This is a genomic window from Synergistaceae bacterium (assembly GCA_017540085.1).
In the GTDB taxonomy this organism is placed as follows: Bacteria; Synergistota; Synergistia; order Synergistales; family Aminobacteriaceae; genus JAFUXM01.
This window is the reverse complement of the sequence record JAFYBQ010000034.1, coordinates 1-57671: the sequence shown is the minus strand read 5'-3', so window position 1 is coordinate 57671 and position 57671 is coordinate 1. Positions and strand designations below refer to the sequence as shown.

General features: G+C 50.7%; 48 protein-coding genes and 2 tRNA genes (1 of these 50 running past the window's edge). 26 read left to right on the top strand and 24 right to left on the bottom strand.

Annotation, left to right across the window (positions count from 1 at the left end; all coding sequences use genetic code 11):
- The 18 genes from IKQ95_08365 to IKQ95_08280 all read left to right on the top strand — a co-directional run.
- Positions 1–559 carry the 3' portion of a hypothetical protein gene (locus IKQ95_08365; GenBank protein MBR4196707.1) on the top strand. Its footprint begins 389 nt before the window's first position, so the window shows 559 of its 948 coding nt (coding positions 390–948); its start codon lies beyond the left edge, outside the window; its stop codon occupies positions 557–559.
- A 12-nt stretch (positions 560–571) separates the two neighbouring features.
- Positions 572–1903, top strand: a complete 1332-nt coding sequence (gene fliI / locus IKQ95_08360; protein MBR4196706.1) for a flagellar protein export ATPase FliI — start codon at positions 572–574, stop codon at positions 1901–1903.
- 19 nt (positions 1904–1922) lie between these two features.
- Complete coding sequence (locus IKQ95_08355) at positions 1923–2231, top strand: type II toxin-antitoxin system RelB/DinJ family antitoxin (GenBank protein ID MBR4196705.1); 309 nt, start codon at positions 1923–1925, stop codon at positions 2229–2231.
- The gene (locus tag IKQ95_08350; protein MBR4196704.1) at positions 2218–2529 is read left to right on the top strand and encodes a type II toxin-antitoxin system RelE/ParE family toxin; all 312 of its coding nucleotides are present in this window, start codon (positions 2218–2220) and stop codon (positions 2527–2529) included. Before IKQ95_08355 ends, IKQ95_08350 begins: the two co-directional genes overlap by 14 nt.
- A 3-nt stretch (positions 2530–2532) precedes the next feature.
- Positions 2533–2982 (top strand): flagellar export protein FliJ, encoded by a 450-nt coding sequence (gene fliJ, locus IKQ95_08345; GenBank protein MBR4196703.1) that lies wholly within the window; start codon positions 2533–2535, stop codon positions 2980–2982.
- A gap of 3 nt (positions 2983–2985) precedes the next feature.
- Positions 2986–3555 (top strand): lytic transglycosylase domain-containing protein, encoded by a 570-nt coding sequence (locus IKQ95_08340; protein MBR4196702.1) that lies wholly within the window; start codon positions 2986–2988, stop codon positions 3553–3555.
- 1 nt (position 3556) lies between these two features.
- Positions 3557–4264: a hypothetical protein gene (locus tag IKQ95_08335; GenBank protein ID MBR4196701.1), complete on the top strand. Its 708-nt coding sequence runs from the start codon at positions 3557–3559 to the stop codon at positions 4262–4264.
- A 24-nt stretch (positions 4265–4288) separates the two neighbouring features.
- Positions 4289–7870 (top strand): flagellar hook-length control protein FliK, encoded by a 3582-nt coding sequence (locus tag IKQ95_08330; GenBank protein ID MBR4196700.1) that lies wholly within the window; start codon positions 4289–4291, stop codon positions 7868–7870.
- 14 nt (positions 7871–7884) lie between these two features.
- Positions 7885–8346 (top strand): flagellar hook assembly protein FlgD, encoded by a 462-nt coding sequence (locus tag IKQ95_08325; protein MBR4196699.1) that lies wholly within the window; start codon positions 7885–7887, stop codon positions 8344–8346.
- A 104-nt stretch (positions 8347–8450) separates the two neighbouring features.
- Positions 8451–11054 (top strand): flagellar hook-basal body complex protein, encoded by a 2604-nt coding sequence (locus tag IKQ95_08320; GenBank protein ID MBR4196698.1) that lies wholly within the window; start codon positions 8451–8453, stop codon positions 11052–11054.
- 133 nt (positions 11055–11187) lie between these two features.
- Complete coding sequence (locus IKQ95_08315; GenBank protein ID MBR4196697.1) at positions 11188–13038, top strand: hypothetical protein; 1851 nt, start codon at positions 11188–11190, stop codon at positions 13036–13038.
- 428 nt (positions 13039–13466) lie between these two features.
- On the top strand, positions 13467–13733 hold the full coding sequence (rpsO, locus tag IKQ95_08310; GenBank protein ID MBR4196696.1) for a 30S ribosomal protein S15: 267 nt from the start codon (positions 13467–13469) through the stop codon (positions 13731–13733).
- A gap of 13 nt (positions 13734–13746) precedes the next feature.
- Positions 13747–13974, top strand: coding sequence for a 50S ribosomal protein L31 (gene rpmE, locus IKQ95_08305; protein ID MBR4196695.1), 228 nt, complete (start codon positions 13747–13749; stop codon positions 13972–13974).
- A 56-nt stretch (positions 13975–14030) separates the two neighbouring features.
- Positions 14031–14723, top strand: coding sequence for an FAD-dependent thymidylate synthase (locus IKQ95_08300; protein ID MBR4196694.1), 693 nt, complete (start codon positions 14031–14033; stop codon positions 14721–14723).
- A gap of 16 nt (positions 14724–14739) precedes the next feature.
- The gene (locus IKQ95_08295; protein MBR4196693.1) at positions 14740–15639 is read left to right on the top strand and encodes a DUF1385 domain-containing protein; all 900 of its coding nucleotides are present in this window, start codon (positions 14740–14742) and stop codon (positions 15637–15639) included.
- Complete coding sequence (gene prfA, locus IKQ95_08290) at positions 15636–16715, top strand: peptide chain release factor 1 (protein ID MBR4196692.1); 1080 nt, start codon at positions 15636–15638, stop codon at positions 16713–16715. Before IKQ95_08295 ends, prfA begins: the two co-directional genes overlap by 4 nt.
- Positions 16660–17508: a peptide chain release factor N(5)-glutamine methyltransferase gene (prmC, locus tag IKQ95_08285; GenBank protein MBR4196691.1), complete on the top strand. Its 849-nt coding sequence runs from the start codon at positions 16660–16662 to the stop codon at positions 17506–17508. Before prfA ends, prmC begins: the two co-directional genes overlap by 56 nt.
- A complete protein-coding gene (locus tag IKQ95_08280; protein ID MBR4196690.1) occupies positions 17505–17816 on the top strand; it encodes a prepilin-type N-terminal cleavage/methylation domain-containing protein in 312 nt (103 codons plus the stop codon). The genes prmC and IKQ95_08280 overlap by 4 nt, the downstream gene beginning before the upstream one ends.
- Positions 17817–17832: 16 nt before the next feature.
- Here the strand turns inward: IKQ95_08280 and IKQ95_08275 are convergent, their stop codons facing one another.
- Positions 17833–18744 carry a chemotaxis protein CheV gene (locus IKQ95_08275; GenBank protein ID MBR4196689.1) on the bottom strand — a complete coding sequence of 304 codons (912 nt, stop codon included), beginning with the start codon at positions 18742–18744 and terminating at the stop codon, positions 17833–17835.
- Positions 18745–18865: 121 nt separating this feature from the next.
- On the opposite strand from IKQ95_08275, the gene IKQ95_08270 reads away from it, so the two are divergent.
- Complete coding sequence (locus IKQ95_08270; GenBank protein ID MBR4196688.1) at positions 18866–23458, top strand: hypothetical protein; 4593 nt, start codon at positions 18866–18868, stop codon at positions 23456–23458.
- Positions 23459–23515: 57 nt separating this feature from the next.
- On the top strand, positions 23516–24208 hold the full coding sequence (locus tag IKQ95_08265; GenBank protein ID MBR4196687.1) for a hypothetical protein: 693 nt from the start codon (positions 23516–23518) through the stop codon (positions 24206–24208).
- 72 nt (positions 24209–24280) lie between these two features.
- On the opposite strand, the gene IKQ95_08260 is transcribed toward IKQ95_08265, so the two are convergent.
- A complete protein-coding gene (locus IKQ95_08260) occupies positions 24281–27100 on the bottom strand; it encodes a putative Ig domain-containing protein (protein MBR4196686.1) in 2820 nt (939 codons plus the stop codon).
- 21 nt (positions 27101–27121) lie between these two features.
- Positions 27122–27919, bottom strand: coding sequence for a hypothetical protein (locus tag IKQ95_08255; protein MBR4196685.1), 798 nt, complete (start codon positions 27917–27919; stop codon positions 27122–27124).
- Between the two features lie 60 nt (positions 27920–27979).
- On the opposite strand from IKQ95_08255, the gene hemC reads away from it, so the two are divergent.
- From hemC to IKQ95_08240, 3 genes are read left to right on the top strand one after another with little or no spacing between them, the layout of a single operon-like run.
- Positions 27980–28828 (top strand): hydroxymethylbilane synthase, encoded by an 849-nt coding sequence (hemC, locus tag IKQ95_08250; protein MBR4196684.1) that lies wholly within the window; start codon positions 27980–27982, stop codon positions 28826–28828.
- A complete protein-coding gene (cobA, locus tag IKQ95_08245) occupies positions 28825–30231 on the top strand; it encodes a uroporphyrinogen-III C-methyltransferase (protein MBR4196683.1) in 1407 nt (468 codons plus the stop codon). Before hemC ends, cobA begins: the two co-directional genes overlap by 4 nt.
- A gap of 28 nt (positions 30232–30259) precedes the next feature.
- Positions 30260–31222: an alpha/beta hydrolase gene (locus tag IKQ95_08240; GenBank protein MBR4196682.1), complete on the top strand. Its 963-nt coding sequence runs from the start codon at positions 30260–30262 to the stop codon at positions 31220–31222.
- A gap of 55 nt (positions 31223–31277) precedes the next feature.
- Here the strand turns inward: IKQ95_08240 and IKQ95_08235 are convergent, their stop codons facing one another.
- Genes IKQ95_08235 through IKQ95_08225 form a run of 3 tightly spaced genes read right to left on the bottom strand, consistent with a single transcriptional unit; the run spans position 31278 to position 34415 of the window.
- A complete protein-coding gene (locus tag IKQ95_08235) occupies positions 31278–32243 on the bottom strand; it encodes a hypothetical protein (GenBank protein ID MBR4196681.1) in 966 nt (321 codons plus the stop codon).
- On the bottom strand, positions 32206–33537 hold the full coding sequence (locus IKQ95_08230; GenBank protein MBR4196680.1) for a MiaB/RimO family radical SAM methylthiotransferase: 1332 nt from the start codon (positions 33535–33537) through the stop codon (positions 32206–32208). The genes IKQ95_08235 and IKQ95_08230 overlap by 38 nt, the downstream gene beginning before the upstream one ends.
- Complete coding sequence (locus tag IKQ95_08225; protein ID MBR4196679.1) at positions 33504–34415, bottom strand: 50S ribosomal protein L11 methyltransferase; 912 nt, start codon at positions 34413–34415, stop codon at positions 33504–33506. The genes IKQ95_08230 and IKQ95_08225 overlap by 34 nt, the downstream gene beginning before the upstream one ends.
- Positions 34416–34497: 82 nt before the next feature.
- Between IKQ95_08225 and IKQ95_08220 the strand changes: the two genes are divergently transcribed.
- Positions 34498–35649 (top strand): CapA family protein, encoded by a 1152-nt coding sequence (locus IKQ95_08220; GenBank protein MBR4196678.1) that lies wholly within the window; start codon positions 34498–34500, stop codon positions 35647–35649.
- 84 nt (positions 35650–35733) lie between these two features.
- Here IKQ95_08220 and IKQ95_08215 read toward each other — a convergent pair whose 3' ends face one another.
- The 9 genes from IKQ95_08215 to IKQ95_08175 form a co-directional block, all read right to left on the bottom strand.
- Positions 35734–36486, bottom strand: coding sequence for a sel1 repeat family protein (locus IKQ95_08215; protein ID MBR4196677.1), 753 nt, complete (start codon positions 36484–36486; stop codon positions 35734–35736).
- Positions 36487–36498: 12 nt separating this feature from the next.
- On the bottom strand, positions 36499–37086 hold the full coding sequence (locus IKQ95_08210) for a hypothetical protein (protein ID MBR4196676.1): 588 nt from the start codon (positions 37084–37086) through the stop codon (positions 36499–36501).
- Positions 37087–37201: 115 nt separating this feature from the next.
- Entirely contained in the window at positions 37202–37624 is a 423-nt protein-coding gene (gene ruvX, locus IKQ95_08205; protein MBR4196675.1) for a Holliday junction resolvase RuvX, read from the bottom strand.
- Positions 37617–40037, bottom strand: coding sequence for a hypothetical protein (locus tag IKQ95_08200; GenBank protein MBR4196674.1), 2421 nt, complete (start codon positions 40035–40037; stop codon positions 37617–37619). Before IKQ95_08200 ends, ruvX begins: the two co-directional genes overlap by 8 nt.
- Before the next feature lie 67 nt (positions 40038–40104).
- Positions 40105–42741 (bottom strand): alanine--tRNA ligase, encoded by a 2637-nt coding sequence (alaS, locus tag IKQ95_08195; protein ID MBR4196673.1) that lies wholly within the window; start codon positions 42739–42741, stop codon positions 40105–40107.
- Positions 42741–43544, bottom strand: a complete 804-nt coding sequence (locus IKQ95_08190; GenBank protein ID MBR4196672.1) for a slipin family protein — start codon at positions 43542–43544, stop codon at positions 42741–42743. Before IKQ95_08190 ends, alaS begins: the two co-directional genes overlap by 1 nt.
- A 3-nt stretch (positions 43545–43547) precedes the next feature.
- Positions 43548–43916, bottom strand: coding sequence for a holo-ACP synthase (locus IKQ95_08185; GenBank protein MBR4196671.1), 369 nt, complete (start codon positions 43914–43916; stop codon positions 43548–43550).
- Positions 43913–45046: a molecular chaperone DnaJ gene (gene dnaJ / locus IKQ95_08180; GenBank protein MBR4196670.1), complete on the bottom strand. Its 1134-nt coding sequence runs from the start codon at positions 45044–45046 to the stop codon at positions 43913–43915. The genes IKQ95_08185 and dnaJ overlap by 4 nt, the downstream gene beginning before the upstream one ends.
- 68 nt (positions 45047–45114) lie before the next feature.
- Positions 45115–46383 (bottom strand): hypothetical protein, encoded by a 1269-nt coding sequence (locus IKQ95_08175; GenBank protein ID MBR4196669.1) that lies wholly within the window; start codon positions 46381–46383, stop codon positions 45115–45117.
- 141 nt (positions 46384–46524) lie between these two features.
- Between IKQ95_08175 and IKQ95_08170 the strand changes: the two genes are divergently transcribed.
- Together IKQ95_08170 and IKQ95_08165 are read left to right on the top strand one after the other, a co-directional pair.
- Complete coding sequence (locus tag IKQ95_08170; protein MBR4196668.1) at positions 46525–47415, top strand: dihydrodipicolinate synthase family protein; 891 nt, start codon at positions 46525–46527, stop codon at positions 47413–47415.
- Positions 47415–47681 (top strand): AbrB/MazE/SpoVT family DNA-binding domain-containing protein, encoded by a 267-nt coding sequence (locus IKQ95_08165; GenBank protein ID MBR4196667.1) that lies wholly within the window; start codon positions 47415–47417, stop codon positions 47679–47681. Before IKQ95_08170 ends, IKQ95_08165 begins: the two co-directional genes overlap by 1 nt.
- A gap of 223 nt (positions 47682–47904) precedes the next feature.
- Here the strand turns inward: IKQ95_08165 and IKQ95_08160 are convergent, their stop codons facing one another.
- From IKQ95_08160 to IKQ95_08120, 9 genes are all read right to left on the bottom strand, one after another.
- Entirely contained in the window at positions 47905–51258 is a 3354-nt protein-coding gene (locus IKQ95_08160) for an N-6 DNA methylase (GenBank protein MBR4196666.1), read from the bottom strand.
- Between the two features lie 66 nt (positions 51259–51324).
- Positions 51325–52035, bottom strand: coding sequence for an ABC transporter ATP-binding protein (locus IKQ95_08155; protein ID MBR4196665.1), 711 nt, complete (start codon positions 52033–52035; stop codon positions 51325–51327).
- A gap of 2 nt (positions 52036–52037) precedes the next feature.
- Positions 52038–52877: an ABC transporter ATP-binding protein gene (locus IKQ95_08150; GenBank protein ID MBR4196664.1), complete on the bottom strand. Its 840-nt coding sequence runs from the start codon at positions 52875–52877 to the stop codon at positions 52038–52040.
- Positions 52878–52880: 3 nt separating this feature from the next.
- On the bottom strand, positions 52881–53939 hold the full coding sequence (locus IKQ95_08145) for a branched-chain amino acid ABC transporter permease (GenBank protein MBR4196663.1): 1059 nt from the start codon (positions 53937–53939) through the stop codon (positions 52881–52883).
- Between the two features lie 4 nt (positions 53940–53943).
- Positions 53944–54825: a branched-chain amino acid ABC transporter permease gene (locus tag IKQ95_08140; GenBank protein MBR4196662.1), complete on the bottom strand. Its 882-nt coding sequence runs from the start codon at positions 54823–54825 to the stop codon at positions 53944–53946.
- 107 nt (positions 54826–54932) lie between these two features.
- Positions 54933–56054 carry an ABC transporter substrate-binding protein gene (locus IKQ95_08135; protein MBR4196661.1) on the bottom strand — a complete coding sequence of 374 codons (1122 nt, stop codon included), beginning with the start codon at positions 56052–56054 and terminating at the stop codon, positions 54933–54935.
- A 140-nt stretch (positions 56055–56194) separates the two neighbouring features.
- A tRNA-Arg gene (locus IKQ95_08130) sits at positions 56195–56271 on the bottom strand.
- Between the two features lie 2 nt (positions 56272–56273).
- Positions 56274–56368: transfer RNA gene (locus IKQ95_08125), tRNA-Ser, on the bottom strand.
- A 90-nt stretch (positions 56369–56458) separates the two neighbouring features.
- Positions 56459–57671: hypothetical protein (locus tag IKQ95_08120; GenBank protein ID MBR4196660.1), on the bottom strand; the 1213-nt coding region annotated here is incomplete at its 5' end.

Genomic DNA, 57671 nt, shown 5'->3' with positions numbered 1-57671 from the left:
AATCGCCGAGAAAGCACGCGCCCAGGCCATAAGCGAGGGACAAATCACAGGCTACGAGGAAGGACTCAAGAAGGCACGCGCTGAAGTTGAGCAGGAATATTCCGGGAAATTTTCGGCTCTTGCGGGAGTGATTGACACCTTCGGGAAAAAGCTGGAGGAAAATTTTGCCGAACTCGTCAAGCTCAATCAGCCGAGGCTTGTTCGTGTGTGGACTGAAATGTTACGGCGAATGCTTTACAGGCAGGTTGAATTGAACCCGGACACAATCGACTCGGTTTTGTCGGAATTACTTTCACGCCTGAGCGACAAAAATCAGATATTAATCTACGTTTCGCCGGACGACATGAAACGGCTTGAGGGGAATATGGATACGAAATTCCGGGAAGCCCTGCGCGGTGTCAAAAAGTTAGAGCTGAAATCAGATCCCAATATCGAGAATGGAAGCTGTATTGTTGAGACTGGACTCGGAGTTTATGACGCGAGATGGAAGACTCAGATGGGACAGGTTGAGTCGGTTGTTGATGAAGTATTCCAGCAGTCAGCAAAGGAGAGTCGTTAGGCCGTGAATGATATACAGGATGTTGATTTGTTCCAGCTTTTTGCGGTTGACCTGTTGCAGAAGCCGCTGGTGAAAATAAACGGGCGAATCGTTCAGGTTGTCGGGCTTGTCGCGGAATCCCAGGGGCCGGATGTCAGAGTCGGCGATTTGTGCCACATACAATTCCGGGACGGCTCGCACGAGCTTGACGCGGAGGTTGTCGGCTTCAGGGGAGACCGTGTACTCTTAATGCCGCTGGGAGCATTGCAGGAAGTCGGGCCGGGTTGCGATGTCGTGTCAACAAACAGACCGCTTGAAGTCCCTGTAGGCGAGGCGTTATTAGGGCGTGTTCTTGACGGTCTCGGAAATCCCATCGATGACAAAGGGCCGATAGCCGCCAGCGACTTTTACCCGCTTTACGCGACTCCCCCTCACCCTTTGCGGCGGAAAATGGTTGACACTCCTTTGAGCGTCGGAGTCAGAGTTGTTGACGGAATGCTCACGCTAGGCAAGGGACAGCGTATCGGGATATTCGCGGGTTCAGGCGTGGGAAAAAGCACCCTTCTCGGAATGATGGCGCGTTACACAACTGCGGACGTTAATGTGATTTCGCTTGTCGGCGAACGTGGCAGAGAGGTTCGGGAATTTATCGAGCGCGACTTAGGGCCGGAGGGGCTGAAACGTTCGGTACTTGTGATTGCGACTTCAGACCAGCCCGCGCTAATCCGCCTGAAATCGGCCATGACAGCAACGGCAATCGCAGAATATTTCCGGGATCAGGGGAAAGATGTCCTATTGATGATGGACACTGTAACACGAGTCGCCCGCGCACAGCGTGAAATCGGCCTCGCAATCGGTGAGCCTCCCGCCACAAGGGGCTATACTCCGTCCGTATTCGAGATGCTGCCGAGATTGTTGGAGCGCGCCGGGGCCGGGGAAGTCGGAAGCATTACGGGAATATACACGGTTCTTGTTGACGGGGACGACATGAACGAGCCTGTAGCCGACACAGTGAGAGGAATACTTGACGGCCATATAGTTTTGTCGAGGAAGATTGCCGCAAGAAATTTCTACCCCGCTGTGAGCGTACTGGATTCCGTGAGCCGTGTTATGCCCGCCCTTGTATCACGCGAACACCTCAACGCCGCCGGAAGAGTCCGCGACCTTCTCGCAACTTACGCGGAGTCGGAAGATCTCATCAACATTGGCGCGTATAAATCCGGGTCAAATATGCGGGTTGACTGGGCATTGGCGAACATGGAGAACGTACGGGGATTCTTGTCGCAGAGAGTTGAAGATCCGACAAGTTTCGAGGAGACCGACAAAAGATTATTGGAGCTTGCGCCGTATCCTAATCAGCAGTAGCAGAAAGGAGAAAAGGAAAATGAGCACAGCAGAAATATCATATGTAGAAGTTGAACCTGAAATCAAGCGCAAGGCAGAGGAAATTCTGAGGAAAATAGGCATGTCGTACACAATGGCCGTAGATTTGTTCACGAGGCAGATAATTTTGCGGAGGGCTTTTCCCGTTGAGCTTAATGCACCGATAAACAAGCCTTTATGTCTTGGGAATATGACAGAAGACGAAATAGACTCTGCGATTCAGGAAGGTATTGACGCTCTTGAAACTGGGAGAGTCTACACGCTTGAGGAAGCTAGGAAAATAATAGAGGCTGAATATGGCAGAATATAGGCTTATTGTTACTGTCCCGGCTCTTGAAGATGTCAACGGCATACGCGCTTATATTGCCGGGAAACTGGATAATCCTTCAGCCGCGCAGAAATTTTCGGACAAAGTATTTTCGTCTGCCTCATCACTTGCGCTGTTGCCAAAAAGATACCGTGTCCGCAGAAAAGATCGCAAAGGGCGGGAAATACGCTACATGCCTTCCGATAATTTCATTATTATGTACTGCGTTGATGATGCCATGCATACTGTCAGCATTATACGTGTAGCATATGCCGGGCGTGATCTTGACACCCTGATTTAGGCCATGCACGAGAGAATAGCCCGGTTCAACCGCATACTCAAAATCCGCGAGGACAGCCGCCGTAATGAGCAGGCAATTTTAGCCGCCGAAAGAAGCGAGGAGCGCGAAGCCATAGCCCATATCACACAGCTTGAGGGCGAAAAGAAGCAGGCAATCTCCGACTTCAGCCGGGCCGGGACTCAGGCCGTCTCAGCCACAGATTTATGGTTTCAGCGGCAGTTCATAGACGCAATAAACACTGACATTGCCCGCGGTCAAACCTCACTCGCCGAAGTCAGGACTCGAATCGCCGATACTGAAGCCAGACTCGTTGAGCGTCATAAAGATGTCAGGATAATGGAGACATACATAGATCACCTCAAAGAAGCCGACATGCAGGAACAGCTTGGCATTGAGCAGAATGAGCTTGATGACGTTACAACAATGCAGTATTCACGGAAAGGGGACAATTGACACATGGGGCCTAACATGACGAACATATCAAGAGTATTGACACGCATAGACGAAATTAACAGGCAGCTTATGCCGGACATGTACCAGCAGACTCAGCCACTCAAAAGCAGGTTTGTTGACGTTCTGAATGACGTTGAGCGGGCAAAGAGAGTCGCAAAACGTACAAGCAACATTTCCGGCAAAACGAATTATGACGAACTCAAAGACATAATCACCGAATGCGCCGAGAAATATAACGTTGACCAAGAATTAATACGCGCAATGATTCAGGTTGAGTCAGGGTGGACGACTGACGCTGTGTCGAACAAGGGCGCACAGGGACTAATGCAGCTCATGCCTCGCACAGCCGCAATGCTGGGAGTTGATGACCCTTTTGACCCCGCGCAGAATATTGACGGCGGGACAAGATATATTTCTGACTTGACGGACAAATACCGGGGCGACATCGAGAAAGCATTAGCCGCCTACAACGCAGGGCCGGCCAGAGTCGACAGCGGGAATATCCCGGAAGTGTCAAAACGCTACGTGCGTAATATCATGTCAATATACCGCAGATTAAGGGAGGTCGGCTAACATGGCAGAAGAACGCCCCGCGGCAGGAGCTAATCCCCCGGCTGAACAAGCTGCTGCCCCCGCGCCAGTCGTCAAAAAGAAGAAAAAGAAAAAGGGCATGGGAAAATTTACGTTTTTCCTGTGGATGTTGTTGCTTGGTCTTGGGACTGCTGTCGGAATGCACCTGAGCGGAATTTGGGACGGCAGGCCGCTTTTCTGGGAGACTATACCGAGAGTGCCATATTTCGGGCCGAGACTTGCGGAGTTTTTCCAGGTGCCGGAGTTTTACGCGCTTACGGTTGAGGAGCGCAGAGCCGTAGAGCTTGAGCAGTGGCAGAGAAGGCTTGACGCTCTCGAACGCTCAATGGAAAGCCGCGACATTGCCCGCATGGAAGTCTACGAGAAGAGAGAATTAGCCCTCGTTGAATTATCGCGTGATGTGGCAAGAAGGCAGCGCAGGCTCAGAGCGCAGGAAGCAACCCAAGCCGCCGGAGCTAACGCGAACACCCCTACCGAGCGTGAGCAGGAATTAATGAACCAAGTAGCCCGAACATATCAGGACATGTCAGCGAGAAACGCCGCGGCAGTCGTTGAACAATTGCGCGATGCTATGGCAGTAGAATTGCTGATGAGGCTTCCCAATGACGCAAGAGCCTCAATTATGGGCAAAATTAAGCCGACAAAAGCAGCAAGGATAACCGAACTTATGGCACATCCCCAGCAGCGATAAATCACAATAACAGGAGGGTGCAGAATGCCGGCAGGAATATGGTCATTTCTTCAGGCGCAAATAAATCTGCTCATGCCGGGAGGCAATACAGACAGCACACAGCAGGGACTCACAGGCCAGGACGCAGGAGCATTTGACGCGCTCATGACGGAATATACAGCCCGTGAAAGCGCAGGGCAGGAGCAAGTTACAGACATCAATCCCAACAACACACAGCAGGCTATGACATTAACGCAGGGCAGGCCGTCAGCGTTCAGCGGTGTGAGATTTCTTGCTGACGACGGAACAAACACGCAGGCCAGTACAGAGCCGTACACACATGCGAATACGGAATCACGTTCGCCAAAGGCTGACTCATGGCGGAATCTTTTTGCTGACAGCAGGCGAATAACGGACAATCCCGCAAGGAGGACAGCGGAAATTATCCCGCAGAATGATTTTGACGAGGGAGTTACCGCTGTTGAGCCGGAGATTTCGCGCAATTCTGACATGGCCGGGAATATGGCGGATAACGTGAGATTTTCCGGGAATGAGCCGCCCGAATCAGTGAGGCCGGATTTTGTCTCGCATAATGACGGGGCTTTACGGCAGGAAGTTACGAATAATGAGGCAGAAGGGACTAATATTCCGCAGAAAACGCAGCCAATCATCACGGATAAGCCGCAAGACACGCAGGACTCACAGCCTGTTGACGCTCCTAATGACGCGCCCGAAACTCAGCGGGGAATTTCTCACTCGCCGAAAATTGATGAGACTCCAGGAAATGACGCGCCGAGTCATGAGCCGTTACAGCAGGAAGATACCAATATTCAGCCGTCAGCAAATGACACGCCGAAATCGCAGACTGTTGACGCACACAATGACGCGCCGAAATCACAGCGGATAATTCCTGAGTCGCCGAAATTTGACGGGACTCCCGAAAATGACGCGCCTATTCATGAGCCGTTACAGCAAGAAGATACCAATATTCAGCCGTCAAGGCATGACACGCCGAAATCGCAGACTGTTGACGCACACAATGACGCACCGAAAGCACAGCGGGTAATTCCTGAGTCGCCGGAAGCTGTTGACACTCCCGAAAATGACGCGCCTATTCACGAGTCATCACAGCAGGAAGATACCGACATTCCGCTGTCAAGACAGGACACGCCAAAACCGCAGACTGTTGACGCACAGAATGACGCGCCCGAAACACAGCGGGTAATTCCTCAGTCGCCAGAAATTGACGGGACTCCCGGAAATGACGCACTCAATCATGAGCCGTTACAGCGGGAAAATACCGACATTCAGCCGTCAGCAAATGACACGCCGAAACCGCAGACTGTTGACGCACAGAATTACGCGCCGAAATCACAGCGGATAATTCCTCAGTCGCCGGAAATTGACGGGACTCCCGGAAATGACGCGCCCATTCATGAGTCATCACAGCGGGAAGATACCGACATTCCACCGTCAAAACACGACACGCCGAAATCGCAGACTGTTGACGCACACAATGACGCGCCAAAATCACAGCGGGTAATTCCTCAGTCGCCCAAAATTGACGAGACTCCCGAAAATGACGCGCCTATTCACGAGTCATCACAGCCGGAAGATACAGACATTCCGCCGTCAAGACAGGACACGCCGAAATCGCAGACTGTTGACGCACAGAATTACGCGCCGAAATCACAGCGGGTAATTCCTGAGTCGCCAGAAATTAACAGGACTCCCGAAAATGTCGCTCCTATTCATGAGTCATCACAGCAGGAGGCTACAGACATTCCGCCGTCAAGACAGGACACGCCGAAATCGCAGACTGTTGACACTCGCAATGACGCTCCCGAAACACAGCGGGTAATTCCTGAGTCGCCGGAAATTGACGGGACTCCCGAAAATGACGCGCCCATTCATGAGTCATCACAGCGGGAAGATACCGACATTCCACCGTCAAAACACGACACGCCGAAATCGCAGACTGTTGGCGCACAGAATGACGCACCAAAAGCACAGCGGGTAATTCCTGAGTCGCCAGAAATTGACGGGACTCCCGAAAATGACGCGCCGAGTCATGAGCCGTTACAGCAGGAAGATACCGACATTCCGCCGTCAACACGTAACACGCAGAAATCACAAACTGTTGACACTCGCAATGACGCTCCCGAAACACAGCGGGCAATTCCTCAGTCGCCCAAAAATGACACGCCCATACAGCGCGAAATTCCCGCAGATGACTCACAGCCTCAGACAGTCCCCGCAAATGATACGGAGGATTACGGGATTCCGGCTTCTGACACTGGCAGGGAGACCGACAGCCCACGCCCTGAAGCCCCCGCCGAGACTCCCGCCCCCGTTCAGCCCCGCAGGAATGACGCAGAGCCAGCACAGCCCCGCAAAGTTACGCACGAACGCGCCGACTCCCGCGAGGATTCCGAGGCCGAGACTCCCGAAAAGACACGCGCAGAGTTCCCCGGAATTACGGACGCTGTTACAGTCATGGCCGGATTCGCTCAGGTTCAGCCGACTCAAAACGCACAGCCCGCAAATGACATTCAGCCCGCGCAGACCGATTCACCGTCAGAGCCTCGCACCGTCCGCACAATCACGGAGACTCCCGAACATATAATCATCACCGCGCCGGAAATCCCCGTAAACACTAAGGACGCTCCCGAAATCATTTCCGAGTCCACACCCGAAACCGTAACACGCGAAATGCCCGCGACTACAGCGCAGACTGTTCACGAAACCGTAACACAGTCAGCACCCAAAACAGTCCCCGAAAGCACTGAGTCCCCGAAAATCTCCCGGACACCTCGCAGAAAGACTCAGGCCATGACGCACGACTCACAGCCCGAAATTACGCAGGCCACCGAGACAGACTCACAGCCGAAAATTTCACGCACTCAGAATCATTCCGGCCATGAGGAAAGCACAGAGTCAGAATCCCGCCAGCCATCGCAGAATCCCGGCAATGACTCACAGACTGACGGCGCAATTTCACCCGAAAGAGTCCGCGTATCACCCGCAAGAGCTTCACGCACAGCACCGCGCAATGATTCGCAGAATGAGCCGCGAATTGACTCACGAAAGGCAGAAGTCCTCAGCGATTTTCAGTCGTTCTTTGACACCGTAACACGCGCAAAACGTTTATCATCTCCACGCGTGAATACCAGCCCGCTTAGTCTCAGGACTGACACATACGAGGCTAACGGCGTTCAGTCTCAGGGAAGGACTCTCCGCAATGGCATCGTAAACGTCGTGAGATTCATACGCGCAGACAACGTGAGGAAGGCAAATATCATCGTTGACCCGCCCGCGCTCGGACGGATTTCCGTTGAGCTTACATCTACAACTTCAGGCGTTGAAGCGTCCGTTAAAGTAGCAAGTGAGCAAATCCGACAAATAGTGCAGGAACAATTCACACAGTTAAGGGACAATTTAGCCCAGCAGGGTGTTCAGGTGTCAGAGTTTACGGTTGACGTTCAGCAGGACAGCAGCCGGCAGGGTCAGGACTCAGGCGGTCAGAACCAGAGGGATTATTACAGTTACACCCCGTCAGATAATGACGATGACACAGAAAATTTCAGGGCTGACCTTGAAGAAGGACTGCTATACTGGATAGCATGAAGGAGAGATGACGAATGCCAGTAACAGACGTAAACAGCTACACTAACCTAGCAAACATAAACACAACGCAGGCAACAACAAGCACGCAAAGCACATCAGCCGTAACAACAGCCACAAATGACACTCTCGGAAAAGACGCTTTCCTCAAGCTGTTAATCGCCGAATTGTCGAATCAGGATCCCTTGAATCCTATGGAGGACAGGGAATTTATCTCGCAGATGGCTACATTCTCAAGCCTTGAGCAGATGCAGAACATGAACAAGACGCTCACCACAATATCGGACGCAAACAAATTCAGCGCGGTTCAGTACATCGGGAAGGCAGTAGCTTTCACTTCAGGCGAAGGGGAAGAGGCAACTCAGAAAGTAGCAGTCGTGAATCATGTCTGGTTTGACCCGAAAGAAGGCACAATACTTGACACGACAGAAGGCGAAGTGCCGCTTGAGAAAGTTGAAGGCGTTTCGGTAATAAGCTAGAATAAATTGCTCTCACGGACGAGACACGGCAGGAAGGACGCCCGGCCAGAGTAAAATATACAGTCATATCACAGGAAATTTCACAGCAGGAGGAATCACGGGACATGTTAAGATCATTGATGACAGCGGTAACGGGTGTTCGCGCTCACCAGACCATGCTCGACGTAACAGGCAACAACATATCAAACGCAAACACAACAGGCTTCAAGAAGGACAACACGCTTTTCGCCGATCTCATGTATCAGGCCAACAAGTACGCTTCAAGCGCGGACGGCAACAGAGGCGGAATCAACCCCGCCCAGGTCGGACTCGGCGTTAGCGTCGCGGCAATTGAGACGATACACACTCAGGGTTCAAGCTCATACACCGGCAATGCCTCCGACATGATGATTCAGGAGCGCGGGTTCTTTGTGTACTCTGACGGCACCAACCAGATGTTCAGCCGTTCGGGTGCCTGCACTCTTGACGGAAATTCTGACCTCGTTCAGTCAGGCTCAGGCTACAAGCTCCAGGGCTACAAGATGGAGGAGACAGCCCTAGAGGGATTCCAGCAGGCCGCAGAGCTTTCCACGATAAATATACCGCTTGGGCAGAAGATGGAAGCCAAAGCCACGACTAGAGTCGATTACCAGTGCAACCTTGACAGCAGGCAGAAAAATTTCCTGTCTTACGGTTTCGCGGATCTTCCGTTCAATGCTGTTGCGGGTGCTAACGGGCTGAATGAAGGAATGGCAAAAGTTCCGATGAACGGCGTTGAGTATGATATGAGCTTCTCGACAAGTTTTGACGCAACGCTGAATAATGCAAACAACTCGGCATACGGAATCAACTATCTTGATTTCGCCCTAGCTAACGGCGGAGAAACTACTAAGATGACGTTCGACATGACCGGCATAAACAGCACAACGGGCAAGCCTGAACTTAGCCTTCCGACAATAATATGGAATGCTGCCACCACCGCACCCTTAACCACAAAGCTTACAACAGCAACAGGGAGCGGCAGCGACGGCTTTATAGGCTGGCTTGATGAGAATAACAACTTGGTTACAAGCACTAACGGTACTACACTGTCAAGAATAACCAACAGAACATCAGGGACATTAACACTGACAGAGAATGACATAAATACTACCGTCAACAATTACTACAAGCCCGTGTACAAATTTCCCGGCCAGACTCCCCCGAAGTATTACACGGTGGACTACAACGACACAACCGGGACAATGCAGATTCGCACGCTGTCCTTGATGAATGCGAATAACGAAGAAGTATCAGGCACAACAGCGGGACTCGCGGCAGATCTTGTTGACACAACAGGTACAGTTGCTACACAGGTACATCATCTCAAAGTCAGTGATACGGTCTTCAATTATGATGTGAAGGGCAAGATGGACTACTCGAATTTCACTCTGTCCGGCGCACCTTCTATCGCAACAGCAAGCGCACCAGCAGGAAGCACTACGGAGAGAGTGCCGCTTGAGTACGACTTCATAGCAGAATTTGAAGAAAGCAATATGACCGCCGCTTCACCTTCAGACTTGGGCAAAACTGTATCAAAGATGACTCTCTGGTACTACGGCTACGCCAACGCACAGGCCACCGCAGTAGCAGCAGGAACAGCAACACAGATTCAGGAAGGTACTGTAGGTACGGGAGCTACTGCTGTACTCAAGGGACTGCACAAGATTGAAGCAAACGTATTCTTCAACCCTGACGGCTCATTTGACCGTGTGGACTGGAACGAGACCGATAACGGCAACGCGCCTCTGGGATTCCGTATACTGCCTGACACTAACGGCGATCCTAACTTCCAGATAGCCGCATCAACAGCCAGCAATGCAAGCTCAAAGAATGACACGCTGAAATTCATGGTTGCACAGAACGTTGACTCGCCAAGTCCGAAAGATCAGCTCGGCTCATGGACTACATTGGGCGCGGCTTCACAGGGCGGTTACCACGCTACAAAGGCCACAATATATGACGATGACGGAAAAGAGCATACCCTCGAAGTTACGTACAAGAAAATCACCGAAAACCGCTGGAGATGGGAAGCGTTCATAGTCGAGACTGACGAGAACGGAAAAGAAATCATGTCAAACGTTATGCCCGAACCCAGAACAGGCGAGATCGAGTTTGACGGCTCAGGAAGAATCAACAACGCCATCGCCGACGGCGCACTCAGAAGCACAGACAACGCAGAAGTCGAAATCACGCTCCCGTTCAGCCTCAACGGACAGCCCAACAGCACAGTAAGGCTCAATTTCGGCGGAAGCGGGGACGCTCTTCTAGGCGTTACTCAGTTCGCCTCAGAGACAACAACAAAGCCCGTTTATCAGGACGGCTACACGATGGGCATTCTGAAAAATTACTCGGTCGCCGCAAACGGAACAATCACAGGCTCATACAGCAACGGAGTCAGCATTCCGCTTTACCGCGTCGCGCTGGCAACTTTCGCGAATGAGCAGGGACTCGAAAAGGTCGGCAACACTATGTTCCAGGCTTCCGTAAACTCAGGAACAGCCAACATTGACGGCGCAGGCTCAAACGGAAAAGGCACTATCATGGGTCAGTACGTTGAAATGTCGAACGTTGACCTAACAGAGGAGTTTACCCATCTGATAATCGCTCAGAGAGGCTTCCAGGCGAACACGAGAGTCGTTACAGTCAGCGACCAGATATTAGAGGAAGTCGTCAACCTCAAGAGGTAACATTAATACGGAAAATTTTTCCCTCTCCTGAATTTTACGGGAGGGGGATTTTTTTTTTGCCTGAAATTTTCCCGCATAGGCTATAATATCTCCAATTCCCAAAAATTTTTATGCAAAGGATGTGTTTTCTGCAATGAGTGATTTTGACAGCAGGCTCGATTTTCACTATGACGAGCTGAAATGGCTTTACTACGAGTTATACGGCCAAGACAAGCAGGCATTCGATTACTTCTGCTACATGCTCCGAAAATCTTGGAATAACCGCCCCGACTACCTCAAGCACGATTTAGATGACGCGCGCGCCGTTGTCCCGGACTGGTACGCGGGCAATGACATTCTCGGAATGATGATGTACACGGAGTGCTTCGCCGGAAATTTGCAGGGCATTAAGTCTCACCTCAATTATATTCAGGAATGCGGAGTAACATATTTGCACCTCATGCCGCTTCTTGACACCCCTAAAGGCAGGAGCGATGGAGGCTACGCGGTCTCAGACTTCCGAAAAGTCAGGCCGGATTTGGGTACAATGGATGACCTTGCTGACCTGTCGAGGGAATGCCATTCACGCGGAATCAGCGTATGCTTGGATTTCGTCATGAACCACACAAGCGAGGATCACGAGTGGGCGATGAGAGCCAAGAAGGGCGAGAAAGAGTTTCAGGACAGATATTTCTTTTTCGACAACTGGGAAATCCCACGCCAGTTTGAGCAGAATTTGCCGGAAGTTTTCCCGACAACAGCACCCGGAAATTTCACGTATGACAGCGAGTCCGGCAAAGTCGTAATGACAACATTCTACCCGTACCAGTGGGATTTGAATTACCGCAACCCCGTTGTGTTCAACGACATGACAGAAAATATGCTCTACCTGTGCAATCAGGGAATCGACATCATCAGGCTTGACGCTGTTCCGTACATCTGGAAGACTCTCGGCACAAATTGCAGGAATCTCCCGCAGGTTCATACCCTCGTCCGCATAATGAGAATGGCCGCTGAAATCGTCTGCCCCGGAACGCTCCTTCTTGGCGAGGTCGTAATGGAGCCGTCAAAAGTCGTACCCTATTTCGGCACAGTCGAGAAGCCCGAATGCAACATGCTCTACAACGTTACGACAATGGCAAGCACATGGCACACAGTTGCGACTCAGGATACCCGCCTAATGAAGCACCAGTTAGAGAGCGTCTTTGCCCTCCCGAAACAGTATGTGTTCCTGAACTATCTGCGGTGCCACGATGATATAGGCTGGGGACTCGATTATGATTTTCTGCGGACGTTCGGAATTGATGAGGTCGCCCACAAGAAATATCTCAATGACTACTTCAAGGGGGATTTCGCCGGGTCTCCGTCAAAGGGCGAGACGTACAACGATGCTCCCGAACTCGGCGATGCTAGAATGTGCGGTACAACGGCTTCACTTTGCGGACTCGAATCAGGCGACAAGGACTCAGCCGTCAATCTCGACATTATGCTTCATGCCTTCCTTCTGACACAGAGCGGAATACCCGTGCTATACAGCGGAGACGAAATCGGACAGCTCAACGATTACAGCTATCATCAGAGCGATGACCCCGACAAGGCCGCCGACAGCAGATATTTACACCGCGGGGCGTTTCATTGGGAGGACGCAGAAAAGCGCAATGACCCCGGCACACCGCAGGGAAAAATCTTCCGGGCTGTGCGTCAGCTCGTAACACTGAGGGACTCGCACTCGGTTTTCGCGAATGAGGCTGACACGTGGCTGATTGAGACGGGAAATAATCAGGTTCTCGGAATCGGACGCTATGAGGGCGCAAAGACCAAGAAAGAGAAAATGCTGGCGTTCTTCAACTTCAGCGGGAAATCTCAGACTTTCGGGACAAATGAGACTCTCGGCGGAATGTTCGACTATCGCGACATGATTACGGGCGAAAAGTTCACGGGAAATCCTGACGGGACAATAACGCTTCAGCCCTACGGATTTTTGTGGGTACTCGCGGAAATGTAGACAGAAGAAACGAATCCCCGTCTGAAATATGGCGGGGAAATTTTTTTTGCGTAGGGAGGCTTTCAGCACGTTTATGATAAAAGTATTCGGGAAAAGTTAATCGAGACATTCAATCACTATATATGCCGTCTTAAATGGGAAAATTTCAATCCCGTAACAGAAAAACGACTCACACCCTTTGAGCTTACACCGCATAAGCAGAAAAACGCTTTGATGACTATGCTATGTATGATGACGAAACAGCGTTTTCACGCTTCAAGCCGTAAAAGTCCCGGCCCAATGCAATGCGCTAACATAAGTGCCGGAAGTGTACAATAATTTCTCCTCTTGTGCTATCATAATCACCGCTTACACTCAAAGCTGAGAATATCGCCCTCTGGATTGGCGTTGTTCCCGGCTCTGAAGTAATACACAGGAGGTTTCTCTATATGATCCAGAAAGACAAGAAACAGGCCGTAATATCTGAGTACAAGACTCACGATACCGACACAGGCTCGCCGGAAGTACAGGTAGCAATCCTCACCGAAAGAATCCGCGAACTCACAGAACATCTCAAAGTCCACAAGAAAGACTTTCACTCGCGCCGCGGCCTTCTCAAAATGGTAGGCTCAAGACGCAGGCTTCTCCGCTACCTCATGAACAAGGACTTTAACCGCTACCGCTCACTGATTGAGCGTCTCGGCCTCAGACACTAGGAGGAATCATCACATGAAGAAAGATATTCACCCCGACTATCAGGAATGCAAAGTAACATGCGCCTGCGGAAACACCTTCATGACCCGCTCAACAATGAAGGAAATCCGCGTAGGAGTCTGCTCCGCCTGTCATCCGTTCTACTCAGGCAAGAAGGGCAGAGTCCTCACAGAAGCCGGCCGCCTCGAAAAGTTCCAGCGCAAGTACAAAGGCGTGAACTACGGCCAGAAAACAGAAGTGTAGCCATACACAGACCGTTTGCGGGGGCTGATAACGGCTCCCGTTTTTGTTATTGAGACATGAACGTAATATTACTCTCACACACTCCCGAACCTGACGCACTAGTAGCCGCCGCCGCCCGGATATGTTACAGGGATGTTACAGCGGGGGAATTATTGCAGGGGGAGGAGCAGAATTTATCCCGCAGGTTAATCGCTGACTTGTTCGCCAGCGGTCATATGTCGGCGTTTGAGCATGTATCATTCACGTTTGGGATTGACGGACTCAGCCGGGTTGCGTCCCATCAGCTTGTACGGCACAGAGTCGCAAGTTTCAGCCAGCAGAGCCAGCGATATGTGAAGATGACCGATGACCCCGAAGCCGTGATAGTCCCGCCGTCAGTCAGCAAAAACCCGGACGCAAAAGCACTCTACCTTCAGGCCGTCAGACATTCGCAGGAAACTTACAGGGCTTTGACGGAAATGGGAATCCCGAAAGAGGACGCAAGATTTATCCTTCCTCACGGGCATTCAACGCGGCTTGTTATGACAATGAACGCACGGGAATTACATCACTTCTTCAGCCTGAGACTTTGCCGCAGGGCGCAGTGGGAGATTCACGAGCTTGCGCGGAGAATGCTGGCACTATGCAGAGGAGTCGCACCCGTAATTTTCGACATGGCCGGGCCGGGGTGCATTTTCGGGAAATGCTCGGAGTCGCGCACATGCGGTAAACCCTATAGAGATATGGAGGATTTGTTGTTTGCTGAATAAATTTTGTTTGTGGCTGATGGTAACGGCGAATCTTTTCGCTGATGACGCTGACAGGAAAATACCCGTCGGAGGTCAGGCCGTAATAGAAGGCGTATTAATGAAGGGGAAAAATTTATGGGGACTCGCGGTGAGGAAACCTTCAGGAGAAATCTTTACGGACAAATGGCCGAACTCATCGCGCACAAAGCGTTATCCCTGGAAGCTGCCTTTCCTGCGGGGAGTCGTCATAATGTGCGAAATGATGTCGACAGGATTCAAAGCTCTGTCAAAATCCGCTGAAGTCGCACTTGAAGAGGAAGAAGAAAAAATGACGTGGAAGGACATATTATCGGCGGTCATTCTCGCGGTTATAGCTGTAGGAGGGCTGTTTATCGCGCTTCCCTTGTGGCTCGCCGGATTTGTCGCGGAAACTCCTTTGTGGGTGAATGTTACGGAGGGGGCATTGAGGGCGGTTATATTTGTCGGGTACGTTGCTGTTATAGGGCTGTGGAAGGACATCCGCGAGGTCTTCAGGTATCACGGCGCGGAGCATAAGACGATTAACGCATTCGAGCACGGACTCGAAATGACTCCCGAAAATATCATGACATGCTCACGGATTCACCCACGCTGCGGGACATCGTTCCTGCTGATTGCCGTAATCGTCAGCATAATAATATTCTCGCCCGTTAAGACACTCATCGCCGGGGAAAGTTTCGCGCTTCAGGTCATCGCAAGAATAGTGCTGATACCCGTTGTTGTCGGAATATCCTACGAGATAATCCGGCTCGCGTCAAAATCCGGGAAAATCGGCCTCTGCGTTATTGCCCCGTTCCTTACGTTACAATACCTTACCACAAGAGAACCTGACATTAAGCAGGCGGAAGTCGCTTTAGTCTCACTAGATACAGCAATGGAAAGAGGCATAGTATCATGAACATAGAGCCTAAATTACAGGCCATAGAGCAGGAATATGATGATGTAGGGCGGAAACTTGCTGACCCTAAAATAGCGTCTGACCCGAAAGAATTACAGGTATTAGGCAAGAAACGCGCCCAGCTTGAGCCAGTCGTATTAATGTACCAAGAGTATAAATCAGCGCAGAAATCCATAGCTGAGGCAAAGGAGTTAATCAAGTCCGGGGACGCTGAATTAGAGTCATTAGCACGCGAGGAAATCTCAGAGCTTGAGCCGAAAATTGAGAGCTTCACGCATGATTTGACGCTGTTATTACTCCCGAAAGACCCGAACGACGACAAAAGCGTTATCGTTGAGATTAGAGCGGGGACGGGAGGCGATGAGGCGACATTATTCGCGGCTGACCTGTTCAGAATGTACACACGTTTCTGTGAGCGGCAAAGGTGGAAAATTGAAGTAATCGACAGCTCAACGAATACCGCCGGGATCGGAGGCTACAAGGAAATAGTTTTCAGGATTGACTCGCAGGGAGCGTACAGCAAAATGAAATATGAGTCAGGCGTTCACAGAGTCCAAAGAGTCCCAGTAACAGAAGCAAGCGGACGAATCCACACAAGCGCGGCAACAGTTGCGGTTTTGCCGGAAGCTGATGATGTTGAAGTCGAAATCAGGCCGGAAGATCTCAAGATTGATACGTACCGTTCAAGCGGGGCAGGCGGTCAGCACGTCAACATGACTGACTCAGCCGTCAGAATTACGCACCTTCCCACAGGGATTGTCGTAACATGTCAGGACGAACGCTCGCAAATCAAGAACAAGGCGCGGGCAATGTCGTACCTGAAGACGAAACTTTTTGACTTCGAACAGCAGAAGCAGAACTCGGAGCAGTCAGCTGAAAGGCGCGGCATGATAGGCTCCGGGGACAGGTCAGAGCGGATAAGGACGTACAATTTCCCGCAGAACAGAATCACGGATCACCGCATAAATTTGACGCTCTACAAGCTCGATACGTATCTTGACGGCGATTTGTACGAGATGATTGACGCTATGGTGCTGGCCGAGCAGACACAGAAATTACAGGAAATTGACGGCTGACGGGATAATCTCACGCCTGAAACGGGCAGGAGTCGCAAACGCAGCGCAGGAGTCATTATGGCTTGCGGCTCATGCTCTCGGCCTGAGTCATGCTGAGATTCTCGCAAGGGGCAAATTTTCACCCGATGAGGAACGCAGGATTGACGCTGTAATTTCGCGGAGGATTGACGGTGAGCCGCTGCAGTATATCACCGGGGAAGCTGATTTTTACGGGCGTGATTTCGCTGTAGGGCCGGGCGTATTGATTCCGCGTCATGACACCGAGACGCTAATTGACGGCGTGAAGATGATTTTTCCGCGTGATAATGCCTTCCGCTTTCTTGACTGGGGTACGGGTTCGGGCTGTATTGCCGTAACAATTCTGCTTGAGTTCCCGAATGCTGAAGGCTGTATGCTTGACGTGAGCGAGGACGCTTTGAGATATGCCAGCGAAAATTTGAGGCGTTACGGCGTTCATGACAGGGCAAATTTTGATGTTTCGGGTGAATTTGACCTCATAATCAGCAATCCTCCGTATATACCTTCAGGGGAAATTTCCGGGCTTATGCGCGAGGTTAGGGACTTTGAGCCGATTACCGCGCTTGACGGCGGCAATGACGGGATGAGATATTACAGGGAGATTTTGACGCAGGCACATTCCCGGCTGAAACACGGAGGGTATATAATTCTTGAGACGGGGAATATTGAGCAGGTTACGGAGCTTGAGACTTTCGGAGATTTTGAGACGGTGAGAGAAATTTTTGACACGGGGAATTTTCCGCGCTGTATTATACTGAGGAGGGACTCGCAATGAAGCGCAGGGGCGAAACTTTGACGGAATTTCTTATAGCGGCGGCTGTTTTCGGAGTAATCACAACGGGAATTTTCGAGTTCATAGCAAATCAGACGGAGAATCTTGCCGACTTACGCATAAAGGACGACCTTATGTTCTACGCTCAGAAATACATTAACACGCCGGAAGACAAACGGCCAGCAAATAATAAGGCAGTAAATGAGGACAACGGAACAACAAAATACAATCTGACAAACGACACAAACGGCAAAATACTCACAGTAACACGCAACAGCTTCCCCCCGATGACGTTCGAGCTTCAGCCCTGATTCACGGGGGCAGGCTCTAATAGTTTCTGTTCTTCTTGCACTCGTGGTAGATTTTCATTACGGCCTCGACAAGTTTATACACATCGGGCTTCAATACGTGCGTAATCTTCAGCTTCTCCGCCCGGTCTAATAGCTCCTTCACCATTATCGACGAGAACAATATCACCGGCATGTTCTCCGTGCGCGAGTCATTCCGCAATGTCTCAACAAGACTCAGGCCGTCAAGCAACGGCATCTCAATGTCAGACACAAGAAGGTCAAAATTCTCCCCCTGGTCAAGCAATAACTTCCGCGCCTCGACTCCGTCCTTCACCGGGTAAATGCTCGTGAACCCGGACTGCTTCAGCACATCACATGTCTGCTGCCTCAACAGCGGCGAGTCGTCAGCCACAAGAATGTGGAAATCCTCAACGTGTCCTATCTGCCTGTGGAACGTCTCCAGCTTGCTCTGGTCAAACATGTGTTCCGCAACTGCCGGAGCCGTCTCCTGAATTATTGCCTCGTAATCGAGAAGAAGTATATTCCGCTCGTCCCTCTTGATGATGTACAGCACCCACTTCAATGACACACCGCGCATTTTGGACGAGTCTAAATCTTCCGCGTTCACCTGCCGGATTCTTTCTACTCCGTCAACAAGAAAGCCTAATTTTATGTCGTTGAACTCCACTACCATCACTTTTGTGTTCGCCATCGGCACGGTGGAATTTATCCCAAGGAATATGCGAAGATCAATCAGCGGCAGAAGTGCATCACGCAGAGTAGTTATGCCGACAAAGGCAGGCGTTTTCGTGGGAACAGGACGGCACCCGGTCCAGCGCAGAATCTCGCGGGTCTTGTTGACGTTTATCGCAAATGCGTCCTTGCCTAACGTAAACACTACTACTTCCCATTTTTTGCTCGCTGCTTCTACATTCCGTTTTTCTTCCATTGTCTGAACTTCCTCCCCTGTGCTTGTGAACATTTGAATTATAGCTTAATTTTTGATTTTTACGGGATATAATAAGCCAGTTGATTTTATCCCATCACTTTACAGAAAGGATTGTTGAATTTTGCTCAGGCATAACAGATTCATATTGCTGATTCTGGTATTGCTCCTCATGACGAATCCGGCCATGTCCGCGCAGAAAATGCCCGCGGGAGTCAGGACTTTCACCCCTACAGGAACAGTACCCGACAATGTATCATTCAGAGTCGTCTTCACCGGGTCAGTCGTAACACGGGCGCAGACCGGAAAATCTATCACCCCGGACAACGCCCTTTTCCCGTTCGAGGTCAACCCGCCGTTACAGCTTGAGGGACGCTGGCAGAACGACAAGACATTCACCGCAAAATTATTATCACCGCTCAGGAACGCAACAACTTATACTGCGACTCTCAGAGACGGCCTCAAAGACAGAAGCGGAAGAGCCATAGGGCCGGGGGTGTTCAGGTTTCAGACAGAGGCATTATCCCCCTCAGACATTCGCGCCTCAATGGGCAGAGACGGCAGCGCATATTTCACGCTGAACTTCAACATGAGAGTCGACCCCGCTAGGCTCAAAGGCTACATGCGTATCATCAGCCCGGAGGGAAAAGAAATGCCCTACAGCATTAACGGCGCACTTCCTTCACGGACTATTCGCGCCTCTGTACCAGTCAACAAGACTTCCTCACGCCAGAAATATACCGTAAGAATCGCCGCGGGACTCAAATCCGGCGAGGGCGATTTAGGCATTGACCGCGACATTTCCGAGACCGTCATTCTTGACCCGAAATTGATGGTTCAGGAGATGAGATCTAACGGGCAGAACACAATACGCGCCGTGCTGAATTTCGGCGTTGACCCGGAGACTGTCAGGAATTTTGTTGACATTGAGCCTGCTTTGAACAATGTGCGATTCGAGTCGGGATGGAATGACGAAATTTTAGACATCAGGTCAGACGGCTTCAAGCCCCGCGAAAGGTTCGTGATTACGTTCCGAAAGGGTTTCCCGTCAAAAGGCGGACTCGTTCTCGCTGAGGACTTCCGGCAGGCCATAATCATGCCCGATCTTGATACGGAGATTACATTACCGGCGGCAGGGTCATATCTCACTCCGCTAGACAAAGGGCTAATCCCCGTTGAGATGATTAACGTAAAGAAATTACAGCTCGACTTGTGGCGAATGTATGAGAATAATATTCCGTATGTCCTCAACGATGAGTATGATTACTTCAACAAGGACATTGCCCGCAGGGTTTTCACGAAAGAAATTCCGCTTAACCTCCCGTTGAATGAACGAGTCCGCAGAAGTATTCCCATTGATGAGATGGCTTCAGGCGACAGGGGATTATTCCTGCTGACCGCAAGAGATTCTGACGGCGAGGAATGGCAAGAGGCAAGCCAGATGATTAACCTTTCTGACTTGGGCGCAACCGTCAGACTCTGGGAAGATGCCGCGCTTGTCTGGGTAAACACCCTCACGACAGCAAGAGGCGTGAATGAGGCAAACGTCAAAATATTCTCCGGCAAAAAGCAATTAATCGCACAGGGCAAGACGAATCAGGGAGGAGTCTTCTACTACGAACGCCCCGACGGAAAAGCATGGGACAGCGACAACCTTCCCGCGCTGGCTGTAATCTCAAAGGGAAATGATCTGACATATATACAGCTCACACGGAATTTGCTTAACCGCGAAATTTTCGACACTTCCGGCCGCGACTGGCTGAAATCCGGTTACGATGCCGCTATATTCTCACCGCGAGACATTTACCGCACAGGGGAAAGCGCACCGTTCAAGCTCATTGTCAGGAACGCCGACCTTACCACACCTGACGCATTCCCGGTGATGTTCACTGTCCGCGACACTTTAGGCCGTAAGGTCAAGCAGGAAGCTATCACCCTCAACGCAAAAGGAAGCGCAATCGCAAACTTACAGCTCCCAGGAAATGCCCTCACAGGAACATGGACAGCCTATGTATCAATTCCCGGAAATGATGACAAGCCAATAGCCTCGTACAAGTTCCACGTTGAAGATTTTGCACCCCCGCGCATTGAAGTTACGCTGAACAATCACAGGCCATACTTGATTCACGGCGACACGTTCGCGGCGGACATTTATACGCGCTGGCTTTTCGGGGCTGACGGTGCCGGGCTTGACTACAAAGCCTCATGGACGGCAAGAGAGGCAAATTTCACGCCGACTCAGGACAGATGGAAGGGCTACAATTTCGGCGACCCGTCGAGGAAATTCGCGGGGGCTGAGGGTGAAATAGGAGAAGGAAAGCTCGACAATTTCGGGAAGTCAAAAGTCAGCCTGAAACTTGAAGACGCTTGGGAGGCTCCCACAATCATCAATCTTACGCTCCGTACTGAGGTCATGGAGGACTCCGGCCGATGGACAATCGCGACTCTTTCCCGCCCGTACTATTCCGCCCCGTGGCTTTTGGGAATCGCGCCTGTGTCGGAAAATTTCGCCGTGAGGAATGATATTGCCTTCAGCGTGGCAGGGATTACGCCCGATGAGGAACCCGCAAATCCCGGTGAGCTTACAGCAGAGTTATACCGCGTAACATGGAACTACAACATGGTAGAGATTGACGGGCGAAAGAGATGGCAGTCAACAGAAGAGTTACAGAAGGTTGACGAGAAGAAATTATCACTCCGCAACGGACTCGGCACATTCTCATTCAGGCCGGAATCTTACGGCTCGTACCTTGTGAGAGTCAGCGACTCGGACGACAGCGCAAGGGCGGCATACAGGTTCTACGCCTCAGACCCGCAGGACTCCGGCGGAACAGCTCAGTTAATCGACAGGATAGAGATTACCCCGGACAAAGATTCGTACAGGCTCGGAGACACAGCCCACGTCAAAATCAAAGCTCCTTTCGCGGGACTCATGATGATTACGGTTGAAGGGGCTAAACTGATTTCGCGCAACGTCAGACTTGTCGAGGAGTCCGAGTTCACATATGACATTCTCATAACGCAGGACTTGCGGCCAAATGTCTGGCTTTCGGCGTGGCTTGTGCGTCCCGTTGAAGGCTCTGACGCAAAGCAGTGGGCCTCTCACCGCGCAATAGGCCTCACACGAATCAATACTGACCTCAGCGACTACAATATTGACGTTGGAATCAGTGTCGCAAAGAAAGCAGAGCCGTCCGCAAAACTCCCCGTAACAATCACCCTCAAAGGCTCAAGCGCGATGATCTCAAAGAATGCTGACGTATCAATAGCCCTTGTTGATGACGGCGTACTAGGTCTGACAAAGTACAAAGTCCCCGACCTTCTAAATCATTTCTGGGGCAAAAAGAAGCTCAACTCACAGGGATTTGACATTTACGACCAGTTAATACCCGTTGAGGACAGAGCTACAGAGCAGTTACACCCGGGCGGTGATGAGGGAGCCGACTCACTTGCGCTTGACGGGAATATTCAGCGGTTCAAGATTCTGACGCTGTTTGACGGAGTATTGTACCCTGACGAGCGCGGAATACTTCAGACGGAGTTCGAGCTTCCGGAATTTTCCGGGCGCGGAAGGCTTTTTGTTGTGGCGGCTTCCGGGCGGAATTTCGGCAGGGGTGAGACAACTATCGAGATTGCGCGGGATATTGTTACGGAGGCAGGATTACCGAGATTCGCGGCACCGGGCGACACTTTTGCGATCCCCGTCTCAGTCTTCAACACGTCAAACGAAAACAGGAATGTACATGTAAATCTCATCCCCGAAGGCTTGATGCTCGATAATTCGTTCGCAGACCTGAATATTTCCGCCGGGGGAAAATCGTCATTCACGGCGCAGGCAAAAGCTCTCGGAGGCGCAGACAAAGCGGTGCTGAAAGTCGTAACGTCATGGCCGGAGTCAGGCGGTGAAAAGTCGTTCACGCAGGAAATTGAAATGCCTGTGCGGGCGGCGTGGCCTGTCGTAACAGTCGGCGACTCAGGGACATTCAGCGAGGGGCAGACGAGACTTGATATACCGTTCGGCAATTTCAGCGGGAAAATTTCCGGGACTCTCACTCTTTCGGGGACTCCTGCGGTCAACATCAACAAGGCTGTTGACTTCCTGAACGCTTACCCGTATGGCTGTCTTGAGCAGACAATTTCAGCGGCGTGGCCTTTCCTGATTGTGCCGGACGCTGTAGCCGAGCTTGACCCGTCAGCCTTCACTGATTACCAGGTCAGAGAACGCGCAGAGGGGGCAATCACCCGCATACAGTCAATGCAGCTCTACAACGGCTCATTCGCGATGTGGCCGGGAACAAATCAGCCCTACAACTGGGGGAGCGTATATGCGGCTCACTTCTTACTGAGTGCGAAAAATGCGGGCGTTAATTTCCCTGAAGAAATGCTCACGGGAGTCATGAACTGGCTGCGGGAGTTCCTAGCGTCAATGCCTGACTATACATATGACAGTCAGGAGAAAGACGACATGACCGCAAAAGCCTACGCCGTTTACGTCCTCGCGCTGTCAGGAGAAAAGCCGCTGGGATGGATTGAGTATCTCCGCGAAAATATCGACAGCCTTCACCAGTCAGGGAGAATATATCTTGCCGGGGCGCAGGCAGTCTCAGACGGAAAGCCCGACGCATTAAGGGATCTCAATATCGGCAGGGCTACGGGTTACTCAGGTGCGACTCTTGAGTCTGAAGCGCGGAATACAGCAGTCCTCCTCACAATGTGACTTGACACAGATCCGCAGGCACCTGAAGTTACAGAGCTTGCAATGAGGCTCGCGGGAATGAGATGGTACAGCACTCAGGACAACGCCGCGGCTATAGTCGCCTTGTCGCGCTACAATGTCGAGTCAGCCGGGGCTAAGAGCGACATTACAGCCCACGTAAACACCGAGACAGACAGCAGGCCGATAATCACATTCACTTCCGGGCAGGGCGCGCAGGGCGTGAATATCGGCGAGCTTCCCAAGTCAGCAAACATTATGATTGACGCTAACGGCTCCGGGCAGGGCTTCTACTCATGGAACATAACCGGCGTTCCCAATTCAGCCCCTAAACCTGAGCGCAGGAATCTCAATGTAGAGTGCCTATATTATGACGAGCGCGGGAACATCGCCGACTTCACACAGCCCATCAATCACGGCAGAGTCATTCAGGCAGTCCTGAGCGTGAAGCCTTCCATGACGGTCAACAATCTTGCTGTAACGTACCTTCTTCCGGCTGGCTTCGAGATCGAGAATCCGAGACTTGACGACGGCCGCGGCGATGAGGAGACATACACGGGAGTCGTGAGCGACATTAGGGACGACAGAATCGTGCTGTTCTTCGGGAGGCTGACGGGCGAGAGGTCATACGGCTTCAGGATGAGGGCGGTTACGCGGGGAACGTTCAGAGTCCCGCAGGTGTCAGCATTCGGAATGTATGACGCTGGAATCAGGTTCACCGGGAACACTCAGCCCGATGTAACAATCAAGTAGCACACAGAAAAAGGAAAAAAATTCCCCCTCGGTTTCATGGCCGGGGGGATTTTGTTTGTTTTGTTGCGTTTGTTACCGTGAAGGCACTGCGATAACTGGATTATATATTGTGTCAGGGTTGAGCCATATCCCTATGGTTATGCGCCTGTTCTCCGGGACTAACGGAGGCAGAATTTCCGCGCCCGTGTCATCGTAAAACTCTGCTATGTCGTCATCGTCTGAAGGGTTGTCCGAGTTAGCGATGTAAATTAATTCGTCCCCTTCATGAGCGTCCGCGCTGAGAGTCAGCCCGAACTCATAGAGTCCTTCCTCATCGCACGAAATCACGCCTAACTCCCCGACAATGACATATCCGCCCGCGTATGTGCCTGTAGCCTGTCCGCTGTAGCCTGTCCCCGCTCCGCTTTGCGCTGTTCCGCCTGCTGTGTATGACTCGCCGTCCGGGGCTGACCTTACCGGGAGCTTCGTATCATCATCAGACGGAGAAACTTTGAGGGTTAATATTTTCCGGGCATACTTCACGGGATTTTCGGCCATGATTCTGACTCTGAATGTTCCTGATGCTGACGGAGTACCCGTTATTGTGTCGCCGCTGAGAGTGAGTCCCGCCGGGAGATTTACCGCCGTCCATGTTAGCGGGGTGCTTCCTGTGGCTGAAAGTTTCGCGCTGTAGGCTTGTCTCTGTGTCGCGTCAGGAAGGGTTGATGTTGCGATTTTCGGCCTTGTGCCTTTGACTGTGAGGCGGGCGGATTTCGTTTTGCTCCCCGCGCCGTTTGCGGCCGTAATCCTGAGCCTGAATCCTGAGCGCGAATATGACACGGGAGTCCCCGAAATGATTCCTGTTGACGTGTCGAATGTGAGTCCGTCAGGGAGAGTCCCGGAAATGCTCCATGTCATCGGCGTGCTTCCTCTTTTGAGCCTCAAGCCGGATGAGTACGGCGAGTTAAGCGCGGCCTTCGCGAGAGACCCGGACAATTTCGGAGCAATTCCCTTTATCGTGAGGGGGAGTATGGCTTCTGCTGACCCAGCCGAATTTGACGCGGTGAATTTCACGCTGAACGTTCCAAACTCCTCCGGCCAGCCTGAAATCCTGCCCCTTTCGCTGAGTGTGAGACCCTGCGGGAGTCCTTCTGCTGTCCATGTTACCGGGGATGTTCCTGATGATTTGAGCGTAAATATGTAGGTTCTGCCGATTTTCCCGGACTTTAGGCTGTCTGTTGTGATTGTAACTGCCTCTGCTGCCTGAAGTGTGAATCCGGCTGTGTCCGCTCCGTAATCGTTTGAGGCTTTCACGGTGAATGATGATGTTCCCGCCCTTGCAGGGATTCCGTAAATCATGCCGGAAGAGTCAAAGCTCATCCCCTCTGGGAGCCTCCCTGACTCCAGCGTCCATATCACAGAGCCTGCCCCGGACGCACTAAGCCGCGTCATGTACGAGCGCGATACCGTAGCCGCCGCAAGAGAGTCCCGCGAAATCACAGGCGGTAGCTTGGGCGCAAAGGGGTCATCAGTTACAGTGTCAAATACAATCTGCGTAACATCGTCAAACGCAAAGTGATATGTATATGTCCCGTCCTCACGTGTGAAAAGCTCCGGGCAGCCTGACACATTCAGCTTGGGAAGCCCCGTTCCCGTCAGGCTCAAATAGGACATGGCCGGGCATGAGTCTATGTTGAGGGAATACAGCGGATTGATGTCGCAATGGCACTCCTTCAGGGCTGAATTATTGCTGAGGTCTAAAATGTTGAGGCGGTTAGATGTGCAGTCAAGCGAGACAAGAGACTCACAGCCGGAAACATCGAGGAAGTTTATACGGCTGTCCCGGCAGTTAAGCTGCTTTAGATTTTTGCAGGCTATGACGATTTCGCCGAGATTGTTTTCACCGCAGGAAAGTTTTTCAAGCGCGCTGAAATTCTCAATCCCCGAAAGAGACTCAATTCTGCCCGTGAACTGAACGCCGTCAACAATGACATCAACACCGTCCGAAATGTCAATCTCCGTAACCCGCGCTAATTCCTCACGCGAAAATTTCCCGTCCCCGTCAAAAGTATCACGCTCCATAGCCGTAAACCATGCCCGGAATTTCTCATCAGGGAAACGCTCAGGGCAAATTGTTACGGTGTCAGCCGCAGAAATTGTGATTGTCCGAGTATCATCGCCGAACGAGTTTTCCGCCCTCAATGTTACTGCGAAATCCCCGGAAACTTCCGGGACTCCAAGAATCGTATCATCACTCAGCGTCAAGCCGTCAGGAAGAGTCCCGGATACGCTCCATGTTATCGGCCTCGTTCCGTATGCTTTGAGGGTGAACGAGAACGGGAGTCCGATTTCGGCGCGGGGGATATTGTTTGCGCGTATTGTCGGAGCGGAGTCGAGCGCGGGATTCGGGACGCTCTCGAAAATTATCGCGGTGCTTTCGTCATGCTCAAAGAAAAATGTATATTCCCCGTCAATATCTTCTGAGTAAAGATCAGGACAGCCGGAAATATTCAGCTCCGGGATGTCGTTGCTGAGTATGGCGAGAGTCTGAAGCAGTGAGCAGTTGTCGATGTTGAGCCAGATTAATTGATTGTCTGAGCAGATGAGATCCGTTAAAGCTGTGTTGCTGCTGAGGTCTAACAGTGCTATGTAGTTGCCGGAGCAGTCGAGATACTGAAGGGAGGTCAGGTATTCGACTCCTTCAAGCGATGAGAGGCCGACTCCGTTTGCGGTGATTTGCGTGATTTGGGCGATTTCCTCCTGCGACAATGAGCCGTCCCCGTCAGCGTCAAAATCAGACGATAATATATCCCTGAACGTCTCATCCGGGAAATTTGCGGAATTGATTTCGACACCGTAAGCAGAAGACGCAAGCAATATACACGCAAGAATAGCCGTCAGAAATTTTTTCATGCAATACTCCTCCTTTGTGATTCATTTCAGCCAGAGCATGACGAGATTCGCCAGCAAAAGAACAACGCCCGCCCCGGTCATTCCCGCAGTAATTTTCATGAGCCTGAAATATTTTCCGTCATTGCCTGAATGCCCCGTATAATCGCTGTCAGGGTTAATCACGGAAATTTCTTCTGCTACTGCCTCGCGGACTTCATGAACTAGTGCTTTGCCGTTTTCCTCAGTCATGGCTGAAATCTCGCGGGACAATTCTGCAAGCTCGGTGCTGTGAGTCTTTCCCTCTGCTTTCACGAGACCTTCAAGCCCCGAAAGCATTTCAGGGTCAACCGATGGCCGCAAAATTTCCGTGATATTTTTCCCCGCCGCTTCATTCTCGCGGTGCTCGGCGTAAGTCTCAAAGAATGCCTTTATTCCCTGCGTTAGTGTGTCAATGCGCTCTGACATACTATCAATTTCGGCGATAATGGCATCAGATTTTGAGTCGTCCTGCCTGATTTCGGGGGAGTTTTCTTTGACGGCTGATGTGATTATTCCGGGAAGTTTGTCGATATTCTTGCGTAGTGCGGCGATTTCCTCAAGAAGAGTCCCGATTGACTGCATAATCATGCTGCGTCCTGCGCGTGAGTCGTCTGTTGTGGAACGCAGAGCCTTCACGATTTCGGTTCGCATGTCCTGCGCTGTTCTGTTAGTGCGCTCAATTGCCCCGTTAAAATCGACAGAAGGGATCGCAGAGGCAAGAGACTTTGAGAGTCCCGGAAGGATCATAGCGGAAAGCTCCGAGACAAGCCGGGCTGTAGTAGGGTCTAAATCTTCAGGCATGGCGAAAATCTCATCTCCCATTACAATTGTGATGTAACAAGTATATATCACGAAGGTGAAATTTTGCGGATAAGAATAGGAACACGGCCAAGCCCGCTGGCACTGGCGCAGGCTGAAATCATAGCGGGCGGAATAAAATCATCATGGCCGGGCGCGGAAATAATCACAGTACCCATAAAGACGACAGGCGACAGAAACATGACACCTTTCAGCACGAATCCCAATGGCATTAAGGGAATGTTCACGCGGGAAATTGAGCAGGCACTAACGGCGGGTGAAATTGACATAGCGGTTCACAGCCTGAAAGATTTACCCGTCAATATGAGTCCTGAATTGCCGGTTGTGGCGTATTCGCGACGCGGGAATCCGTTTGACGCTCTCATAGGCGGGGGAAACGTCATAGGCTCGTCATCACTGCGGAGGCGGCTTCAGGTGATGAGGCTTTACCCGGGTGCGCGTGTTGTTCCTGTGCGGGGCAATGTCGGGACTCGCCTGCGGAAACTTGACGCGGGGGAATTTACCGGGCTTGTATTGTCGGCGGCGGGTCTTGAGCGTCTGAACATGGCCGGGAGAATTTCGCGGGTCTTCACGGCTGAGGAGATTATGCCGTCAGCAGGGCAGGGTATTATAGCGTGTCAGGGGCGTGGGGGTGAAAATTATGTGTGGCTTTCGTGCGTGAATGATTCTGACTCGCGGGACTGCGCCGCGGCGGAGCGGAGTTTTTCGCGGCTCATTGGTGCGGGGTGCAACATTCCTGCGGGGGCGTATGCTGAAATTCACGGGGATATTCTGACATTGCGCGGGCTGTATATTGATGATACGGGAAAATTCCGGCACGGCATTATTTCCGGGAGGCGTGAAGAGGCTGAAATTATCGGCATGAAATTGGCGGGGGTGATTCTAGGGTGATATACATTGTGGGAGCCGGGCCGGGTGATTCGGGACTGCTGACTCTGAGGGGCTATGAGGTCTTGAGGCGGGCGGATGTCGTGATATATGATCATCTTGTCGGCGAGGGAATATTAGCGATGATTCCCAGTGAGGCAGAAATTATTGACGCGGGGAAATACGCAGGCCGCCACAAAATGGCACAGCGCGAAATAGAGTCGGCCATGATAGACCGTGCGAGGGCGGGAAAAACTGTAGTCCGTCTCAAAGGCGGAGACCCGTATATTTTCGGCAGGGGAGGCGAGGAGGCAGAAGCATTAATCCGGGCAGGATTCTCGTCAGCTTTCGAGGTTATCCCCGGCGTAACGTCAGCCATAAGCGTCCCGGAATGCGCCGGAATCCCCGCAACGCACCGGGATTACTGCTCAGGGGTCAGCATATTCACCGCTCACGACAAGAACGGAAATATACCGAGTCTCAGCGAGTCAACGTCAATATTTCTGATGGGTGCGGGAAATTCGGAGTCATTGCAGGCGAAATTGATTGAGACTATGAGTCCTGATACCCCTTGCGCCATAATCGAGAACGGAACAACACCAAGACAGCGCACGATTCGCACGGCACTTTCACGGCTTCATGAGTCAGTCGTCAGAAATAATATTACCCCTCCGGCGGTTATCGTTGTCGGCCATGTCGCGAGTCTAAATCTTGAGCCGCGAAAAAATTTGCCCCTGTCAGGAAAAAGAGTCATCATCACACGCCCTGAAGGGAGAGCCGGAAAATTATCGTCCCTCCTGCGCGGTATTGGCGCGGAAGTAATATTAATGCCGACGATAAAGACAAGCATACTTCACGGGAGCATTGACGGCGTGAATTTGTCGGGCTGGGACTGGGCTGGCTTCACGAGCGTAACGGGAGTCGAGGCTCTGTTCTCTCTTCTTGCTGAAACGGGGCGGGACATTCGCGGGCTTGGCGGTGCGAAAATTGCGGCGATAGGTAGTGCGACGGCGGACGCGCTGAAATCTCACGGGCTGAGAGTGGATTATGTGCCGGAAATATTTGACGGTGTTCACTTGGCGGAAGGGCTTTCGGAAATGGGCGGGAAGATTCTAATGTTCCGCGCAGAAAACGGGACTCCCGAAATTGATACGGTCTTCAGGAATTACGGAATTAATGCCGCGAATGTTTGTATTTACCGCATTGATTATGTAAAATTGTCGCGTATTCCAAAATTTGCGGACATAATAATATTCACATCGTCTTCAACTGTGAGGGGCTTTGCGGCCAGTACTGACACATTGCGGGAGTCGTTAGCGGTGTGTATTGGGACTCAGACGGCGGACGCGGCCATGAGTGCGGGATTTGAGCGTGTGAGAATTGCGGAGCGGGCAACAGTTGAAGCAATTGCTGAAGCCTGCACGTGATAAATATATTTCGGGAGGTAATAGTTTCATGCGTAAAATTTTTCTTGCGTTGTTACTTGTCGCGGTAATGTGTTCGTTTTCTTTTGCTGATGAGAAATTCGAGAGCAAAATTTTCCCCGTTGAGCTGACGAAAAATCCCATCAATCTTTACGAGAATATACCGTTCAATTCCGGGAAAGAGCGCGGGAGTCAGATGTTCACGCTTGCAATGGACATTCTTCAGCCGGACAGCAAAGAGCCTCTGCCGTTAATCGTGTACATATCCGGGGGCGGTTTCATAATGGCACCGAAAAACAACTGGATTCAGCAGAGAATGAGACTCGCGGAGGCCGGTTACGTTGTGGCCAGCATTGAATACCGTCATGCGCCGCTGTCAAAGTTCCCGCTTCCTTTGGAGGACTGCAAACTTGCTATAAGATGGCTCCGCGCCCATGCGAGTCAGTACAACATTGACGTGAACAGAGTCGGCGTACTGGGAAACAGCGCGGGGGGCTATCTCTCGTCATTCGTGGGAGTAACGAACGGTAACAAGGAGTTCGACAAGGGCGACTACCTAGAGTACTCAAGCGAGGTATTATGCGCGGCGGACATTTTCGGCATATCGGAAGTCATGAGCATAGGGGACGACTACCCGGAGGAAGAGCGAAAGCTCCACGACTCAGCCGGAATCACCGAGGCGATGTGGGTCAAAGGCGTTCCGGGGTTCGGGGGGCCTGACGGAGGAGTCAAGGATTTCCCGGAGGAGTCAAAGAAGGCAAGCCCGCTGTATTATGTCAGCGAGAAATCCGCGCCCATGCTGCTTATGCACGGGGACAAGGACAAATCAGTGTCGCCGAGTCAGACGGACAAACTGTATCAGGAACTGAGGGCGAAAGGTGTTGAGGCTGAAAGGTACGTTATCCCCGGAGCTGCTCACGGGGGGCCGCACTGGGTTCAGGAGCCTGTCATGAAAATTATGGTGGACTTTTTCGACAAGTATCTCAAGAAATAGCGTAATGTCAGAATGATTCCTCCTGTGAGAAATCGCGGGGGGAATTTTTTTCGTCTCAAGCGTTCCTGATTTCGCGGATTAAGTTTTCCATCATCGTTATGATTCCCGCGTCATTCGCGAAAAATCCTTCCGCCTGACGGAACAATGTATATACCCTGTCTTTCTGAGACCGCGTGAGTCCGTCCTCAATCCTGAGAATTTCCGCCCTCAACGCCCGGAGACGAGACACAGAGTCGGCGATGTTCTTGCGGGCTTCCTGTTTCGACAACGACAGCCCCTTCAACGCCGCGCCCTTCACAATAACGTCATCAATAATTTCTGCCTCCGGGAAAAATTCCCGCACTAGCGGTATTTTCGCGCACCCTCCTGTGAGTATGGCTCTCTCAGGCTTCCACACGCGCAACAATCTGCGGAATGTGTGAGAGGCTCTCTTGACGGGAAAATATATCAGCCTCGCGAAATCATCCCGGCAAATGTTCATGTTATGCCACAATCGCGACTCGTTCTCGCTGAGAATGTGCATGATTCTTTTTGCCTCGCTCATAATTTCGGGGGTAACTTTCTTCAGCAGGCGGCGTTCACAGAGGTATTCAGCAAAAATTCTGCCGAACATTTCCCCGCCCGCGTCAACATTCACGCTCTCTAGTACTTCTTCCCCTTCAAGCACCGCGAATTTACACCCGGACGCGCCGAAATCACACGCAAGAATCCTCCCACTGTCAGCAAGAGACAGACTCAAAGCCTCGTATTGTCCGATAATATTCACGTCCCTGAAGCCTGCGCTGACCGCCTTAGAGCGCAGAGTCTCCCGCTGTCGTCTTGGCATGTCATCATGAACGGCCACAACGCACGAATACACAGGCTCCCCGAAAAATATCTCCGCATCCTCGCGCAAGGTCATGAAGTCCGCCCCGTCAGCCCGCGAAAGAACCCGCGTTCCGAGATTGTCGGAGTATGCCAGCTTTGAGCATGACGACCCCGCGTCAATCCCTGCGAACACACTCAAGCCCGGAGCCGTCAAAGCGAATCACCTCAGCTTTCACGATTTCGTTGTCATTGCCCGTGCATGTCGCCTCTATGTAGTGCCGTGTATGCCCCCTGTTATCGCGCTCAATGAGAATTTCAGCCTCATGGCCGATAAATTTCCGGGCGTAAGATTCGTACAGCTCCCGCCCAAGCGATATGGCCTCGGAAGTTCTTGCGGCTTTCACGGGACTCGGAACTTGCCCGGGCATGTCTGCTGCGATTGTCCCCCGCCTAGCTGAGTACGGGAAGACGTGTACACGCCCTAACCCTGAAGCCCTCATTATGTCGAGCGTGTGAAGGAACGCCGAGTCATTTTCGCCGGGGAAGCCCGTAATTATGTCGGTTGAAATGTGTATGTCAGGCGAAATTTTTGACCGCGCAGAATCGCATACCCTCACGAAATCCCGCGCAGTATATCCGCGTCTCATGGCCGAGAGTATCCCGTCATCACCGCTCTGTAACGGCAGGTGTAAATGTTGACAGAATGACTCACAGTCAGCAAGCGTACTCATCAATTCATCATCGAGGCAGAAAGGTTCAAGCGAGCCTAGCCGGAGTCGTTTCAGCCCGTCAATTTTTGCGGCTCTCCGTATAAGCTCCGAAAGTGATGTATCAATATCGCGCCCGTAGACACCCAGGTGAATCCCCGTGAAGATTACTTCCTTTGTGCCGGAGTCGACAAGGCGGTGAATCTCGCTGATTATGTTTTCGGGGGGGCGGCTTACGGGTCTTCCTCTAAGGTATGGGATTATGCAGTATGTGCAGAAGTGATCGCAGCCGTCCTGAATTTTGACGAACGCACGCGAATGCATAACGGGTGAAATTATCGGCAGCTCTTCCCATTCTGACGGCGTGAATATCTCCCTGATACGCATATCCCTGAAGCCCCGTCCGTGTCTCATCATGTCATTCACAGCGTCAGGGATTAGGCGTTTTCCCTTTGTGCCTGCGAGAATGTCAACGCCCATTTCCCGCGCCGCTTCAGAGTCCACAGCCTGAGACCAGCACCCGCACACCGCCAAAATTCCCTCATCCCCTAAAACTTTGCGCGCCCGGCGGATTAGGTTTCTGCATTTCCTGTCGGCCTCCTGCGTAACCGAGCATGTTACGATTACGGCGGATGATATATCGTCAGTGAGGTCTTCTGTTACTTCATGGCCGAGCGACATTAGCCCGCCTGCAATATATTCCCCCTCGCACAAACTTGTACGGCACCCGAAAACGTGAATATATACCCTGCCCATTAACCCGGCCTTTATCCCCATGCTTTGACGGCGCGGCAGCCCCACCAGTCGCCTATTCTCATTTCGCGCTCAATCTCAAGACGCGATGACTCCATCACTGACACGAACATATGACGCTCTACGTTAGTCATCCCGGAAAATATCGCGAACCCCTTGGGCTTTAGGACTCTTCTTACGTCAGGCAGAAGGGTAATATTTGGATTGAGGAGTATATTTGCGGTGAGTATGTTTACTTGTCCCTTGAAGCCTTTTAGGAGGTCGCCTTCTGAGAGGTCGCAGATTTTCGGGTTAATGCCGTTGAGATTCATGTTTCGTTTTGCCTCGGCTAATGTATCGGGGTCAATGTCTCTTGCGATTGCCTTTCCTGCTCCGAGCTTCAGCGCAGTGATAAATAGAATCCCGGTGCCTGTGCCTACGTCAAGAATCGTGTCTCCCGTCTTCACAATTTCCTCAAGCAGCGACAAAGCAATCTGTGTGCTTTCGTGATACCCTGTCCCGAACGCGCTGGCCGGGTAAATGTAGACGGGCATACGTCCTTCCGGGATCTCGTCATCCTCATGCCACGGAGCCATAACGATTAATCCCTTCCCGACGGGCAGAGGGGGGAATGCGTCATAGTGCTGTGTGTCCCACGCCTGATTATCGACCCTGTAGCACCGCGCAATTTGAATCCCGAAAAAATTCGCGTCCTCAAGAATAAACAGCAGGTGATGTATTATTTCGTCGATTCCTATAGAGCCGTTATAGCTTGCCCGCAGGAACAGAAGTTCATTGCCGTAAAAATCATTCTCCGTGAAAATTTCTGACCCAATAGAATCCGTGAGAGCCGCCACAGTGCTGAGTCTCTCTTCATTGTGCTGACGGTTACGGACTGCGCTTGGTACGCTTAATTCAACAGTCCACCAGAAATTATAGTTCTGCATGAAAATATTTCCTCGTTATATGTTGTGATAAGTATATATGTTATCATGCGCGGGGGAAAAAGTATTCCGGGGGTGATTGTCCATGAAGAAATTGTGCGTGTTAATGCTGATGATGTTTTGCGGAAGTGCCTGCGCTGAGACTAGAGCGCGTTTTCTGTTCATAGGGGACATAATGATTCATGACCAGCAGTTAGACGCGGCCAGGCGCAAAGATGGCACGTATGATTTCACGCCGTCATTCAGGAGGGTGAAGCCGTTACTGCGGGACTCGTTCCTTGTGGGAAATCTTGAGACAGTTTTCGCCGGGGAAGGAAAGAAATTGCGTTACGCGGGATTTCCCCTCTTCAACACGCCTGACTCATTCATTGGGAATCTGTCGGGCGATTTGGGTGTTGACTTGCTGACTCTGGCGAACAATCATATTTTTGACCGAGGCGCGGACGGTGCGAGGCGAACGGCGGAAATCCTGACATCCTCCGATATTCCGTGGCTAGGACTGGGAGTCGGCGATATTCCCTCGAATGACGCAATAATCCTCAGCAACAACGGAATCCGGGTGGCGTTCGTCAATCACTCATACGGGAGTAATTTGTGGCCGAAATCATCGGATGTTCACCTTAATGTTTACGGAGACGATGACATTTCTGCGAGCATGACCCGCGCAAGGGCATTGAGTCCCGATATAATCATCGCGCTTTTCCACTGGGGCAACGAGTACCACTACAAGCCGAATGTCCATCAGAAGAGAGCCGCAAATACTGCCTTCCGCGAGGGAGCGTCATTAGTCGTTGGGACACACCCGCATGTGCTTCAGCCTGTTGACGTTATTGTGAGCGGGGACACTGTGAAGGCTGTAGCGTGGTCATTGGGAAATTTCGTATCATTTCAGAGGACTCGCCCGCGTGAAAGAAGCGTGATATTGTCGGCGGAGTTCGTGAAGAGTGATGACGGTGAAACGAGGCTTGCGGCTGTCGGGATTGCTCCGCTGTATGTAGTTGCGCCCGGCTCAAAGCGGACGGAGGTAACTTACGCGGGGGATAATGAGTCGCTGATTGTGTCGCTAGATTTTGACGGTCTGAACAAGTCGCAGGTGAATAATCTGCGGAGTATCGGCCATGCTGTGAATGAATTTCTCGGAGCGCAGAAAGATTTTGACGGTTACGGCTTTAATGTTCTGTGGACGGAAGAGAGTCCCGACATGTTTCCCAAGAGCCGCAGAAAATCTCCGATGTAGCAGAAATATTCGCGGCATTCAGGTTTGCGGAAAATTTTTCAGCAAAAAAAATCCCCCTCAGAGCTTCAGGGGGACTTTCATTGTTTACTTCTTTTTCTTCTCTCTGATTTTCGGCAGGTCTTCCTCATCATCATCGTCAAAATCTATTGTAGGGTCATTCTTGGCTGCTTTCCTGGCTTTTTTCTCCCATTCAGCAGATTTTGACTCATCATATACCGGGTAGCGTTTATTTTTGTATATTCTGCTGAGAACATACATTCCGAACGCATCGCCCTGTTCCGCTGATTTTTCCGCGAGCCTTATTACTTGCTTCAATGCCTCTGTGAAGTCTTCCCCCTTGTGAATCATGCTGTCTACTTTGTTAAGCTCCAAATCTGCCTTCTGAGCCTGCGCTCTTGCGTAGCCAAGCTCAACAGACTTATCGAGCCACATATACGGAGCACTGTCAACATCTGCCCAGCGTCCTATATTGTACAGAAGATACTGCGCGGGGGCGTAATCCCGGTATGCCGCTTTCCTGAGCCAGTAAGCCGCCTGATTCAGGTTGAAGAGCTTTCCGTAATTTTTCGCCTCGTCATAATCAACAGAGCCGTCAAACTGCGTCGCATTGTACATTTCGACAAACAGCACTCCCAGCTCATACTGCGCTTTCACATCCCCTTCAATATATGTGTCGCCGCTCTGCTTGTCCATAGCCCTGACAAAAAGCTCCCTGACAGACTCAATGTTAATCCCTGTTACGGGTTCAGCATAGTATCTGTATGATATTCCGAACGCCGCCGGAGTCATAATTATGATAGCCGCCATCACCGCAATAAACACGCTTATTTTTCTCATGATTTTTCCCTCCTACTGTAATAACCACACTGTCATGGTGCTTCCTTGTTTCACCAATATCGTTTTGTCGGGATATGCCATTCTGGCATCGCCTTTTACGGGAAGAGGCTTGAGCTTTCCGCCTTCTGTGATTTCGTAGTTGTAGCCTGTGTCTTTCCACACATGGACGACTTCAACCCATTCGGGAACTGTGAACTGAATCGGTAGCTTGTCCTGAAGATTTACCTTTCTTTCATTTTTCAGCGTACCTTTTATGCCCTTCAATGTGCTGGTACTGCCTTTTCTGTCCTCAACTTTGAGAATCAGCATGTTGCCGTTCTCAGTCCAGTCTGTAACTCTGTATTTAGCGTCAGGATGCCATTCCCCGGAACTGACCGCCGACTCATCGCTTTTGCGTTCGCTGGACTCATTCTTTCCTGCGGGATTCTTGCGCTGATTGTGGATACGCTCTTTGATTTCGGGATTGTCTCGAAGAAGGTCTGTATCGCCGATATAGTCATCAATCGGGCTGGGTACAGGATGTTCATCATCATCCGCCCATAGCACTCCGCATAACGAGACCGCCATAATCACGGCCAGAAGCAGCGCAGATTTCTTCATGAAAATTGCCTCCTTTGGCTCTTGACATTTTTGCGATTATACGGTTAGGGGAGGGGAGCTGTAATCAGCAAAATTAATCCCCTCTCTTTGCGTAAGAAAGGGGATACTTTTTTGTTTACTGCCTGTGAGATTCTAGCCAGTCTTCAAGAATTATCACAGCCGCTACTTTATCGACATTCTTTTTCCGCTTCCTGCGTGAAATATCTGCCTCAATCATCGCCCGCTGTGCTATCACCGTCGTGAATCTCTCATCCTGAAACACGAACTCACGCCCGGGATATTCCGCCCTCAGTCCGTCAATGATTCCTGAAATCCTGATTGCGGCCTCGCTGGGTTTTCCGTCAGTCCGCAAAGGGAGTCCCGCGACAATAATTTTCGGGTCATACTTCCGTATTGCCTCGTCAAAATCTTTGCGCCATTCGTCATTCTCAGCGTTCCAGACTCCGAGACCCTGCGCGGTTATTCCGAGAGGGTCAGAAATTGCCGCTCCGATTCTCACCGTCCCGATGTCAAGCGCAAGTACACGGCCGTTAATCATTTTTCCTGAAGAACATCAGCAAGAGGGCGAACGCTCCGAAAATCCCCGCGCTGCATCCGCTGTGTGATGAGTTGACTATACGAACAGGAGTCGGAGTCGTATCTTCTGATTCAGTTTTGGGAGTCGGCGTTATGTCTTTTGACTCAGGGTCAGTGTCGGTTTTCGGAGTCTTGTCATCCGACTCAGTTTTGGGAGTCGGAGTCGGCGGTGTCGGTTGTTCGTCATCTGATTCAGTTTTGGGTGCCGGTTCTGGTTCTGGTTCTGGTTCTGGTGTGTCATCATCGTCCCAGTATTTTTTCTCGTCATACTTTGTGTCTTTGTCTCTGCTCTCTGCGTAGGTGAAGTGCATTATAGGAAGCTCACCCGTAACATGCCCGGATGTGTAGAAGACATCATAATATCCTTCAGGAATATCAAGCGACACAAGATCAAGTACTACAGCTCCGTCCGCACTTGCTGTAACGTTAAGAGGCCCGTAAACAGCGTAATACATTCCGTCTTTGTCCCTGAAGAACATATCAGGCTCATAGCCCGCCGGGAAAAACGTATTAGGATCAGCCGACTCGACTTCGGGCAGGTCTTCAATCACTATAATGTCATAGCTTTCATTGTCATCGTTGATTATTATCGTGTTGTCATCGCTCACGTTGTTTTCATCTTCGAGGCCGTCAATGTAAACGAAATATGCATCTGCCCCGGTGCCTTCTGAGAATGTATTGCTGTCATTGCTCACAAGTTTTGCTGTGATTCTTCTGCCTTCATAATATGGGACAGGATTATGAGCTTTGATTCCTTCTTCCGGCACGGTAACTTCAGGGAAATCACGCACTTCAATCCCGTAAAATATTTGCGGTTTAGTGTCTTCTGAGATTGGCTCATTGTCAGAAATCAAATCAACAGTGAAAGCCTTTATACATGCGTTCATAGGGTAGACATATGATATGCCGTCTCTGTCTTTCAGCGTGTAATATGCTCCGTCCCGCCAAACATTCTGGCCAGAAAAGTAGAAGTATGTTTCACCCTCTCTCACAAGCGCATAGTCAGTTACTCTTTTCAGCGCAGTTTCTACGGATATAGGGGCGTTTTTGTCGGAGTTTGAAGCACGGAGAACTATTGAGAAATAATCTCCCTTTGTCATTTGGACGGGTGAATCAAATTTCAGCGTGTGATAGCCCGGAAGATGATAATTTGCGCTTGCAGTTGCTATGATGTCCCCGCTTGTTATGTTATTGCCGGGGTGTTCATCTCCGTAACTTATTGCGGAAATCTCGACATTTGCATCCATTCCAGTTGTGTAGAATCCTGCCTCAATGAGCTGTTCACCGTCTGAGCGGACTCGGAATACATTTGCTGCCTGAGAGTAAGTGCCGGCTTCAGAGATTCCCCATAAGCTGCAGCTTCCGAGGTCGTCCCAGTAATAAGCGTGCATATTCGGATTAGCTTCTTCAACGGTGTACGCTGTGCCTCCTTTGATTCCCTGCTCGTAGGACATCCATACATAGCCGCCGTCGCTCCAATCGCTGCCCCATGAGTTACGGATGAGCCATGCACCGGGCTTGCTGGGTTTGTCGTAGCCGAAATTCTCTGCGGGGAAATTGTCATCCCATCCCACAGCGAGAACAGCATGATTCGTTGCCTTATTGGGATCATTTCTCCTATCCCTTTGGTTGTCGCTCTTGCTTGGGTCTGTGAAGAAGTATGCGTTATGCTCTTTGTTGAGATATTTTCTGTCTCCTGCGTGCCAGTATCTTACGTAGAGTCCGCCCTTATTCATTATGAGCCGTTTAATCTCGTGCCTGTTTTCCTCTTTGAACATAAGCGAGGAGTATGTATCAGAGAAGTTTTCAGCCTCCGTAAGCCGCAAAATCGGAGTGTATTTGCTGAAGGGCAGCGCGTCATTGCTGAGGAGGTCTGCTGATTCTTCCGAGGCATATTTCTTGTAGGGCAGCTCATTTTCAGAAACAGGCCCCCACGTCAAGCCCTCAGAGATCCCGCGAGTAAGAACCGCAAGAGGCTCAAAGGGACGGCCTCCCCTGTTGAGTGCCTGAAGCGCTGTAGGATTATCAACTACGTAGTATATATCGTCCTTGTCTTTTACTATCGTTGTGAATCTCTGATACTTCACGGGATTCTTGAACGCCGCCAACACAAGATGAAGCTCCGATAGGTCTATAGACTCTGCTGAAGTGTTCAGGAAGTTGGGAATCTCGTCATCGCTCAGCTGCATGAGATAATTTGTCTCAGAAGCTCCAATAGCCGCATGTGCCCAGCATGTTCCGAAAGGACTCTGATTCCTCACGGGAGGCATTAAACCTTTTGTGCGGAGGTCAAACGAAACAGGAAGATCATCCGCAAACGCACTCCCGGTTAACATGGCCGGAAGCAAAAACAGTAACAGCAAAAATTTTTTCATGATAATTATTCCTCCATTTGGGCAAAGAAATACCCCCTCACCGTTTCTTGATGAGAGGGAAAAATAATTACGCCCTAACCTGTGATTTCACAAGCTCACGAATACGCGCTAAGGCTTCGTCAAGTTTTGAGCCTTCACGCCCTCCTCCCTGTGCTAGATTTTTGCGCCCGCCTCCTTTACCGCCGAGAATTTTGCACGCTTCCTTCACGAGATCGCCGGCATTGACTCCCATGTTCACGGATTTCTCATCGGCCATGACTACGAGCTGGCACGACTCATCACTGCTGACTGACGCGAGAATTACAGCGTTTGCTTCAGGTATTGCCCGCGCTTTGTCGCCGATATCACGCAGCATATTCGCGGGGATTTCCGGGAATCTCCCAATCTGCAGCAAGACTCCGCTGACCTCTTCACGCTCTAAGAATCTCTCTGAGTTGTCGAGAAGCTCGCGCAATTTCGCCGCCTGAATCTGTGATTTCATTGTCTTCACTTCGTCAACGAGCGCCTTTGCTTTGTCGGCGAGTCCGTCCTCGTCTGTCGATAACAGAGCGGTCATTGAGTTTCTAAGCGCAAATAATTTCTGCAGCAAGTCAAGAACATTCATTCCCGTAACCGCAAAAATTCTCCGTGTCCCTGATCCGATACTCTCCTCGCGCAGAATCTTGAAGCACCCAATATCACCCGTCCGCGAAACGTGAAGCCCCCCGCATAACTCCATCGAGAAGCCAGGAACGTCAACAACCCTCACAATGTCGCCGTATTTCTCATCAAAGAGTGCTTTAGCTCCGAGAGACTGCGCCGCGTCTTTCGTATGCTCGGAGATATTCACCTCAATGTTGGCTAAAATTTCGGCGTTCACGAGTCTTTCGGCCTCTGCAATTTCGGAGTCTGTTACTGCTGAATGATGGGTGAAATCGAACCGCAAAAATTTTTCTGTTACGAGTGAGCCTGCCTGCCTTACGTGCCGTCCCAATACACGCCCTAATGCCTCGTGCAATAAGTGAGTCGCCGTATGATTTCTGCGGATTGCGGAGCGTCTCTCATCGTCAGCAATGCTCATCACTTCATCGCCCACATGAATCTCTCCGGGAGTCTCTGCTTTTACGGTGTGGACTGTGATTTTCCCGTGCGGAATCGTGCTGAGGACTCGCAGCGTTAATCCGCTGGCCGTAATCGTGCCTGTGTCGCCGACTTCACCGCCCCTTTCAGCGTAGAAAGGAGTCGTATCAAGTACAACCTCAAATTCTCCGGGACATGTTACGGAGTCGGCTCTTCCGTCTTTTGTTACGAGGGCGATAATTTTTCCTGTGTCTGCTGATTTAGTGTAGCCAGTGAAATTTGTTGCTCCGTTCTCGTTCTCGATTTCGAGATATACGTCCCCGGCCAATGCGCTTTTCTTCTGCTTGCTTGAGGCTCTTGCGCGTTCTTTCTGCTCATTCATGGCCGACTTGAAGCCGTCATCGTCAACCGTAAATCCTAATTCCCCGGCCATTTCGCGAGTCAGCTCAGGGGGGAATCCGTATGTGTCGTACAGCGTGAAGATGACATCTCCGGGAATCTCTGTCGCTCCCTGTGATTTCAGGCGTGATGTTTCTGCGTCAAATAATTCTGTTCCCTGCTTCAGAGTCTTGTTGAATTTCTCCTCCTCAAGCGTGATTATCTGCTCGATTACCGGCCTTTGCGTGATTAATTCGCGGTAAGGGTCGCCCATAATATCAATCAGAATCGGCATGTACTCATTCAGGAAGAGTCCATCAAAGCCGAGAAGTTTACCGAATCTCACAGCCCGCCGAAGGAGTCTCCGCAGGACATATCCCGGCCCATCGTTTGAGGGTAATACCCCGTCAGCAAGCATGAAGGCAACGCTCCGAACGTGATCGGCGATGACCCTTGCGGCCATGTCATCACGAGGATTATTCCCGTAAGCTATTCCGGCGCGCTTGCAGGTATGCTCAATCATAGGCGTGAATAAATCAGTCTCGTAATCCGTATCGACTCCCTGAATCACTGACGCGAGCCGCTCAAGTCCCATCCCCGTATCAATATTCTTGTGAGGCAATAAGGGGAGTGAGCCGTCCTTCTGCCTGTCGAACTGGGTGAAGACGAGATTCCATATCTCCATGTACCTGTCGCAGTCGCAGCCGACTCCGCATGTGGGTTTACCGCAAGAATACTTTTCCCCGCGGTCGTAATAAATCTCACTGCACGGCCCGCACGGCCCTGTGTCGCCCATGAACCAGTAATTATCATCCTGCCCGAAACGGTAAATTTTGCTCTCAGGGAGAAATTTACGCCACGCATTGAAGGCTTCCTCATCGTCAAGATATATTGTTGCGTAGAGTCTCTCAGGGTCAAGCCCGACTCTTTCCGTCAGAAATTCCCACGCCCATGATATAGCCTCGTTCTTGAAGTAGCTGCCCCATGTGAAATTTCCGAGCATCTCAAAGAATGTGTGATGTCTGGCCGTCCGTCCGACATTCTCAATGTCATTCGTGCGTACACATTTCTGACAGGTTACAACACGGGGGTATTCAGGCTCCTTTATGCCGAGATAGTACGGCTTTAGGGGTACCATTCCAGCGATGGTGAAGAGTAATGACGGGTCTTCAGGGACGAGGGAAAAACTTGGGAGATGTTTCGCACCTTTCTCTTCCCAGAACTTTATGAACATCTCGCGTAATTCTGAGGCTTTGCGGTACTGCATTACGCTTTATCCTCCTTACGTGTGAGTCTGTCAATGAACGGCTGAATGAGATCGACAGGAATCGGGAAAAATGTTGTAGTGTTCCTCTCGCCGGAAATTTCGCGTATCGTCTGCAAATATCTGAGCTGTAATGTTACGGGCGATGACTCCATTTTGTGAGCGGCCTCCGAAAGTTTTTCCGCCGCCTGTAACTCTCCTTCAGCCGCGATGATTTTGGCTCTGCGTTCTCTCTCTGCCTCTGCCTGACGCGCCATAGCCCGCTTCATTCCTTCGGGTAATTCAAGCTCTTTCACTTCAACCGCGCTGACCTTGATTCCCCAGGGGTCTGTACGCTCGTCAATGATGTTCTGCAATTCCTGATTGATTTTCTCCCTCGATGATAATACCTCGTCAAGCTCAACAGCTCCCACAACTGAACGTAACGTAGTCTGCGCTAATTGGCTTGTTGCGACGATGTAATTCTCAACCTCAACGACAGATTTCGCCGGGTCAAGAACGCGGAAATACACGACAGCATTCACCTTTATTGCTACGTTGTCCTTTGTGATTACTTCCTGGACGGGGACATCAAGAGTCAGAATCCTCAAGTCAACCGTTACTGCCTTGTCGATAAATGGCACAATGAAGACGATTCCCGGCCCGCGGCTTCCTACGAGTCTTCCGAGCCTGAATAGAACAATCCGCCGATATTCGGGAATGATTTTGACTGCTGACGAGATAATCAGCAGGAGAACGAATCCCGCAACAAATATGCTTCCTATGCTTGACAGAATGCTTCCTGCGTCGCTAATGTCGATTACCATAAATTATTCTCCTTCCTTTTTGTCGATTACTACGAATGCGAGCGCGTAATCTTTCTCATGACTGATTGACACGAAAATGTTTGCTGACGGAATCGCAAGCCCTCCTGTTAGCCGTATGCTTGGCACTCCGTCCGAATGAATGAGCGCGAAATTTCCCCCGAACATTACAGACGCAAGATTTTTTCCTGACGCTTTGCAGAACGCCTCACGCGCCGCGAATCCTCCCGCGTAGCTCTCGTAACGTTTAGAGCCTTTTGACTCGCAGTACTCTATTTCCTCCGGGCTGAATATCCTGTCCCTGAAATGCCGCGACTCTAACGCCCGTTTCATTCTCCCGACATGGCAGAGATCCGCGCCGATTCCCGCTATCAATTGAACAGCCCTTTGAACCAGCCCGCTATGCCTGAGTCTTTTTCGCTGACTGGTGCTTTCATTTCGTCAGCAAGGGATTTTATCAGCTCGCGCTGTTTGTCGGTGAGCTTCTTGGGAATCTCGATGTAAATATGAACGTACAAATCCCCGACAGCTTTCGAGTTTACGCGGGGCATACCCTTTCCCTTAATTTTGAGCGTCTGCCCATGCTGAGTCCCTGAAGGAACAGTTAGGGCTTCCTCCGAGCCGTCAAGAGTCTTGATTTTTGCCTCAGTCCCTAAGACCGCCTGCGGGTAAGTCAAAATCAGCGTTGTGTGAAGGTCTGCGCCGTCCCTCTCGAAATCGGGGTGAAGCTCAACGTCCGCGACAAGATACAAATCGCCTGCCGGGCCTCCGTTCACGCCTGCCTCGCCCGCACCTGGTATTCGGATTCTCATGTTGCTTGCGATTCCTGCGGGTATCTTCACTTCAAGCGTGTGCTTCTTTCGGACATGGCCGGAGCCGCCGCACTCATCGCACTTTTCGCGGATGATTTTCCCCGTCCCATGACATTCGGGGCATGTCGTGATAGTCATGAACTGTCCGAAAAGACTCTGCTGACTCTGCCTGACCTGCCCCTGCCCATGACAGCGCGGACAAGTTTCGGGCTTAGTGCCGGGTTTTGCGCCTGAGCCGTTACAGTGCTGGCATGTCTCGTACTTCATGACGTTAATATCCCGTGTTACTCCCTTCATTGCCTCAAGCAGCGTAACATGAACAACCTGCTCGATGTCATCGCCCTGCATGGGAGAGTTTGCCGAATGCCTCCGCGAGCCTCCGAAACCGCCGAATCCCCCGCCGAATGCCTGCGCGAACAAGTCCCCGAACAAGTCGCCCAAGTCAGCACCTCCCATGCCGCCGAAAGGATTCGAGTTAGGGCCGGTTGTGCCGAATTGATCATACTTTGCGCGTTTCTCCGGGTCATTCAGGACGGAGTAAGCCGCGTTAATCTTCTTGAAATTCTCTTCAGCTTCCTTGTCGCCGGGATGTGAGTCGGGGTGATACTGATGGACTAATTTCCTGTAAGCCTTCTTGATGTCCGCCTGTGTTGCGTCTTTCGGGACTTCAAGAATCTCGTATAAATCCTCCAAACGTTAATAGCCTCCCTAAAGAAATACCCCCCGCATTAACGCACGAGGGGCAGTAATATTCCTTGTGCCTAGCGCGAACGCCTTCCGCCGCGTGATTCGAGTCTGCGCTTTAACTCCTGCGCCGGACGGTAATCCGGGTTAATCTCAAGCGCACGGTTTGCCCACTCTAATGCCTCGTCGCGCCTGTTGCGGAGTCTCTCAGCAGCAAGCCCTGCCCAGTATGCCGCGAGGTAATTTGCTGTCGGTTCTGCCTCAAACGCCGCCGTGTAGCTCTCAAGTGCCTGCGTGATTCTGTTGGAGCTGTAACGGCTGTATGCTTCTCTCTGCATTGCGATTAACTCCCGGCGTTTCTGTGCGGGAATCTTGTACGTGAGAATCATTGCCGCCTCCGTTGAGCTGTTCGGGTCAAACGCAGGAAGCTCACGGATTAACGTCTCAAGCTCCTGAAGGTCTGCGGCTTTTTTGGCCGACTCTGCCTCGCGTTTCATGAGTGCTGAATCCCTCTGCCCTAATGACGCTGTAGCCTCAGTAAGTTTCTTGTTGTTGGCTTCAAGTTCTGACTCTCTTGCGTTGAGGTCTGACTCTTTTTTCGTGAGTTCGGATTCGTGTGCGTTGATTTTCTCTGTTGACTCGGCTAATTTCTTTTCGCTTTCCGTTACGGCTGACTCTCTTCCTGCTACGGCCTCTTCACGCGCCTTTAGTGCCTCGTCTCTTGCGTTAAGGTCTGACTCTAATGCGCTGAGTCTTGCCCCTGTTGCTTCTCTTGCGGTCAAATCTGCCTCGCGTTTCACTAAATCTGCCTCGCGTGCTGTGAGTTTGTCGGCCTCTTCTTTTGCTGAAATTTTCGCGTTGAGTTCGGCTTCACGTTCCGCAAGTGCTGACTCACGTTTGGCGATGTCTGCCTCGCGCCCTGCAAGAGCCGATGATGCCTCCGTAAATTTCTGGCTCTCCTGCGCGAATGTCATCTCACGGCGGGCTAATTCTGCCTCACGCGCTTTGAGGTCTAATTCGCGCTTTGCCATCTGATTCTCGCGTCCCAAAAGAGATGTGCTTATCCCGGAAATTCTGCGGGCCTCGGCGTTCGTGCGCCTTGCGGTCTCGGCTGAGGCTTTCTCCTGCTGAACGAGTTTTGACTCACGGGCGGCCAAGTCGCTGGCTAATGCTTCAAGCTCGGCGGCCTTCTGATTCACGGCGTTCTCTCTGAGAGTCATCTCATCGGGCTGAGAGTCCTGCGATAATTCGGCGGGTTCTGCGGAAACTGTCTCGGCTTCATCCGCCCATGCTGAAGGCGCAAGCAACATCACCAGCAGCATAAACAGAGCTGTCTTCCTGAACATATTAATATCCTCCCTGTGAATGGATTTTTACGGCGATAATTCTATAATAACCGCAAATTTTTCACAAACAGCCCGCATTTTTCAGTGTATAATAATTTCACCGCAGGAAATTTTTTCACAAATGAAAGGGGACATCATTACATGTTCAAGCCGAAGGGTATCGTCATACCTGTTGTTACTCCTATTGATGACAGCGGGAAATTCAAAGAGGACGAGTACAAAAAGCTGCTTCAGTATTTCATCGACAACGGGATTCACGGGGTCTTTCCTTTCGGGACATCGGGAGAGTTCTACGCATTTGACAACGGATTTTACCGCCATGTTCTTGAAGTAACCTGTGAATATGCCCGCGGGAAGATGGACATTTACGCCGGAGCGAATCACATCACCCCGCAGGGAGCTATAGAGCTGGCGAAAATCGCGGAGGAGTGCAAAGTTGACGCACTGAGCGTGCTGACTCCTATGTTCGTGAGTCAGACGCAGGCGGAGCTTGAGATCTATTACAGGAAGATAGCCGACGCTACAAGCCTGCCGATAGTCATCTACAACAACAAGCCGAAAACGAATGTCGGAGTCGACCCCGTTACGATACAGAAGCTCGCGAAGGTCAAGAACATCATAGCCGTGAAAGACTCAACGGGCGACATGACGAACAGCGAGGAATATATCAGGCTCACCCGCGACAATCCGGAGTTCTGCGTTCTGATGGGACGGGACACGCTGATATATGCGGCGTTGTGGTACGGTTCGGCCGGGGCGATAACGTCATGCGGGAACATTGCGCCGAGAATCGCTGTCGATATTTACGAGAACTTCAAGGCCGGGAAATATGACGCGGCATTAGAGGCACAGTTCAAGCTGAGTGAATTACGGATTGCCACGAACATGGGCAGCTTCCCGGTTGTCATCAAAGAGGCTCTGAACATGATCGGCTACAATGTCGGGAAATGCGCCGAACCGATTCAGCCCCTTACGCCTGAACAGCACGCAAAACTTGAAGCCGTGATGAAGAATATCGGATTGCTGAAGTAATGACATACTTAGCTAGAATTTCTGAAACCTGGCAGATAACGATGCCATTTGATGTACGGAAAATTCTCGGTCTTCGCTCAGGTGATAAGATTGCTTTTGCACAGAACGAGAACGGAGAAATAGTGCTCTGCAATGCTTCAGCGGGTGCGCTCGCAAAGGCTCAGAAGGCTTTTGAGGGAGCAGCGGAAATGCTTGGCGTGAAAGATGAGTTGATGTGCAGGCTCTTGTTAATGAAGTGCGTTACGGCATATGAGAGTGCTTATTGACACCCGCTGTTTATAGCGCGGGAGAAATCATCAGGTACGCAAAAGCCCATACTAAACGCCGCAATATTGTATGAAGTTGATATTATCCTGACAGGTGATAAAGATTTTCTCAGCCTAAATATGGAACATCCGAAATGTATAACCGCGTCTGAATTTCTTACAGCATATTAACGAAACAAAAGCGATAATTGAGTCCCCCTTGTGATGTTCAGGGGGGATTTTGTTATTCACCGCTCAGAATTTCACCCTCAATAATTTTCATGGCCTCACGCTCAAGGTTATACGCCTGAAATCTTTTGTCGTTCGCACAAAGCGCAAGGGAGTTTATACGGCTCTGAGTCTCTTTGTCCCTCAGTAACGGGAACGGCACGGAAGCTACATGCTCATCATTAATTTCATCGATAACAGCCCCATATCTATACCGCCTCAATAATTCGCGCCCGCATTCTGACGCAAGAAATACATACGCATACCCGGTAATATCATCTGACGCGGGCAATACCCGTATAATGTGCTGGCTTGCTGTCCATCCGTCCCAGTGTTTTGGCACAAGATTCACATCCCCTATAGTCCCGCTGCATGTGATTAGTATCATGTTCGTGTGTATTGTGAGTTCTCTGCGTATTCTGTCCTCATGCTGTGAGAAGGCAAGATATTTTTTGTCCGACGGGTCAAGCTCGCCTAACTGTTTTCCGCCGATGAACACAGCCCCGTAACCCTCGCTGACATAAACGCGCTTGAATCTTCCCGGCAAAAGTATATCCCTGCTGACTCTCTCATCTCCGAGTGCTAGGACTTCCCCGGCGTTGTCCTCAAGGTGCCTCACTATTTCCCTGAATAACGGCGAATGATACGAGGCCTCGAATCTTCCTGAGCTGAGAAAATCATTGCTGCTCACCTCGAACGTGAGAATGTCATCGTGATTCATCATGCTGTCAATCGGAGGGAGTCCAAGCTCGCGGACAAGAATCGATTCGGCCTCATCAAGCATAATGTTGGACTCGTCTCTGAGCGCGTAAGACTGAGTTATGAGCGTGTGAATCTTGCGGCGGATTTCTGCGGGCGCGTCAGGTATGGGAATGTCGTTAAGGTGTTCGGGCGTTATGTGCTGAATGACTGCTCCATATGCCAATGACTGTAGGATTTTCTGACATGGTCGGCTTCTGAGATACGCATAAACATAGCCGGAGTCCTCAGCGTTATTGCAGTCGATTCTTATCATGTCCGAGCTGAGATATTTGCCGCTGAGAGTGTCAGAAACATATACAGCTTTTCCGATTGTGCCTGAACATGTCAATAACACCTGCCCTTTGTGAATCTTCAGAGCCTCAATATCTGAAACATTGCGCGAGTATAAATAGCCGTCAAGTTTTGGCTTGATGTCAGTAACGCTTGAAGGCTGGTAAAACGGGTATGGTGATTTTACCTTGATGACTCTGACTGCACGCCCAAGAGTATACGACCTTGCAAGCTCCGAGAATTTCATTGCCGGAAATTTCCCGCTCTCTATATCCCTTGCCGCATTCCTCGCATCATCGTTGAAGATATTAGCCTCAAGCCGCAGATTTTCCCCCGCTAATATCTCATCGAGGCCAACAGCACAGCACTTTATACCCTCACGCCCGGAGAAAGAATTTTTTTTTTGCCACTCCCTGAAAATCTCAGCAAGAATTTCTGTCTGGTCGTCAGGGATTCTTTCGGGTTTCCCGCCAATGTCGCGCAAAACAATTTCGCTTCCGTCCTTGTCGCGTTTGTAGAGGGGATTCCCGCGCCTGTCATGCCCTACTCTGTCAATGCAGGCCATGAAGATTTTGTACGATGCTATATGATGATTCATTGCCTCGCTGTCTTTCTGCCTCTGCGTTTTCTTCTGAAGGATTAATATAGAAGTCTGCGTGCCGTTATGAGGCTGGAAAGTGTCAGGTGTCAAATCAATGCTTGCGATAACAGTATGGTTGACGAGAATCCATTGGCGGATGTAACCGAGACTCGGAGAACCGAGAATCGAATCGGGCAATATGATTCCCATTCTCCCGCCTTCTTTGAGGAACTGAGTACATCTTTCGACAAAAAGAATCTCAGGAGGCACTGACGATTGAAGATTGTCGGTCATGATCCACTGCCCTGAAATTTTGTCGTGCTTCCATGAATGAGCGAGTTCAAACTGTTCGAGGATATATTCATCTTTTACGGGTATTTTGCTGCCGAACGGCGGATTTGTAACAATGACATCAAAAAGATTAATCGTCCTGTAATTTGTGATTGAGCTGCTCTGAATGCCGAGAGCGTTTGCGAGTCTTGACCTGAAATCTTCCGGCCACATCTGCGGAGGAAGTAGCGAATTTACCTGAAGGATATTGCCGCTTCCATCATTGTTCATGACCATGTTCATTTTCGTAGCTTTCACCAAGTCCGGGTTAAGGTCGAAGCCGAAATACTGAGCCGATATGATTTCGTTCTTGCGTTTGTTGAAGTCCGCCTGAATATTAGCGTCCCAATTCGCAAACGGAATCCCAAAAGCCTCTTCATATTCGCGGCGCAAGCTGTCCATTGTGTGAGTCATGGCCGTAACGAGGAATCCGCCTGTACCGCATGAGCTGTCTAAAACTTTCTCATTGAGGCCGGGGTTAATCATTTCGACGGTCATCTTCATGATGTTTCGTGGGGTGAAAAATTCTCCTCTGTCGCCCCTGAGATTTGCGCCTACAATTTCCTCGTATGCTTTGCCCTTTATGTCAATGTTCGTATTAAGGAGGCTGTAGCTTTGGAGTTCGCTGACGATATAAGCGAGGCTTCTGGGAGAGAGCGCAATCAAATCTTTCTCGTCAAAAATTCTGCCGTAACGTTTCTTCACTTCGCTGAAAATTTGAGAGATACGGTTCTTCACGGCTAACTGTCCGTCCGGGTTAGAGCGTTCCTGCGATGTCGCGTAAAATTTGAGGGCTTTCAGGTTGTTGTGCTCATCATGAATCTTGCAGAAAATTATCTTGAGGAACTCAAAGAATGCCGGCTGCTTTTGGAGTCCGTCATTAGCGTAAATATAATTGTGGCAAGTCCTGAAAACGAACAATAAATTATCCGATGACGCGTTGCGGAGAGTCGATAATTTTGGCCTGTCAATTTCCTCAATGCTTCCGTTTGCTGACGGAATATCGTTGTATTCAATCAGCTCAAATTTTCCTGAAGGGAGCTTTTGTTTTCTGTATACGACTCTGAAGATGCTATTTGTCCACATTCCCCACTCGCAGTTAGGGCAGATGTGCATGTAGGATTTAAGCTGATCAATTCCGTCTTTTGAGCTTTCGGGAGGGATTGAGTCTTTCTTGCACTCGATGATGATTCGTATAGTTTCCTGTGATTTTTCCTGAGCGTTATAATCCCAGATGACAATATCAGCACGCGGCCTTGAAGTTCCGAGCCTGAGAGCGTACTCAATCTGAACTTGTGCGCTTCTGTATTTGAGTTCGTCAATCAAACGTTTCTCGATTGTCTGACGCACGTATTCTTCCGGCGTGTCATTTCGGAATTTCCCGTCAATGTAATCCTGTATTTTTCCTTCCGGCAGTGCAATGTTCATAAAAAACACCCCGCAGTCATTTAACTACGGAGCATTTTACATTACAGTTTTATTTTTGCACAAAGACTAACCGCCTAAATACGCCTTCCTGACTTCCTCCGACGCTAAAAGCTCCTGCCCTGTCCCTGTCGTAACAATTCTCCCGGTCTCCATGACGTAGCCCCGGCTCGCAATGCTCAGAGCCATTTGCGCGTTCTGCTCAACGAGAAGTATTGTCGCGCCCGTCCTGTGAAGGTCGGCGATAATCTCGAAAATCTGCTCAACAAGAATCGGCGCGAGTCCCATTGACGGCTCATCAAGCATCAACAATTTCGGACGGCTCATCAACGCACGGCCCATCGCTAACATCTGCTGTTCTCCCCCGGATAAAGTCCCGGCTGTCTGAGTCATTCTCTCCTTCAGGCGCGGGAAAAGCCCGTAAACTTTCTCCAAGTCCCAGGAAATGTCGCCGTTCTGCGTGAATGCTCCCATCTCTAAATTCTCCTGCACCGTCATTTGCGCGAACACTCTGCGGCCTTCAGGCACCTGCGCGAGGCCACGCTCTACGATTTTGTGAGGCTGAATTTTCGCCAGAGACTCACCGAGAAATGACACGCTCCCCGTTGCAGGGTGCAATAATCCTGAAATTGTGTTGAGGGTTGTTGACTTCCCCGCACCGTTCGCACCGATTAGGGTTACTATTTCGCCCTCGTAAACCTCAAATGATATTCCCTTTATCGCGTGAATGCTCCCGTAATAGACATTGATATTCTCTACCTTCAATACTGGGTCTGACATCGTTACGCCTCCTTCCGCCTGCCTAAATACGCCTCAATTACAGCGGGGTTTCTCTGAATCTCATCGGGAGTCCCTTTCGCGATTACATGGCCGAAATTGAGGACGCATATTCCCTCGCAAATGTTCATTACCAGACTCATATCATGCTCAATCAGTACGATTGCAATCTGGAACATCTCATGAACCTTGCGTATATTGTCCATCAAGTCGGCAGTCTCAGAAGGATTCATACCTGCGGCAGGCTCATCAAGAAGCAACAGTGAAGGATTCGTGGCAAGTGCCCGGACAATCTCAAGCCGTCTCTGCGCACCGTAGGGAAGTGAACCCGCAGGAGCATCGGCCATGTGCTGCATGTCGAAAATTGAGAGGAGCTTCAATGCCCGCCTGTGTGCGGCTACTTCCTCGCGCCTGTAATCCGGAAGTCTCAATATCGCGCTCAACATGCTGTAGTGCATTTCGTTGTTCATGGCTGTCTTCACGTTGTCGATAACACTTAGGTTGCGGAAGAGCCGTATATTCTGAAACGTGCGGGCGATTCCGGCTTTGTTGACCTGCTGCGTGTCCATGCCGTGAGTGTCCTGGCCGTTGAGCAAAATTGTTCCTGTCGTGGGCTGATATACTTTCGTCAGCAAATTGAACACTGTAGTTTTTCCCGCGCCGTTCGGGCCGATTAAGCCGACAATTTCCGTGCGTCCTACAGTAAGGTTGAAATCCTCAACAGCCTTAATGCCTCCGAGAGTGATACCGAGCTTGACGCATTCGAGAACGGGCGAGCGCCCTGCGTCCCTCTCAGGAAGGATTGTTGTTGACGGGACTGGTACATATTTCGTTTTTGCCTTCATGGCTTACTCCTCCTCCTTTCGCCTGAAAGGGTTTAGCCGCGACAGAAATTCTTTTATCTCAGCGTTATTCGTGGCCAGCATCATCACGATTAAGACAATGGCATACAGAAGCATTCTGTACTCAGAGAAACTCCGCAATTTTTCCGGCAATATAGTTAGCACCGCCGCCGCAATAATTCCGCCTAACATATTTCCCTGCCCGCCGAGAACGACAAAGACAAGTATCAATATTGACGTGTTGAAGTCAAACTTATTCGCGACAATCGTAGAATAGTTCATTGCGAACAATGCCCCAGCCGCCCCTGCTAGAGCCGCAGACATCACGAAAGCCATCATCTTGTACTTTGTTATGTCAAGCCCGATACTTTCAGCCGCGATTCTGTCATCACGTATTGCCATGAACGCCCGCCCCGAACGAGAGTTTACGAGGTTGAAGACGATCATCAACGCGATTATGAGGAGGATTGCGCCCGCCGGGAATGTCGCGATTTTCTGAATGCCGCTGATTCCCATAGGCCCGCGGATTATGAGCTTGCCTCCGGGTAAAAGCCTCGTTGTGTCTGACAACATGCTAATCTGAATCCCCTGCGAGTCTATTCCCATGTAAAAATTGTTGAGAATGCTCTTGATGATCTCACCGAATGCCAGCGTAACAATGGCGAGATAGTCCCCCTTCAGCCGCAAAACAGGAATCCCGATGACGAATCCCGCGAACGCCGCGAAAATTGCCGCGACAATCATAGCGATTGCGAGCCTGACCGGGGCGAACGGTATAACCCCCTGCAATAATATAGCCGTTGCGACACCCGAAAATGCCCCGACCGACATAAATCCCGCGTGGCCTAGCGACAATTCGCCGAGGATTCCGACAACGAGATTCAGCGACACGGCCATTACCATATACGCGCAAATTGGCACTAACATTCCGCGCATTGACGAGCTGAGAAATTTTGTACTGCTCATCACCTGACAGACTATATACGCGACTATGACAACGGCATATGTCAAGTAAATTTTCCGGGCCTCGGCGCGCTTTAAGTTTATGAGTCTCCGCATTGTCATTGATTTACACCTTCTCCTGCGTCATTTTTCCGAGCAAGCCTGCGGGTTTCACGAGAAGCACTACAATCAATACCCCGAACACTACCGCGTCTGATAACTGGCTCGAAATATAAGCCTTTGCGAAAATCTCAATCACTCCGAGCATAAGCCCTCCCAAAAATGCGCCGGGTATAGACCCTATTCCCCCGAACACCGCCGCCGTGAATGCCTTGATTCCCGGAAGCGATCCCGTTGTCGGCATGAGTGTGGGATATGCTGAACACAACAGCGCGCCCGCAACCGCCGCAAGCCCCGAACCTATTGCGAACGTCATCGAGATTGTAGCGTTTACGTTTATTCCCATGAGCTGGGCGGCTCCCTTGTCTTCTGAACATGCTCGCATAGCCTTGCCCATTTTCGTTTTGCTGATAAAGAGCGATAATACGGCCATGATTACGAGACATACAATTATCGTTAATGCGGTGATATGTGATATGGATAATTCGCCGTCAAAGAGCTTGAATGACCCCCTGCCTACTATTGACGGGAATACTTTGGGATTTGACGACCACAATAAAAGCGCGGTGTTCTGCAAAAAGTAGCTCATGCCGATTGCCGTAATCAATACTGCTAGGGACGGTGCCTGCCTCAATGGCTTATAGGCGAGACGCTCGACAATCATTCCCAGTAATGTGCAGACTGCCATAGCAATTACGACACCGAGAAAGGGATTCAGCTCATACCGCGCCACAGCATAGAAGCAGACATACGCGCCGACCATAATCACATCGCCGTGCGCGAAATTCAGCATTTTCGCTATGCCGTAAACCATCGTATAGCCGAGGGCAATAATCGCGTAAATACTGCCGAGACTTATACCGCTTATGAAAAAGTTTAGGAATGTCATTAATATCTCCTTATACGAAAAGAGCAGCCGGAAATTTTTACTTGTGGCCGATATTCCCGACTGCCCCGCAAAATTTCAGGTATTAATCTGTGTGATTGAGATTGTGATTAGTCAAGACCGACATACGCGCCGTTCTTTATGACCATGCCTTTGGGATCTTTTGTTACTTCGCCGTTCTTCGCCCACCTGACATTTTCGCCTGTAACGCCGTTGAATGTCATTGTCGTGAACTGCTCAATCATTTTCCCGCAAAGGTCTTCCGCGCTCATATCGGGAGTCGCTTTTGCCTGAGTCAGTGCCTGGCAGTAAGCATATATGCAGTCATAGCCGTCTGCCGCAAACTGATTCGGAATCTCGCCGAATTTCTCCTGATACTTCTTGACGAACTTCTGAGTCTTCTCGTCTTTTGCGTCTGCGTTGAACGGTGTCAATAACATAACGCCTTCCGCTAATGACTTGTCGAATCCTTCCATCGTCAAAATACCGTCCATTCCGTCAATGCCGAACCATTTGGGAGCGTATCCCATTGCCTGAGCCTGTGCGAGAATGAGCGAGGCGGGCTGATAGTACATCGGGAGGAATACGAGTTCCGCGCCCTTGTTCTTTGCGTCCGTGAGCTGAACGGAAAAATCGGTGTCGTTGCCGTCCGCGAATGCTGTCTCACTTACGATTTCGAGTCCGTACTTGCTGGCGTTCTCGACAAACGTATCACGGACTCCCTTTGAGTAGACATCATCATTCTTCCAGATTACCGCGACTTTCTTGGCTAATTTCTTGTCGCCGATATACTGCGCTGAGGCTGTGCCCTGGTTCGGGTCAACAAAGCACATCTGAAAAACGTTGTCTTTTCCCTCTGTTACTGCCGCTGATGACGCTGACGGGGTGAGGGCAAAAATCCTGTCCGCAAAATTCTCCGCCGCTGTGGCTTCAGCCGGCTTTGACGTTACGGAACCCAGCGAGATCTGCATTCCCCAGTCTTTGAGGGCGTTGTAGGCGTTGACGGCTTTCTCTGCGTCGTGGGTGTCGTCCTCGTAGCGCAAATCGAACTGAATATCACCCTTCATTGCGTTGATTTCTTCCGCCGCTATCTGTGCGCCTCTCATGGCCGCAGTGCCGTAAATCGCAGCTCCTCCCGTGAGGGGGGCTGTTCCGCCAATCTTGAAGGCTGCCCCGAAAGCACTTGCTGACATTGCCAGGACGAGCAGAGCGGATACAAATATTTTCTTCATCGCGTGAATCTCTCCTTGTGTGAATTTATGCTTAACCTGAGAATTTCTTTCACGGCCATGTGAGACTCTCAGGGTTAAAGCCGTAAGAATACAAAAAAACGGCCTGAATTGAGTTCAGCCGCTTTCGTTAATCGCAATATTGGCGCGCCAGGCAGGATTCGAACCCACGACCTAAGGCTCCGTAGGCCTTCGCTCTATCCAGCTGAGCTACTGGCGCAATGGCGGTGGGTGTGAGATTCGAACTCACGATACGGTGTCTTAACCGTATACTCACTTAGCAGGCGAGCGCCTTCGACCTACTCGGCCAACCCACCATTTACGCAAAACAGGGGATATATTACCCCGCCGATAAATTCTTGTCAAACATTAATTTTGTCCCGGCTGAGAATCCGAGGGGCTGTCCGTCAAATATGCCGCTCGTAAATTTTTTTCATGGCCGAAAGGAAGCCGAATTTTTCCGCAAGCATTTCCGCAAGCCTCATAGCATAACCGACAGCGTAATCAATAATGCCTATCTGCCCCCGCTGTCTAAGCTCCCTCACAATCTCGGCCATGTCCGCCTGCCGCCTTTCACACACCGCCGCCCAGATGTAACGCCGTTTGCGCTTCCTGAACTTTTCCACGTCAAAAACCGCGCTGTAGTCATCAAGTTTGCCCAGCAAATCAAGCTCAAGCATTGTACGTATACATTTCCCGCATACAGAGCAGTTGCCGCCGTTCTTGCTGTCGTTGCAGACATTGAGATGCTTGCGCGTGATTTCGTGCCGGGTGAGATATTCGAGCTTGCCCAGCCTCGTAACCTCACCGCCAACAAGCTCAAAGCGGGCATTCTGATTTGACAGAAGCGGGAGCGTGAAAATGTCATAATCCGCTGTGTCATGATCGTTTATGTGAAACTTTGAGTATTGATAGCCTGATGAGAAATAGTAGAGTGAGAAAAGTTTCTGCACTGCCAGAGGAACAGAAAGAGTCCGCAATGAGTGAGTCCTAAGATGGCTCTGATTAAGAAAGCCGCTGACGTTGGAGTCGCAGGTGAAGAACTCGCAGCCCAGCTCTTTGGCGACAGGCTCAAACGCTTTCACGCTCTCAAGATACACGCTTTGTGCAAATTCTTTCCTCTTCTGAAAGGCACCGACATTGAAGCAGCAAAGGTGCGTAATCTTGAGCCTGCTTCCCTTGGGATGACACAAATTTTTCAGTATCGTGTAGAATGAGTCAACCCCGCACGAAAGCCCCGCCCCGACTGCCTGCGGGTGAAACTCAATATCCGATGTCGGGCAGGTTATGCTGATTTTCTTGTAGCGCGGAACATTCTGCGACAGTGCCGGAATGAAGTACTCCGTAAGCTGATGATATATCCGCTCCGAGACATTCCCGGCACACTCAATGTCATAATCATGCTCCATAGCGTAAAGCAGGACGCACACGAGGCACGAGTCTGACACTTCATCGGTGAGATACTGCGCGTATTTCTCTGAGACCTCATACCAGACGGGGCATGGTCCCTTTTCGGGGTCGTGAATGTCAAACGTCAGCCGGGCTTTTCCGTCTAAAGCCTCTATGCGGGGAGCGTCAATGCGTAGAATACGCCTGAGTCCTGAGTCCTGAGTCCTGAGT

Excerpts from the sequence above, each read along its gene's own strand:
- IKQ95_08145 (MBR4196663.1), bottom strand. The coding sequence starts at position 53,939 with ATGACAATGCGGAGACTCATAAACTTAAAGCGCGCCGAGGCCCGGAAA.
- IKQ95_08280 (MBR4196690.1), top strand. The coding sequence starts at position 17,505 with ATGAAGCGCAGGGGCGAAACTTTGACGGAATTTCTTATAGCGGCGGCT.
- rpsO (MBR4196696.1), top strand. The coding sequence starts at position 13,467 with ATGATCCAGAAAGACAAGAAACAGGCCGTAATATCTGAGTACAAGACT.
- ruvX (MBR4196675.1), bottom strand. The coding sequence starts at position 37,624 with ATGATTAACGGCCGTGTACTTGCGCTTGACATCGGGACGGTGAGAATC.
- IKQ95_08315 (MBR4196697.1), top strand. The coding sequence starts at position 11,188 with ATGAGTGATTTTGACAGCAGGCTCGATTTTCACTATGACGAGCTGAAA.
- rpmE (MBR4196695.1), top strand. The coding sequence starts at position 13,747 with ATGAAGAAAGATATTCACCCCGACTATCAGGAATGCAAAGTAACATGC.
- IKQ95_08355 (MBR4196705.1), top strand. The coding sequence starts at position 1,923 with ATGAGCACAGCAGAAATATCATATGTAGAAGTTGAACCTGAAATCAAG.
- IKQ95_08135 (MBR4196661.1), bottom strand. The coding sequence starts at position 56,054 with ATGAAGAAAATATTTGTATCCGCTCTGCTCGTCCTGGCAATGTCAGCA.
- IKQ95_08260 (MBR4196686.1), bottom strand. The coding sequence starts at position 27,100 with ATGAAAAAATTTCTGACGGCTATTCTTGCGTGTATATTGCTTGCGTCT.
- IKQ95_08150 (MBR4196664.1), bottom strand. The coding sequence starts at position 52,877 with ATGAAGGCAAAAACGAAATATGTACCAGTCCCGTCAACAACAATCCTT.
- IKQ95_08170 (MBR4196668.1), top strand. The coding sequence starts at position 46,525 with ATGTTCAAGCCGAAGGGTATCGTCATACCTGTTGTTACTCCTATTGAT.
- IKQ95_08210 (MBR4196676.1), bottom strand. The coding sequence starts at position 37,086 with ATGAAGAAATCTGCGCTGCTTCTGGCCGTGATTATGGCGGTCTCGTTA.
- IKQ95_08325 (MBR4196699.1), top strand. The coding sequence starts at position 7,885 with ATGCCAGTAACAGACGTAAACAGCTACACTAACCTAGCAAACATAAAC.
- IKQ95_08140 (MBR4196662.1), bottom strand. The coding sequence starts at position 54,825 with ATGACATTCCTAAACTTTTTCATAAGCGGTATAAGTCTCGGCAGTATT.
- IKQ95_08200 (MBR4196674.1), bottom strand. The coding sequence starts at position 40,037 with ATGAAAAAATTTTTGCTGTTACTGTTTTTGCTTCCGGCCATGTTAACC.
- IKQ95_08300 (MBR4196694.1), top strand. The coding sequence starts at position 14,031 with ATGAACGTAATATTACTCTCACACACTCCCGAACCTGACGCACTAGTA.
- IKQ95_08215 (MBR4196677.1), bottom strand. The coding sequence starts at position 36,486 with ATGAGAAAAATAAGCGTGTTTATTGCGGTGATGGCGGCTATCATAATT.
- IKQ95_08350 (MBR4196704.1), top strand. The coding sequence starts at position 2,218 with ATGGCAGAATATAGGCTTATTGTTACTGTCCCGGCTCTTGAAGATGTC.
- IKQ95_08190 (MBR4196672.1), bottom strand. The coding sequence starts at position 43,544 with ATGGTAATCGACATTAGCGACGCAGGAAGCATTCTGTCAAGCATAGGA.
- prfA (MBR4196692.1), top strand. The coding sequence starts at position 15,636 with ATGAACATAGAGCCTAAATTACAGGCCATAGAGCAGGAATATGATGAT.
- IKQ95_08295 (MBR4196693.1), top strand. The coding sequence starts at position 14,740 with ATGGTAACGGCGAATCTTTTCGCTGATGACGCTGACAGGAAAATACCC.
- IKQ95_08255 (MBR4196685.1), bottom strand. The coding sequence starts at position 27,919 with ATGCCTGAAGATTTAGACCCTACTACAGCCCGGCTTGTCTCGGAGCTT.
- IKQ95_08165 (MBR4196667.1), top strand. The coding sequence starts at position 47,415 with ATGACATACTTAGCTAGAATTTCTGAAACCTGGCAGATAACGATGCCA.
- alaS (MBR4196673.1), bottom strand. The coding sequence starts at position 42,741 with ATGCAGTACCGCAAAGCCTCAGAATTACGCGAGATGTTCATAAAGTTC.
- IKQ95_08265 (MBR4196687.1), top strand. The coding sequence starts at position 23,516 with ATGAGATGGTACAGCACTCAGGACAACGCCGCGGCTATAGTCGCCTTG.
- IKQ95_08330 (MBR4196700.1), top strand. The coding sequence starts at position 4,289 with ATGCCGGCAGGAATATGGTCATTTCTTCAGGCGCAAATAAATCTGCTC.
- IKQ95_08275 (MBR4196689.1), bottom strand. The coding sequence starts at position 18,744 with ATGGAAGAAAAACGGAATGTAGAAGCAGCGAGCAAAAAATGGGAAGTA.
- IKQ95_08240 (MBR4196682.1), top strand. The coding sequence starts at position 30,260 with ATGCGTAAAATTTTTCTTGCGTTGTTACTTGTCGCGGTAATGTGTTCG.
- IKQ95_08155 (MBR4196665.1), bottom strand. The coding sequence starts at position 52,035 with ATGTCAGACCCAGTATTGAAGGTAGAGAATATCAATGTCTATTACGGG.
- IKQ95_08320 (MBR4196698.1), top strand. The coding sequence starts at position 8,451 with ATGTTAAGATCATTGATGACAGCGGTAACGGGTGTTCGCGCTCACCAG.
- IKQ95_08335 (MBR4196701.1), top strand. The coding sequence starts at position 3,557 with ATGGCAGAAGAACGCCCCGCGGCAGGAGCTAATCCCCCGGCTGAACAA.
- IKQ95_08175 (MBR4196669.1), bottom strand. The coding sequence starts at position 46,383 with ATGTTCAGGAAGACAGCTCTGTTTATGCTGCTGGTGATGTTGCTTGCG.
- IKQ95_08220 (MBR4196678.1), top strand. The coding sequence starts at position 34,498 with ATGAAGAAATTGTGCGTGTTAATGCTGATGATGTTTTGCGGAAGTGCC.
- IKQ95_08160 (MBR4196666.1), bottom strand. The coding sequence starts at position 51,258 with ATGAACATTGCACTGCCGGAAGGAAAAATACAGGATTACATTGACGGG.
- fliJ (MBR4196703.1), top strand. The coding sequence starts at position 2,533 with ATGCACGAGAGAATAGCCCGGTTCAACCGCATACTCAAAATCCGCGAG.
- IKQ95_08225 (MBR4196679.1), bottom strand. The coding sequence starts at position 34,415 with ATGCAGAACTATAATTTCTGGTGGACTGTTGAATTAAGCGTACCAAGC.
- IKQ95_08340 (MBR4196702.1), top strand. The coding sequence starts at position 2,986 with ATGGGGCCTAACATGACGAACATATCAAGAGTATTGACACGCATAGAC.